General features: G+C 68.1%; 54 protein-coding genes and 2 pseudogenes (2 of these 56 cut by a window edge). 21 read left to right on the top strand and 35 right to left on the bottom strand.

The window, feature by feature from the left end; translation table 11 throughout:
- Positions 1 to 340 carry the end of a 3,4-dihydroxyphthalate decarboxylase gene (phtC, locus tag Pth03_RS01995; RefSeq protein ID WP_203942325.1) on the top strand. 404 nt of this gene lie to the left of the window's left edge, so only the last 340 of its 744 coding nucleotides appear in the window; its start codon lies beyond the left edge, outside the window; it ends in the stop codon at positions 338 to 340.
- Positions 341 to 347: 7 nt separating this feature from the next.
- Here phtC and Pth03_RS01990 read toward each other — a convergent pair whose 3' ends face one another.
- Positions 348 to 1,601, bottom strand: coding sequence for an MFS transporter (locus Pth03_RS01990; RefSeq protein ID WP_203942324.1), 1,254 nt, complete (start codon positions 1,599 to 1,601; stop codon positions 348 to 350).
- Between the two features lie 284 nt (positions 1,602 to 1,885).
- Between Pth03_RS01990 and Pth03_RS01985 the strand changes: the two genes are divergently transcribed.
- From Pth03_RS01985 to Pth03_RS01960, 6 genes are all read left to right on the top strand, one after another.
- Positions 1,886 to 2,122 carry a hypothetical protein gene (locus tag Pth03_RS01985; RefSeq protein ID WP_203942323.1) on the top strand — a complete coding sequence of 79 codons (237 nt, stop codon included), beginning with the start codon at positions 1,886 to 1,888 and terminating at the stop codon, positions 2,120 to 2,122.
- A gap of 85 nt (positions 2,123 to 2,207) precedes the next feature.
- A complete protein-coding gene (locus Pth03_RS01980) occupies positions 2,208 to 3,332 on the top strand; it encodes an ABC transporter substrate-binding protein (protein WP_203942322.1) in 1,125 nt (374 codons plus the stop codon).
- The gene (locus Pth03_RS01975) at positions 3,329 to 4,477 is read left to right on the top strand and encodes an ABC transporter substrate-binding protein (protein ID WP_203942321.1); all 1,149 of its coding nucleotides are present in this window, start codon (positions 3,329 to 3,331) and stop codon (positions 4,475 to 4,477) included. The genes Pth03_RS01980 and Pth03_RS01975 overlap by 4 nt, the downstream gene beginning before the upstream one ends.
- Before the next feature lie 85 nt (positions 4,478 to 4,562).
- A complete protein-coding gene (locus tag Pth03_RS01970; RefSeq protein ID WP_203942320.1) occupies positions 4,563 to 6,290 on the top strand; it encodes an ABC transporter permease in 1,728 nt (575 codons plus the stop codon).
- Positions 6,291 to 6,317: 27 nt separating this feature from the next.
- On the top strand, positions 6,318 to 7,466 hold the full coding sequence (locus Pth03_RS01965; protein WP_239118691.1) for an ABC transporter ATP-binding protein: 1,149 nt from the start codon (positions 6,318 to 6,320) through the stop codon (positions 7,464 to 7,466).
- Positions 7,467 to 7,660: 194 nt separating this feature from the next.
- Positions 7,661 to 8,944 (top strand): MFS transporter, encoded by a 1,284-nt coding sequence (locus Pth03_RS01960; RefSeq protein ID WP_203942319.1) that lies wholly within the window; start codon positions 7,661 to 7,663, stop codon positions 8,942 to 8,944.
- A gap of 177 nt (positions 8,945 to 9,121) precedes the next feature.
- Here the strand turns inward: Pth03_RS01960 and Pth03_RS01955 are convergent, their stop codons facing one another.
- Together Pth03_RS01955 and Pth03_RS01950 are read right to left on the bottom strand one after the other, a co-directional pair.
- Entirely contained in the window at positions 9,122 to 9,562 is a 441-nt protein-coding gene (locus tag Pth03_RS01955; RefSeq protein ID WP_203942318.1) for a YybH family protein, read from the bottom strand.
- A gap of 302 nt (positions 9,563 to 9,864) precedes the next feature.
- A complete protein-coding gene (locus Pth03_RS01950) occupies positions 9,865 to 10,482 on the bottom strand; it encodes a TetR/AcrR family transcriptional regulator (RefSeq protein WP_203942317.1) in 618 nt (205 codons plus the stop codon).
- A gap of 65 nt (positions 10,483 to 10,547) precedes the next feature.
- Here Pth03_RS01950 and Pth03_RS01945 point away from each other — a divergent pair, with 65 nt between their 5' ends.
- Together Pth03_RS01945 and Pth03_RS01940 are read left to right on the top strand one after the other, a co-directional pair.
- On the top strand, positions 10,548 to 11,564 hold the full coding sequence (locus Pth03_RS01945; RefSeq protein ID WP_239118690.1) for an ATP-binding cassette domain-containing protein: 1,017 nt from the start codon (positions 10,548 to 10,550) through the stop codon (positions 11,562 to 11,564).
- Positions 11,561 to 12,409 (top strand): ABC transporter permease, encoded by an 849-nt coding sequence (locus Pth03_RS01940; protein WP_203942316.1) that lies wholly within the window; start codon positions 11,561 to 11,563, stop codon positions 12,407 to 12,409. Before Pth03_RS01945 ends, Pth03_RS01940 begins: the two co-directional genes overlap by 4 nt.
- Positions 12,410 to 12,558: 149 nt before the next feature.
- On the opposite strand, the gene Pth03_RS01935 is transcribed toward Pth03_RS01940, so the two are convergent.
- From Pth03_RS01935 to Pth03_RS01925, 3 genes are all read right to left on the bottom strand, one after another.
- On the bottom strand, positions 12,559 to 13,314 hold the full coding sequence (locus Pth03_RS01935) for a 2-phosphosulfolactate phosphatase (protein ID WP_203942315.1): 756 nt from the start codon (positions 13,312 to 13,314) through the stop codon (positions 12,559 to 12,561).
- A 127-nt stretch (positions 13,315 to 13,441) separates the two neighbouring features.
- On the bottom strand, positions 13,442 to 13,897 hold the full coding sequence (locus Pth03_RS01930; protein WP_203942314.1) for an RpiB/LacA/LacB family sugar-phosphate isomerase: 456 nt from the start codon (positions 13,895 to 13,897) through the stop codon (positions 13,442 to 13,444).
- 65 nt (positions 13,898 to 13,962) lie between these two features.
- Entirely contained in the window at positions 13,963 to 14,901 is a 939-nt protein-coding gene (locus Pth03_RS01925) for a substrate-binding domain-containing protein (RefSeq protein ID WP_203942313.1), read from the bottom strand.
- Positions 14,902 to 15,237: 336 nt separating this feature from the next.
- On the opposite strand from Pth03_RS01925, the gene Pth03_RS01920 reads away from it, so the two are divergent.
- Positions 15,238 to 15,957 (top strand): FadR/GntR family transcriptional regulator, encoded by a 720-nt coding sequence (locus Pth03_RS01920; RefSeq protein ID WP_203942312.1) that lies wholly within the window; start codon positions 15,238 to 15,240, stop codon positions 15,955 to 15,957.
- 43 nt (positions 15,958 to 16,000) lie between these two features.
- Here Pth03_RS01920 and Pth03_RS01915 read toward each other — a convergent pair whose 3' ends face one another.
- From Pth03_RS01915 to Pth03_RS01855, 13 genes and pseudogenes are all read right to left on the bottom strand, one after another.
- Positions 16,001 to 17,617 carry an ethanolamine ammonia-lyase reactivating factor EutA gene (locus Pth03_RS01915; protein WP_203942311.1) on the bottom strand — a complete coding sequence of 539 codons (1,617 nt, stop codon included), beginning with the start codon at positions 17,615 to 17,617 and terminating at the stop codon, positions 16,001 to 16,003.
- 46 nt (positions 17,618 to 17,663) lie between these two features.
- Positions 17,664 to 18,779 (bottom strand): cupin domain-containing protein, encoded by a 1,116-nt coding sequence (locus Pth03_RS01910; RefSeq protein ID WP_203942310.1) that lies wholly within the window; start codon positions 18,777 to 18,779, stop codon positions 17,664 to 17,666.
- A gap of 136 nt (positions 18,780 to 18,915) precedes the next feature.
- Positions 18,916 to 19,658: pseudogene (locus Pth03_RS01905) on the bottom strand (phosphoglyceromutase).
- A gap of 31 nt (positions 19,659 to 19,689) precedes the next feature.
- Positions 19,690 to 20,682, bottom strand: a complete 993-nt coding sequence (locus tag Pth03_RS01900; RefSeq protein ID WP_203942308.1) for a substrate-binding domain-containing protein — start codon at positions 20,680 to 20,682, stop codon at positions 19,690 to 19,692.
- Between the two features lie 3 nt (positions 20,683 to 20,685).
- A complete protein-coding gene (locus Pth03_RS01895; RefSeq protein WP_203942307.1) occupies positions 20,686 to 21,708 on the bottom strand; it encodes an amidohydrolase family protein in 1,023 nt (340 codons plus the stop codon).
- Between the two features lie 37 nt (positions 21,709 to 21,745).
- A complete protein-coding gene (locus Pth03_RS01890) occupies positions 21,746 to 22,435 on the bottom strand; it encodes a 4-carboxy-4-hydroxy-2-oxoadipate aldolase/oxaloacetate decarboxylase (protein WP_239118689.1) in 690 nt (229 codons plus the stop codon).
- Positions 22,432 to 23,550, bottom strand: coding sequence for a zinc-dependent alcohol dehydrogenase (locus tag Pth03_RS01885; RefSeq protein WP_203942306.1), 1,119 nt, complete (start codon positions 23,548 to 23,550; stop codon positions 22,432 to 22,434). The genes Pth03_RS01890 and Pth03_RS01885 overlap by 4 nt, the downstream gene beginning before the upstream one ends.
- Positions 23,551 to 23,641: 91 nt before the next feature.
- Positions 23,642 to 24,490: an alpha/beta fold hydrolase gene (locus Pth03_RS01880; RefSeq protein WP_203942305.1), complete on the bottom strand. Its 849-nt coding sequence runs from the start codon at positions 24,488 to 24,490 to the stop codon at positions 23,642 to 23,644.
- Positions 24,491 to 24,565: 75 nt separating this feature from the next.
- Positions 24,566 to 25,399, bottom strand: coding sequence for a 3-methyl-2-oxobutanoate hydroxymethyltransferase (locus Pth03_RS01875; protein WP_203942304.1), 834 nt, complete (start codon positions 25,397 to 25,399; stop codon positions 24,566 to 24,568).
- Between the two features lie 73 nt (positions 25,400 to 25,472).
- Positions 25,473 to 25,961 (bottom strand): hypothetical protein, encoded by a 489-nt coding sequence (locus tag Pth03_RS01870; protein WP_203942303.1) that lies wholly within the window; start codon positions 25,959 to 25,961, stop codon positions 25,473 to 25,475.
- 16 nt (positions 25,962 to 25,977) lie between these two features.
- Positions 25,978 to 27,264, bottom strand: coding sequence for an aromatic ring-hydroxylating dioxygenase subunit alpha (locus Pth03_RS01865; protein WP_203942302.1), 1,287 nt, complete (start codon positions 27,262 to 27,264; stop codon positions 25,978 to 25,980).
- 102 nt (positions 27,265 to 27,366) lie between these two features.
- Positions 27,367 to 27,699 (bottom strand): 2Fe-2S iron-sulfur cluster-binding protein, encoded by a 333-nt coding sequence (locus Pth03_RS01860; RefSeq protein WP_203942301.1) that lies wholly within the window; start codon positions 27,697 to 27,699, stop codon positions 27,367 to 27,369.
- A 112-nt stretch (positions 27,700 to 27,811) separates the two neighbouring features.
- Positions 27,812 to 29,095 (bottom strand): NAD(P)/FAD-dependent oxidoreductase, encoded by a 1,284-nt coding sequence (locus tag Pth03_RS01855; RefSeq protein ID WP_203942300.1) that lies wholly within the window; start codon positions 29,093 to 29,095, stop codon positions 27,812 to 27,814.
- A gap of 313 nt (positions 29,096 to 29,408) precedes the next feature.
- On the opposite strand from Pth03_RS01855, the pseudogene Pth03_RS01850 reads away from it, so the two are divergent.
- Positions 29,409 to 30,037 (top strand): annotated as a pseudogene (locus Pth03_RS01850) (VOC family protein).
- 321 nt (positions 30,038 to 30,358) lie between these two features.
- Here Pth03_RS01850 and Pth03_RS01845 read toward each other — a convergent pair.
- Entirely contained in the window at positions 30,359 to 31,357 is a 999-nt protein-coding gene (locus tag Pth03_RS01845; protein WP_203942299.1) for a cupin domain-containing protein, read from the bottom strand.
- A gap of 60 nt (positions 31,358 to 31,417) precedes the next feature.
- The gene (locus tag Pth03_RS01840; protein WP_203942298.1) at positions 31,418 to 31,567 is read right to left on the bottom strand and encodes a hypothetical protein; all 150 of its coding nucleotides are present in this window, start codon (positions 31,565 to 31,567) and stop codon (positions 31,418 to 31,420) included.
- Between the two features lie 200 nt (positions 31,568 to 31,767).
- Between Pth03_RS01840 and Pth03_RS01835 the strand changes: the two genes are divergently transcribed.
- From Pth03_RS01835 to Pth03_RS01825, 3 genes are all read left to right on the top strand, one after another.
- Positions 31,768 to 32,562 carry an IclR family transcriptional regulator domain-containing protein gene (locus Pth03_RS01835; RefSeq protein WP_203942297.1) on the top strand — a complete coding sequence of 265 codons (795 nt, stop codon included), beginning with the start codon at positions 31,768 to 31,770 and terminating at the stop codon, positions 32,560 to 32,562.
- Between the two features lie 153 nt (positions 32,563 to 32,715).
- On the top strand, positions 32,716 to 33,897 hold the full coding sequence (locus tag Pth03_RS01830) for an FAD-dependent monooxygenase (protein ID WP_203942296.1): 1,182 nt from the start codon (positions 32,716 to 32,718) through the stop codon (positions 33,895 to 33,897).
- Between the two features lie 128 nt (positions 33,898 to 34,025).
- Positions 34,026 to 35,030 carry a PhnD/SsuA/transferrin family substrate-binding protein gene (locus Pth03_RS01825; RefSeq protein WP_203942295.1) on the top strand — a complete coding sequence of 335 codons (1,005 nt, stop codon included), beginning with the start codon at positions 34,026 to 34,028 and terminating at the stop codon, positions 35,028 to 35,030.
- A gap of 31 nt (positions 35,031 to 35,061) precedes the next feature.
- Here the strand turns inward: Pth03_RS01825 and Pth03_RS01820 are convergent, their stop codons facing one another.
- From Pth03_RS01820 to Pth03_RS01810, 3 genes are read right to left on the bottom strand one after another with little or no spacing between them, the layout of a single operon-like run.
- Positions 35,062 to 35,475, bottom strand: a complete 414-nt coding sequence (locus Pth03_RS01820) for a carboxymuconolactone decarboxylase family protein (protein ID WP_203942294.1) — start codon at positions 35,473 to 35,475, stop codon at positions 35,062 to 35,064.
- A gap of 59 nt (positions 35,476 to 35,534) precedes the next feature.
- Positions 35,535 to 36,557 carry an aldo/keto reductase gene (locus tag Pth03_RS01815; RefSeq protein WP_239118688.1) on the bottom strand — a complete coding sequence of 341 codons (1,023 nt, stop codon included), beginning with the start codon at positions 36,555 to 36,557 and terminating at the stop codon, positions 35,535 to 35,537.
- A gap of 10 nt (positions 36,558 to 36,567) precedes the next feature.
- Positions 36,568 to 38,004, bottom strand: a complete 1,437-nt coding sequence (locus tag Pth03_RS01810; protein WP_203942293.1) for an aldehyde dehydrogenase — start codon at positions 38,002 to 38,004, stop codon at positions 36,568 to 36,570.
- A 127-nt stretch (positions 38,005 to 38,131) separates the two neighbouring features.
- Here Pth03_RS01810 and Pth03_RS01805 point away from each other — a divergent pair, with 127 nt between their 5' ends.
- The gene (locus Pth03_RS01805) at positions 38,132 to 38,794 is read left to right on the top strand and encodes a TetR/AcrR family transcriptional regulator (protein WP_203942292.1); all 663 of its coding nucleotides are present in this window, start codon (positions 38,132 to 38,134) and stop codon (positions 38,792 to 38,794) included.
- A 42-nt stretch (positions 38,795 to 38,836) separates the two neighbouring features.
- Here Pth03_RS01805 and Pth03_RS01800 read toward each other — a convergent pair whose 3' ends face one another.
- Positions 38,837 to 40,036 (bottom strand): MFS transporter, encoded by a 1,200-nt coding sequence (locus Pth03_RS01800; RefSeq protein WP_203942291.1) that lies wholly within the window; start codon positions 40,034 to 40,036, stop codon positions 38,837 to 38,839.
- Positions 40,037 to 40,204: 168 nt separating this feature from the next.
- Between Pth03_RS01800 and Pth03_RS01795 the strand changes: the two genes are divergently transcribed.
- Positions 40,205 to 41,143, top strand: coding sequence for an MmyB family transcriptional regulator (locus Pth03_RS01795; RefSeq protein WP_203942290.1), 939 nt, complete (start codon positions 40,205 to 40,207; stop codon positions 41,141 to 41,143).
- Here Pth03_RS01795 and Pth03_RS01790 read toward each other — a convergent pair.
- Positions 41,050 to 41,433 (bottom strand): SHOCT domain-containing protein, encoded by a 384-nt coding sequence (locus Pth03_RS01790; protein ID WP_203942289.1) that lies wholly within the window; start codon positions 41,431 to 41,433, stop codon positions 41,050 to 41,052. The two genes, Pth03_RS01795 and Pth03_RS01790, sit on opposite strands and share 94 nt — an antisense overlap.
- 352 nt (positions 41,434 to 41,785) lie before the next feature.
- On the opposite strand from Pth03_RS01790, the gene Pth03_RS01785 reads away from it, so the two are divergent.
- Positions 41,786 to 42,595: a sensor histidine kinase gene (locus Pth03_RS01785; RefSeq protein WP_203942288.1), complete on the top strand. Its 810-nt coding sequence runs from the start codon at positions 41,786 to 41,788 to the stop codon at positions 42,593 to 42,595.
- 5 nt (positions 42,596 to 42,600) lie between these two features.
- Here the strand turns inward: Pth03_RS01785 and Pth03_RS01780 are convergent, their stop codons facing one another.
- The 4 genes from Pth03_RS01780 to Pth03_RS01765 form a co-directional block, all read right to left on the bottom strand.
- A complete protein-coding gene (locus Pth03_RS01780) occupies positions 42,601 to 44,937 on the bottom strand; it encodes a helix-turn-helix transcriptional regulator (RefSeq protein ID WP_203942287.1) in 2,337 nt (778 codons plus the stop codon).
- A gap of 250 nt (positions 44,938 to 45,187) precedes the next feature.
- Entirely contained in the window at positions 45,188 to 46,000 is an 813-nt protein-coding gene (locus Pth03_RS01775) for an SDR family NAD(P)-dependent oxidoreductase (protein ID WP_203942286.1), read from the bottom strand.
- 49 nt (positions 46,001 to 46,049) lie between these two features.
- A complete protein-coding gene (locus Pth03_RS01770; protein WP_203942285.1) occupies positions 46,050 to 46,388 on the bottom strand; it encodes an ArsR/SmtB family transcription factor in 339 nt (112 codons plus the stop codon).
- Complete coding sequence (locus Pth03_RS01765; protein WP_239118687.1) at positions 46,385 to 46,819, bottom strand: SRPBCC family protein; 435 nt, start codon at positions 46,817 to 46,819, stop codon at positions 46,385 to 46,387. Before Pth03_RS01765 ends, Pth03_RS01770 begins: the two co-directional genes overlap by 4 nt.
- A 272-nt stretch (positions 46,820 to 47,091) precedes the next feature.
- Here Pth03_RS01765 and Pth03_RS01760 point away from each other — a divergent pair, with 272 nt between their 5' ends.
- Positions 47,092 to 48,162, top strand: coding sequence for a glycosyl hydrolase family 18 protein (locus tag Pth03_RS01760; protein WP_203942284.1), 1,071 nt, complete (start codon positions 47,092 to 47,094; stop codon positions 48,160 to 48,162).
- Positions 48,163 to 48,272: 110 nt separating this feature from the next.
- Here Pth03_RS01760 and Pth03_RS01755 read toward each other — a convergent pair whose 3' ends face one another.
- Positions 48,273 to 48,794, bottom strand: a complete 522-nt coding sequence (locus tag Pth03_RS01755; RefSeq protein WP_203942283.1) for a pyridoxamine 5'-phosphate oxidase family protein — start codon at positions 48,792 to 48,794, stop codon at positions 48,273 to 48,275.
- Between the two features lie 206 nt (positions 48,795 to 49,000).
- Between Pth03_RS01755 and Pth03_RS01750 the strand changes: the two genes are divergently transcribed.
- Both Pth03_RS01750 and Pth03_RS01745 read left to right on the top strand, forming a co-directional pair.
- Positions 49,001 to 50,563 carry a beta-N-acetylhexosaminidase gene (locus Pth03_RS01750; RefSeq protein ID WP_275413008.1) on the top strand — a complete coding sequence of 521 codons (1,563 nt, stop codon included), beginning with the start codon at positions 49,001 to 49,003 and terminating at the stop codon, positions 50,561 to 50,563.
- Entirely contained in the window at positions 50,560 to 53,175 is a 2,616-nt protein-coding gene (locus Pth03_RS01745) for a glycoside hydrolase family 2 protein (protein ID WP_203942282.1), read from the top strand. Before Pth03_RS01750 ends, Pth03_RS01745 begins: the two co-directional genes overlap by 4 nt.
- A 107-nt stretch (positions 53,176 to 53,282) precedes the next feature.
- Here the strand turns inward: Pth03_RS01745 and Pth03_RS01740 are convergent, their stop codons facing one another.
- The 4 genes from Pth03_RS01740 to Pth03_RS01725 form a co-directional block, all read right to left on the bottom strand.
- The gene (locus Pth03_RS01740; RefSeq protein WP_203942281.1) at positions 53,283 to 53,789 is read right to left on the bottom strand and encodes a monooxygenase family protein; all 507 of its coding nucleotides are present in this window, start codon (positions 53,787 to 53,789) and stop codon (positions 53,283 to 53,285) included.
- A gap of 154 nt (positions 53,790 to 53,943) precedes the next feature.
- Positions 53,944 to 54,633 carry an alpha/beta fold hydrolase gene (locus Pth03_RS01735; protein WP_203942280.1) on the bottom strand — a complete coding sequence of 230 codons (690 nt, stop codon included), beginning with the start codon at positions 54,631 to 54,633 and terminating at the stop codon, positions 53,944 to 53,946.
- 306 nt (positions 54,634 to 54,939) lie between these two features.
- Entirely contained in the window at positions 54,940 to 55,533 is a 594-nt protein-coding gene (locus Pth03_RS01730) for a class I SAM-dependent methyltransferase (protein WP_203942279.1), read from the bottom strand.
- A gap of 3 nt (positions 55,534 to 55,536) precedes the next feature.
- Positions 55,537 to 55,797 carry a 2TM domain-containing protein gene (locus Pth03_RS01725; RefSeq protein WP_203942278.1) on the bottom strand — a complete coding sequence of 87 codons (261 nt, stop codon included), beginning with the start codon at positions 55,795 to 55,797 and terminating at the stop codon, positions 55,537 to 55,539.
- 129 nt (positions 55,798 to 55,926) lie between these two features.
- Between Pth03_RS01725 and Pth03_RS01720 the strand changes: the two genes are divergently transcribed.
- Positions 55,927 to 56,127, top strand: partial view of an alpha/beta fold hydrolase gene (locus Pth03_RS01720; RefSeq protein WP_203942277.1) — the 5' portion only. 597 nt of this gene lie beyond the right edge of the window; only the first 201 of its 798 coding nucleotides appear in the window; it begins with the start codon at positions 55,927 to 55,929; the stop codon falls past the right edge of the window.

The following is a 56,127-nucleotide window of genomic DNA, read 5'->3' as shown; positions in this document are numbered from 1 at the left end:
CGTCCCCGTCTACTCCAGGGCCGTCCTCGTCCGGCGCCCGGAGTTCGGACGGGAGTTGGCCGAGGCCATGGGCGAGTCGGCGGTGTGCGTCATGCGGGGGCACGGGATCACCACGGTCGGGTCGGGCGAGCACGCGGTGGAGCAGGCCGTCTCGCGGGCGTTGAGCCTGGACGCGCTGGCCCGTGTCAGCGTCGAGCGGGCCCGGCTCGGTGACCGGGCCGCGGACCTCTCCGCTGAGGACATCGCGGAGCTTCCCGACCTCGGCTCGTCGTTCAACGACGCGAACATCTGGCGTCACCATGTCGCCAGGCTGCGACTGGCCGGGCTGTCGCTCGACTGACCGGCGGTCACTCCTCGCGCCGGGCGCGCACCTTACGCAACCAGGGCAACACCGCGAGGGCTGCGAGCCCCGCCGAGATCCCGGCCAGCAGGAGTCCGGCACGAGGTCCCCACTGCTCGCACACCCACCCCGTGACCGGGGCGCCCAGGGGAGTGCTGCCGAGAAAGACCAGGCTGTGCAGGGCGATCACCCGCCCCTGCATCGTGGGATCCGTTCTGATTTGCAACAGTGTGCGGGCGAGCGTATTGAAGCAGATGTTCGCGATACCGAGAGCGACGATCGCCGCCATCGCCAGGCCGAGCGCGGGAGCGGCCGCGCCGACGACGTTCACGCCGGCGAAGGCGAACGTCCACAGCAGGAGAGACCACGCGGTGGCGTCCACGCGCGCGGCGCTCGCGAGGGCACCGAGCATCGCGCCCACTCCGAGGGCGGAGGTGAGCCAGCCGTAGACCTCGGGGCCCCCGTCGAAGGTCTCGCGGGCGAGTAGGGGGAACACGACCCGGAAGTTCTGGCCGAGCAGCGCGACCACGGCGACGAGGAACAGGCATGCGCGTAGCTCCGGGTGCTCCCAGACATATCGCAGGCCCTGCCTGGCCTGACCCTTCGCCCGGGGAAGGGCAGGAACCTTGTGCAGTTCCCCAGGGTTCATGCGCGCGAGCCCGAGCAGGACCGCCGCGAACGACAGCGCGTTGACCGCGAACGCCGCTCCGACATCGACGGTCGCGATCAGGACCCCGGCGATCGCCGGGCCGACGAGGCGGCCGGCATTGTGCACCGTCGAGTTCAGGGCCTGCGCGTTCACGTAGTTTTCCGGACTGACCATTTCGGTGACGAAGGCCTGTCGCGCGGGCGTGTCGAGCACGGTGACGAGACCGAGCCCGAGGGTGAGCGCGTAGACCATCCAGAGCTGCACGTGGTCGCTCAGCACGAGCACCGCGAGGGCGGCTGCGAGGACGGCGCTGGCCGCCTGCGTCGCCATGATCGTGCGGCGCCGGTCGAGCCGATCGACGAGGACGCCTCCCCACAGGCCGAACAAAAGGGTGGGCAGGAACTGCAGCGCTGTCGAGATTCCGAGCGCGACGGGGGAGTCCGTCAGCTCGAGCACCAGCCAGTCCTGCGCCACCCGCTGCATCCAGGTTCCGATCACGCTCACCGCGTGACCGGCGAAGAAACGCCGGTAGTTGGGCACGGTGAGTGAGCGGAAGACACGCCGGTGGGCTGTGCGGGATCGGGCGAGGAACGTGTCACCTGCTGAGCCCACCGATAGCCCCCTTCCTAGATCAGGCTAATGGTATTACCGTTTTCTCCTTAGGGAAGGGGGTCGGGCCACTTCTTCCCGCCCTTATTCCTGGGCCCAGTCCTCGCGCGCGAGGGCGCTCAAGCGGCCCGAGAGGCCATGTCGGCAGGGAAGGCGGCCGGGCCCTATCAGGGGGACTGGTCCGGGATTTGTCCGGTGTGTAACGGTCCGGTAAAAGTGTGGCTCAAGGGTTAGACCTTTAGTCCGTAGAGGTGTCTACTCGGGGTCACTCGCCAAAGGGAGGCAAAATGCGCGATGACGATCTGCCCGGAGTACCGGCCAACGAAAAGCGGAACCGGGACACGTCGGAGATCGCCTCCCGTGACGAGTTCGACGGGGAGCACGCTCCGATCAGGGGACTCGTGCTCCCGCACGACCTACGGGAGACGGAGCCGCCAGAACGCCCCTGGCGTGACATCGCGCCCCCGCGCTGGACATGGCACCAGCGCTTCAACCTGACCAAAACCGACACGGGCGTGATTTAAACAGTATTTCTCGCGGGGGGGAGAAACGTGCATCACCGCCGGGTCGGGGCTCGCACCGACTCGCCGAGCTCGCGGGAGAGCATCAATGCAACACCAGAAAATCCTCGGATCGGTGGCTGCGGTCGCCGTCGCCCTCTTCCTTGGGGCCTGCGGCGCCTCGCCGACCGCCGGGGGCCCTGTGTCGGCCGGCGGGGCCGGCAAGTCCAGCACGAAAGCCCAGGAGGTCTACGACCGCATCAACCGGCTCACCGGTGACGAGCGGACCACGACCCTCCTCGACCTCGCGAAAAAAGAGGGCACGCTTTCGATCTACACCTCCAACACCGACCTCGACAAGGTCATCGACGGATTCAAGAAGACCTACCCGATCGAGGTGAAGGTCTACCGCGGGAACTCCGAGTCGGTCCTGCAGCGCGTGATGCAAGAGCAGCAGGCGAACTACGACGGCAACGATCTCGTCGAGACGAATGCCGGCGAGCTCAACGTCATGGCCGACCAGAAGATGCTGTACCCGTACGAAGGCGCGCTGCGCGACGCCGTACGCAAGGAGGGGCAGGCCGACGGCTGGACCGCCACCCGGTTCAACGTGTTCGTCATCGGCTGGAACACCACCAAGGTGAAGCCCGGCGAGGAGCCGAAGTCGTTCGAGGAGCTCGCCGACCCGAAGTGGAAGGGACGCATCTCCCTGGAGATCGGCGACGTCGACTGGTTCGCCGCCATGTACAAGTACTACCTCGACCAAGGCAAGACCGAGGCCGAGGTCCACGACCTGTTCAAGCGGGTCGCCGCCAACGCGAAGATCGCCAAGGGGCACACGGCGCAGGGTGAGCTGCTCTCTGCCGGGCAGTTCGCCGTGACCGCCTCCTCCTACAGCCACACGATCGACAAGGCCGCCGACCAGGGCGCCCCGGTGAGCTGGCATCCGGCCTCGGGAACTCCGATCCAGCCCGTGGTGATACGCCCGAACGGCGTGGCGCTGATGAAGACGGCGACCCACCCCGCAGCGGCGATGCTGTTCGTCGACTACGAGCTCACTGAGGGACAGAAGATCCTCCACGAGTCCTTCCGGGTCGGCTCGGTCCCCACGGCGAACGATCCTCTGGCCGGGATCACGTCGATTTCCGTGCCCGAGAAGGAAATGCTCGACGACCCCAAGAAGTGGGACGCGCTCTACGAAGAAATCGTCCAGTCAGGCCAGGAGGTCAAGTGAACACCGCCCCCCTGTCGGGCCGCCGTAGCGGCAGCCCCGCGAAGCGCGCGTTAGCCTCAGGATCCGCACTCGTGCTCCTGCTCGCGGGCTGTGGAGGATCGCCCACAGCCGCCGCACCGCAGGCCACGACCGGCGGCGGGCCTACCGCGGCGGAGAAGCTCTACACCGAGGTCAACGGAATGACCGGTCAGCAGCGGCGCGACAAGCTCGTCCCGCTCGCCGAGAAGGAAGGCACGCTCGACCTCTACACGTCCATGACGAGCGACGTGGCCGACGTGGTCATCAAGGCGTTCGAGGACCAGTTCAACGTCACGGTGAACCTGTACCGCGCCGGGTCGGAGACGGTGCTCCAGCGGATCGTGCAGGAGCAGAAGGCCCACTACCAGGGCAACGACGTGGTGGAGACCAACGCGACCGAACTGTTCGACCTGAACAGCGAAGGCGTTCTCGCCACGTACGACGGTGAGCGGCGCCGCATGGTCCCGGATGCCGGCCGGCAGCAAGGATGGACTGCGACGCGGTTCAACCTGTTCGCGCCGAGCTGGAACACCAAGCTTGTCACCCCAGACCAGGCGCCGAAGACCTGGGAGGACCTCGCCGACCCCAAGTGGGACGGCAAGCTGGCCATGGAGATCAGCGACTCCGACTGGTACCTGACCCTCTACGGCTACTGGAAGAAGAAGGGCAAGACCGACGACGAGATCAACAAGCTCTTCGCCGACATGGCCAAGGGTGCGAAGATCGTCAAGGGTCACACCGTACAGGGCCAGTTGCTGTCCGCCGGCCAGTTCTCGGTCGTCGCCTCCAACTACTCCTACATCGTCGAGCAGGCCAAGGCCAAGGGTGCGCCCGTCGACTACCAGCCCTACGTCGAGCCGGTCATCGCCCGGCCCAACGGCATCGGGCTGATGAAGGCGGCCAAGCATCCCGCCGCGGCGATGCTGTTCACGGACTGGCTGCTCCAGGAGGGCCAGGCGCTTCTGGTGAAGCAGGGGCTCACCCCGGCCATCGTCGAGGGAGACGACCCCCTCAAGGACGTGGAGATCATCCCGATCGACGTCGAGGAGTTGACGAAGAACGGCGAGGAGTGGAACAAGCGCTACGACCAGGTCATCTCCAACGGTGAGCAGGTCGACGGAAATTGAGTGACCAAGCGCGCGGCGGCACCGGCCTCGGCGGTGCCGCCGCGCCCGCGATCATCGCAGGACTGGTTCAGAAAGAGGTGAGGGCATGACCACGGCATCTCCCGCCGTCCCTGCCCGCAAGGGAGCCACGCTCGGATGGCTGCGCCGTTTGGGGACCCCCAAGCTCATCATCATCGTCGTGGTCGCCGGCGTGATCGGCTATCTCGCGCTCGTGCCCCTTTACTACCTGATCTGGGGCACCTTCTTCGACGCCAACGGCTTCACCCTCGGCGGCTTCGCCCGTGCCTACGGTGACCCGCGCGTCGGCGGCATGATCGGGAACTCGTTGTGGTTCGCGGTCGGAGCGGCCGTGCTCTCGCTCGTCGTCGGCACCGCGCTCGCCTACCTCAACGTCCGGACGGACGTCCCGTTCAAGGGATTGTTCTTCGCCGCCTCGATCATTCCGCTGATCATCCCCGGGATTCTGTACACGATCGCGTGGATCTTCCTTGCGAGTCCGGACATCGGCCTGCTCAACAAGCTGATCGAGCCGGTCTTCGGCCCCGGGTTCTTCGACGTGTTCACCGTGTGGGGGATGGTCTGGGTCGAGGGCCTGCACCTGTCTCCCATCGTCTTCCTCCTGATGGTCGCCGCGTTCCGCTCGATGGACCCCTCACTGGAGGAGTCGGCGCTGATGAGCGGGGCCAGCAGGTGGCAGGTGTTCCGCAGGGTGACCGTGCCGCTGACGCGCCCGGCGATCGTCGCCGCGGTGCTCGTCATGGTCGTGCGCAGCCTGGAGAGCTTCGAGGTGCCGGCCCTGCTCGGCCTGCAAAACGGGATCTACGTCTTCACCAGCCGCATCTACTTCGTTCTGCGCACCTACCCGCCGGACCTCGCCGCGGCTGGAGCACTGGCGGTCGGCCTGCTGGTGTTCGCGGTGATCGGCGTCGCGATCTCCAACCTCGTCGGCAGGTCGGGCAAGACCTACCAGACGGTGACCGGCAAGGGGTTCCGCCCTCGTCCGATGGAGCTCGGCAAGTGGCGGCCCGTCATGGGCGGCGTCATCGTGCTGTACTTCTTCCTCACCGTCGTCGGGCCGCTGCTCGTGCTGCTCTACACGTCGCTCCTGAAGTTCTACCAGGCGCCGTCGACCGAGGCCTTCGCGTCGATGTCACTGGACAACTATCGCCAGCTGTTCGACATCTCCGACGCGATGACGGCGCTGAAGAACTCCCTCGCGCTCGGCCTCGGGTCGGCGACGCTCGTCATGGTCCTGATGGCGGTCGGCGCCTGGATCGTCGTGCGCTCGCGGATCCCCGGGCGGCAACTCGTGGACCACCTCTCGTTCGTTCCGCTCGTGATTCCCGGTCTGGTGCTCGGGCTCGCGCTCTCCTTCGTGTACCTGCGCAGCCCGATCCCGATCTACGGCACGATCTTCATCCTGCTGATCGCCTACTGCACGCGTTACATGCCGTACGGCATGCGCTACGCGGTCACGTCGATGCACCAGATCTCCGCCGAGCTGGAGGAGTCCGCGCAGGTGAGCGGAGCGAGCTGGTGGCAGACGTTCCGCAGGGTGCTCCTGCCGCTCCTGTCGCCCGGCCTCCTCGCCGGGTGGATCTACATCCTCGTCGTCTCGTTCCGCGAACTGTCGAGCTCGATCCTGCTCTACAGCCCCGGGAACGAAGTTCTTTCCATTCTCATCTTCGAGCAGTACGAGAACGGCCAGTTCACCGTCCTTGCGGCACTCGGTGTCGTCATGGTGCTCACCCTCGCCGTGCTCGTCATCATCGCCTACAAGCTCGGTGCCAAGGTCGGGCTCCGGCAGGACTGAACAACGGGCCCTTATCAGGAGGACCAGGTGCTCCGCATCAACAACCTCGTCAAGAGCTTCGACGGAGAGCGCCGCCGTCGGCGTAACTCGCCATCCGCGCCACAGGAGGCCCGGGTGTTCGCGGTCAACGACGTCAGCTTCAATGTCGAGAACGGTCAGCTGTTCACCTTGCTCGGCCCCTCGGGCTGTGGCAAGACGACGACGCTCCGTTCGATCGCCGGGCTGGAACGCCCCGACTCGGGGACCATCGAAGTCGGCGGCCGCGTCCTCTTCTCCACCAAGGAGGGGAAGAAGCCGCTGAACGTCCCCGCGAACGAGCGGGGACTGGGCATGGTCTTCCAGTCCTATGCCATCTGGCCGCACATGTCGGTCTTCGACAACGTCGCCTTCCCCCTGCAGGTGAAGAAGCGCGGCGACCGGCTGGGCCGCAAGGAGATCTCCGAGCGGGTGATGCGCGTGCTCGAGACGATGGAGCTGGCCAATCTGGCCGACCGCCAGGCGACCAAACTGTCCGGTGGCCAGCAGCAGCGGCTCGCCCTCGCCCGGGCGCTCGTCATCGAGCCTCCGCTCCTACTGCTGGACGAGCCGCTGTCCAACCTCGACGCGAAGCTGCGGGAGTCGCTGCGCTACGAGCTCAAGAGGGTGCAGCGCGAGCTCGGCATCACCTCGGTGTACGTCACGCATGACCAGGTCGAGGCCCTGGCCCTCAGCAACTCGATCGCGGTGATGCGGAACGGCAACGTCGTGCAGCTCGGCCGCCCCCGCGAGATCTACGAGAACCCCAACTGCCGGTTCGTCGCCGAGTTCATCGGCACGTCGAACTTCTTGTCCGGCAACGTGGTGTCCAAGGACGGGGACCGATACACCGTCAACACGGTCGACGGGCAGATCGTGCTCGACTCGGCGGCGAACCTTCCCATGGGCACCGATGTGATCGTGTCCGTGAGGCCGGAAGCGGTGGAGGTCAGCACCACCTCCCGGCAGGGCGAGGTGCCCAACGAGTGGAAGGGTACGGTCCTGACCCGTGCCTACCTCGGAGACAGCCTCGACCACGTGGTAGGAGTGGGCAAGCACGAGCTCCGAACCCGTGGGAACCCCACGACCTCGATCGAACCCGGGACCGAGGTCTATCTGCGGATGGATCCCGCCAAGCTCGTGCTCGTCCCCGTCGACTGACCGTACGTCCGACCGTGAATCGTCGGGCTCGGCAGTGTCCTGGACCTTCAGCGCCCAAGCGGCTCCCGTGAGGGAGCGCCTGTGTCTGGACTGAGGAACGCAGGGAGCGTAGCGACCGGAGTGACGAGGGAAGACACAGGATCTCAGCGACCGAACCGCGATCCGCAGGATCGCCATGAACACGGAGACACCGCGTGGCACCCGCGATCCTGCGCAACCGCGACTTCACGCTGTACTGGGCGGGAGTCGTCCTGTCCCAGATCGGCACCCGCGGCACTGTGGCGGCCAACTTCTACCAGGTCTACCAGCTCACCGGCTCGGTCGCCTACACCGGACTGGTCGGCGCCGCGCAGGCGGTCGCGCTGATCCTGCTCAGCCCGCTGGGCGGGGCACTCGCCGACCGCCTGGACCGGCGCCGTCTGCTCCAGGCCGCGCAGGGCGTCGCGTTGCTCGTCGCCGTGGCACTGTCCTGGCTGACGTTGGCCGGTCAGGCGGAGGCGTGGCACGTCGTGCTCTCCGTGGTGCTCACCACCGCCGCGGCGACCTTCGACCAGCCGGCCCGGCAGGCGCTGATCCCCGCTCTGGTGCCGAGGAGCCAGATCGGGGAGGCGGTCGCGCTCCTCAACCCCTCGCGCGAACTCGCCGTGCTGGTGGGCCCGCTTCTGTCCGGCGTGCTCATCAGCCTGTCCGGGCCCGGGCTGATGTACGTCGTCGACGCGGTGTCCTACGCGGTGCTGGTCGGAGTGCTCGCCACGCTCCGGATCTCCAAACTGGAGCCGTCCGGGGAGCGCCGCTCCATACTCGGGTCGATCGCCGAGGGCGCCCGGTACATCGCCCGCCGACCGCTCATCTACAACCTCATGCTGCTCGACCTGTCGGCGACCGTGTTCAGCGCCTATCGCGTTCTGCTCCCGGCGCTCGCGCTGGACGTGCTCCACGTCGGCGCGACCGGATATGGCGTGCTGTCCGGTGCCCCGTCCGCCGGTGCGCTGATCGCGACCTACGCGGTCTTCCGTACGGTGCAGCGAAGTCGGCGGCAGGGCCGGGTCCTGCTGGTCTCCACGGTCCTCTACGGCATTTCCGCCATTCTCCTGGCGCACTCGCCGGTCTTCATCCTGGCCGTGCTCGCCGCCCTGCTCCTCGGCGCCTTCGACGCCATGGCGACCACGATCCGGCACGCCGCAGTGCAGATCGACACCCCGGACGATATCCGCGGCCGGGTCACCGCCTTCTATCAGATGTCTTCGCGGGGAGGTCCGGCGATCGGAGACGTCGTCGTGGGGGCGGTGGCCGGCGCGATCGGACCCGTGGCGGCACTCACCATCGGAGGGCTGGGCCCGATGCTCGTGGCCGGGTGGACATGGCTGCGGGGCGGCGTGGTGCGGTCCTACACCGGAATCGCGGAGGCCGGTGACGAGGGGGTCGCGGAGGCCGACGAAGATCCCGAAGAGGAGCGGCGTCCCGTGCCGGGGGCATGACCATCAAGATCGGTGGTGTCTGAGCAAACGCGCCTGCGCACGGCGCGTTTGCTCAGAGGTCGCAGCGCGACGGGCACCCGGCCGTGCTGGGTGAAGCGATCGCCACGGCCGGCCGCGCCGCCTGATCCAGTACGAAAGAAACATCGGCGAGCGCGACGTCCCGACTTCTGCGACTCGTCAAGGCTCGAGGTCGGTCACTCCTTTGCCGCTCAGAATATCGAGCGGCACGGAAACCTGGTCGTGCGCGATCAACCAATTGCCGTCGATCTTCCGGAAGCAGAAAGTGGCCCGGACCCACATGCCGCTCGTCGCCGTCCCATTCTTCAGCGTGCCACCGAGCCGACCGAAGCCATGCCCGAATGCCACATCATCGCTCACGGTGAGCGTCAGGTCGCGAACCTCATAAGTCACATCCTGGAAGAACGTGAACACCTTCTCCCAGTTCTTCAATTTCGCCTCTATCCCTACATGCTGCAGCGGCGGCTCGACGTCGAAGGACACGACGTCCGTTGCGTAAAGCTGCTTCAGGCACTCGAGATCCTTGGCTCGGAGTCCTTCGATTATCTTGCTGACGTGCTGACGAATCTCGGCTTCGTCTGCCTCGCGTTGCGTAGACATCGCTACCCATCCCTTCGGTGTGGAATCTTGGCTTCTCACTAGTGCGACGACACAGCACCCCGGAATGTCAGGCCCGCGGCGTACTGACTTCGGAATCGTTCGAAGTCCTTGCATCCCCCGACGGCAGCCTCGACTACACGAACTCGAGGCGGTCACCGACGACGGGCGCCGGCTCGATCTCGTCCAGGTCGGCGCCGACCAGGGGCTGCTTGCGACGCCGGTCACCCACCGGCTGCTGCCGATCGCGCCGGCCGAACGCTACGACGTGATCATCGACTTCGCGGGCGTCCCGCTCGGAAGCGCTAGCGACTCGCAGTTGGCCGGCCGCTGCTGCCACAGAGGCGCATAGTGCTTTCCAGGCACAGAGCCGCCGCCTTAGCGGCGGTGAGGCGCCCGTCGGCGACTTCTGCCGCGGCGGTGTGCTGGAGTCCGATGACGGCGGCGGCGAGCCAGGCGGCGGGGAGTGACGGGTCGAAGTCGCCCGTTTGCTGGCCTCGCCGGATGAGCCGTTCGAGCAGCGGCGGCACGACGTCGTGGGGGTCGTTGCTCTTAGGCCGATGGATCCGGGTCACGGTGGGGTTGAGCAGGAGGGGGTAGCGGCGCAGGAACCGCCAGCCGGCGTCGAGGAACTGGGCCAGCGCGTCGGCGGGCGGGGCGGTGTCGAGGCCTGCGTCGTCGAGCAGGGCGGCGTATTCGGCGGCTGCGGCCTCAATGAGGGCGGCCATGAGGGCGTCGCGTGAGGGGAAGTGTGCGTAAACGGTCTGGCGGGTGACGCCGGCCGCAGTGGCGATCTCTTCCATGCTGGCGTCGGCTCGCTCGCCGAGGACGATGCGGGCGGCGTTGAGGATGGCGTCGATGCTGCGCCGGGCGTCGGACCGCCGTCGGCGGGCCGGCGTGGCGGTGTCGAGTGTGTCAGCCATCGCAGCGATGATATCTGTTCAGCCATAACCTTGACATGCCGTAAGAGATGGATAAATCTTACGCCATGTCAAAGAACAGCATGGATGGAGACGAGCCGGCGATCGAGGCGCACGGCCTGGTCAAGGTTTACGGCGAGAAGCGAGCGCTGGACGGGATCGACCTCACGGTCCGGCGCGGTCAGGTGTTCGGGTTCCTCGGCCCCAACGGGGCGGGCAAGACCACCACGATCCGCATCCTGGCCACCTTGACCAGGCCCGACGGCGGCACCGCCCGTGTCCTCGGTCACGACGTGATCAGCGAGCGGGATGCGATCCGGGCCCGGGTGGCCGTGACCGGCCAGTTCGCCGCCATGGATGAGGACCTGACCGGGTATGAGAACCTGATCATCCTCGGCCGCCTCCACGGCCTGTCCCGCGCCTCCGGCAAACAACGAGCCGATGACCTGCTCGCCGCCTTCGACCTGACCGACGCGGCCGGCCGCCCGGTGGGCGGCTACTCGGGCGGGATGCGCCGCCGCCTGGACATCGCGGCCAGCCTGGTCGTGACCCCCGACCTGCTGTTCCTCGACGAGCCGACCACCGGGCTGGACCCGCGCAGTCGTAGCCAGGTGTGGGAGCTGGTCCGCCGGATCGCCGCGGCCGGCACCACGGTGCTGCTCACCACCCAATACCTCGAGGAGGCCGACCAGCTCGCCGAGCAGATCGCGGTCATCGACCACGGCCGGGTCGTGGCCGAAGGCACCAGCGCCCAGCTCAAATCCCGAGTCGGCTCGGGCACCCTGCACGTCCGGCTCCTCGACGGCGAGCAGCGTCCGCAAGCGCAACACATCCTGGCCGGCGCCCTGAAGGGGACGGTCCATCTCGCCGCCGACCCGCTCGCCCTGTCCATGCTGCTCGCCGCCCCGGCTGACGCGACAGACGTGGGCCGGCTGGTCGGGCACGCCATGACCCGGCTCGCCGAGGCCCGGGTGGGTGTCGCCGAGGTCATACTCGGCCAGCCCAGCCTGGACGAGGCCTTCCTCGCCCTGACCGGCTACACGGCCGGCCCAGCCACCACCGACCACGAGGACGTGAACGCGTGAGCACCCCGGCCGCCGTCACGCGCCCCGCCGCGGCGCAGACCTACCCGATCGACATCCTGCTCACCGCAAGCCGGCCACGCCGCCGTACCGGGGCACTCGCCGCCTCCGCGACCTTCGGCCGGCGAGCCATGCTCAAGATCAAGCACGACCCCAAACAGCTTGTGGACTCGATCGCCATCCCGATCCTGTTCACCGTGCTGTTCACCTACCTGTTCGGAGGCGCCATCAGCGGGTCGCCAGGCAACTACCTCGAGTTCCTCCTGCCCGGCACGCTTAGCATGAGCATCGCCATCGTCACCATGTACGGCGGTGCCCGTCTCGCCCAGGACGTGACAACTGGAGCCTTTGATCGCTTCCGTTCCCTGCCCATCTGGCGCGGCGCCTTCGTGCTCGGTGGCCTGCTCAGCGATGCCGCCCGTTACCTGTTCGCCTCCGCCATCGTGGTGGTCCTCGGACTGATCATGGGCTATCGGCCCGATGGTGGCGCACCGGGTGTGCTCGCCGCGGTAGCCCTAATTGTCGCCTTCGGGCTCTCCCTGTCCTTGCTGTGGGCCGCAGTCGCATTGCTCATGCCCGACCCGGCCGTCGTCATCAGCATCGCCAACGTCGTGCTGATGCCACTCTCGTTCGCCAGCAACATCTTCGTCCAGCCCCAAACAATGCCCGGCTGGCTCCAAGCCTTCGTCGAGGTCAACCCGCTCAGCCACGTCGCGACCGCGGCCAGGGGCCTGATGAACAACGCCGGCGGCACCGGCGGATCTGTCGCCTGGTCGCTCATCGCGACCGCTGCCATCACCGCAGTGTGCGCGGCGCTCGCCCTCCACCTCTACAGCAAGCGGGGCTGACTCGCTCTCCTCGCCGTACCCGATGGACTGCTGTGGATCGACTTCGAGGAGACCTGCACCGGCCCGACGGACTGGCACCTTGCATGCCTGCTCCGCTCAGGAAATTTCCATGGGCGAAAAGCCGCACGGGAGTACGGTGCCGATCCGCCTCACTCGCCGACGGTGAACGCCCCGTCAATGAGAACAGGAACAACGTCGCAGGCATCAACTTCAGTCGCGATCGCGACGTCTTCGGCGAAGCCTGCAAGTATGCGTTCACGACCGGAGGCGCTGGCGGTGACTGCGATGATCACATCCGCAGTCGCCTCGAAACAGGCCGCAGCGGTGGCGGCTTCCGGCGAGAGCGCACCGTCGACCTGCTCTTGCAGCGCAGAAATGACCGCACCGGCACCGAGCAGATCCTCCAGCGCAGGCCGAAGGCTGCCGTCCGGCCACCGCTCGCCCGCGGCGATCACAGCAACGGGACGATCGACCGACCCATAGCCCCGCCCCGCGAGCCAGCGGCCAACCGCCTTCGCGTTGCGCAGGCATCCAGCAACCACCATCGACCCACCAGCCGCAGCAGCGATGGTGGACCCGTTAGGCGAAGGGAGGACCAGACGTGGAGTAAAAGGGGCACCCCGCAGCGCGGCCGGAGACAGCGACCACGGCGATGCCACCGAAACTTTGCTCCGCCCGACCGCTAGGCTCGCGCCCATCTCCTCAGCGAACGCGGCAGCGGTCTCATCCCTCCCGGCGAAGGGGAAAACGTGAGTGCCGGACGCCACCGCGACCGTCACCGACGTGGTGAACGACAGCACATCGACGACTACCAGACATCCGCCATCCGTCGCCAGCCGCTGAGCACCGACCGGCCCCCATTCGAACCGGGCTCCATAACCCGCCTGCGAAAACCAGTCACCCATGAACCGAGGATGCCATCGAAGCCGCGGATCGCAACCGAGGCGCCCATAAAGCCGCCGTAGGCTGTAGATCACCGATCGCCTCGGACCGATACGGTACCCCGGCGGCGCCGGCCGGAGACGGCCGACGTCAGGTCAGCGGCTCGCCACGCTCGAGCAGGGCGATCTGGTCCAACCGCTGCTGGTGCGGGCCGCCCTTGAACCGGGTGGTGAACCACAGATCGACGATCTCCTCCGCCAACTCCGGGCTGAGGACCTTGGCGCCGATGACGATCACATTGGCGTCGTTGTGGGCGCGGGAGATCTCCGTGGTGAACCGGTCATGGCACAGCCCGGCGCGGATGCCGCGGATCTTGTTGCAGGCGATCACCTCGCCCATGCCGCTGCCCCCCACCACGATCGCGCGGTCGGCGTGACCGTCGACGACCCGGCCGCAGACGTCCGCGCAGAGCGGCGGATAGTCCACTGTCACCCCGTCGGCGTGTGCGCCGCGGTCGTCGACCTCGTGACCCTGCGCGGTGAGCCGGGCGATCAGTCGCGCTTTCAATGCAAGGCCGTTGTGATCTGCCGCGATGGCTATCCGCATGCCTCTGCCCTCATTAACTGTCGCCTGGTCGGTTTGCGGGTAATCCAGCGGACCGGTCGACATGCTCAACCGGTCAGATCCAGCGTGTGCTCCGCGAACAACGACTCCACAGTGGGCCGCGTGTCGAGGATGCGCTGGCTCATCGCATGGTCGATGAGCTCGTCGACGACGGCACGGTTCGGCGCTATGCCGTAGGGCAGCGGGTCCGCGCCGGTGATCTCCATGACGCGCCGGTACATGAGATCCGTCGGTGTCGGCGCCTCGATCGCGTCACGGCGTAGCCGGTCGACGTACAGGTTCTTGGCCACGACGAAGGCGTCGAACACGTCCACGGCCAATCCGGGATGCGCCGCGAGCACGTCGTCCCGCACGACCACCAAATGGTTGATGGGGTAATGCCCGCGGCGGCGGAGCGCCGCGAAGCCCGCCTCCGTTGCGTCGGGTATCAGCGGCAGGAGGTCAGGAGGACTGGAACCGATGCCGACCGCGGCCGCGAGTTCGCCGGCGGCCACCAGGTCGGCGAGGCTTTCTCCCGGCTGCAGCGGCTCGACGTTGCCCGGGGGACGGTACTCGGCGACGTGTTCGTCTCCGGAGGGCACCCAGGTCACCTTGCCGAGGTCGACACCGTACTCGTCCTGCAGGACGCCGCGCGCCCACACGCCGGTCGTCACGGTGTATCCGCGATTGACGCCGACCCTGCGGCCTTCGAGGTCCTTCGGATCTCCGATGGCGGCCTCCGGGGCGCGCACGATGGCGCCGTGATGGAACCCGCGCACGAGAAAGATCGGCAGTGCCGTGAACGGCTTGCCCTGCGCCTTGGCGCAGAGGTAGGTCGTCATCGCCATCTCGCAGACGTCGAATTCGAGCCCTCGGACCATCCGGCGGAAGGCGTCGACGAGGACCGGGACGTCCTCGAAGGCGAAGTCGAATCGCTTGGGGGTGACCGTGCCGTCCTTGAGGGCGCGGTTGTTCCCCTGGGTCCGGGTCACCGTCCGGAGCCGCATGCTCGGCATGTTCTCTCCCGTTCGCAGACGTCCGCCGACACGGCATCGCCTGGAGCCTGCGTGCCCGGTGGCTCCGACCCGCGCCGTGTGAGATAATAGCAAATAATCAGACCATTATCCCAATATTGGCGAGTTCTCCATAGCGGCACGCGAGCCTGGTCTGGCCCCGGCGATTTATCATGCAGTGCCGCCGTGGTTGCTGAGCGTATTGGTCAGACCATTCTTGGTAGCATGAAGGTACGAGAAACGACCAGATCGTGGAGGGACGCCGGTATGTCAGTGGGCCCATCGGATGGGACGCCGGGCGGCGGGGGGAGGACGAACCTGTTCAGCCCGGTGAGCGTCGATCGCATCTCCGAGGTCATCGTGGAGCAGGTGCGGCTCCTGATAAGAGAGGGCAAGCTCGTCCCCGGCGACCGGCTGCCCAGCGAGCGCAGCCTGTGTGAGCAGTTCGGCGTCAGCAGAGTGACGGTCCGTGAGGCTCTGCGGGTGCTCGAGGCCAGTGGACTGGTGGAGATCCGCGTCGGGGCTCGGGGCGGCGCCTTCGTCACCCAGCCGTCCAGCGAACGCGTCGGGAAGGGGCTGGCTGAGCTCATGACCCTGGCTTCGATGACCGCCGGCGACGTCACCGAGGCCCGTATGGTCTTCGAGCTCGGCATCCTGCCGCTGGTGGTGGAGCGCGCCACCGAAGAGGACATCGCCGACCTGCGGGTCCTCGTCGAGCAGGGCCTGAACGAGCTGGAGAACGGCTCCTACACCATGGCGATGTCGGCGGCGTTCCACGTGCGCGTCGCCTCCGCCGCGCACAATCCGGCAATTGAGATGCTGGTACGGACCTTCCACGGCCCCATGCTCATGTCGCTCCAGCAGGCACACATCGCCGCGCCGTTGATGGGTCCGCGGGGAGCGCACGAACACTTCGAACTGGTCGAGGCGATCGAGCAGCGGGACATCGACCGAGCACGCACCATCATGACCCGCCACCTGCAGCGCACCGCCGACCGCCTGGCGGAGTACGCGAATCCAACTCTGGAAGATCCGGGCAACGAGGAGTAGCGAGGTCGCGAACGGTCGGCGAGGTGTTCGGAACCGGCCGCCGTCACGGCTGGTCGTGCCGGGGATCCTGGTGGAAGAGGAGCGACTTGATCGTGACCGGCACGGTGTTCGACGGGAACCGTATCCGGCCGATGTCGATGTAGTCGAAATCGCGCAGGTTGAGACCGTCGATGACCAGGAGCTCGCCGGTTACGCCCAGCTCTTCCCGCAGCAGTCTGCCGAGCGTCATGGCCACGTCGCCGTCGAGCATGACGTACACCGGCCGGCCCTGCGCGATCCGTTCGGCGAGACCGTCGCGTAGACCGCGCGCAAAGGACACGAGCCGGTCGTAGCTCGGCAGGCCGTTCCAGGACATGGCAAGGGCGACGTCGGCGCCGGTCTGCCCGACGTCGAGGGCGACGAGGTGGCGCCGGATGGCCGCCGCGATCCCCGCCGTCTCGACCGTCTCCCCGAGCTCGTAGTGCGGCCGTATCACCTGCAGGTTGCGGCGGGGGAGCAGCGCGTCGGGGTCGGTGATGTAGCCGGTGTTCCCGCTGAGCTGCACGCTGTACTCGGATGCGCCCAGGGCGGTCGCGCGAATGCATTCGCCCGGTGGCAGGAGCGGGAACGGCAGCGCCCCGGAGTCGACCCGGCGGCGCAACGCCCGGCCGAGCGGCCGGCCGAGGTCTCCGAAGGTGCCGCTCTCCCGGTCGTAGACGTACTCCGCGACCCCGCCCGAGAACATCACCCCGTCGATCCGCCCGGCCCCTGCCGGCCGCTCGGTGAGGTACAGCTCCGCGACGTCCCCGGGGAGCGGATCGGCGATGAGGGCCGCGACGATCGCATCCGCCATCGTCTCCGCCACCTGCTGCAGCTCCTCCGGCCGGGCCACGTCGCCGAGCTCCCAGGCGTAGCCGGCGCGGGCGGCGTGACGACGCCCAGCCGGATCGAGGCGGACGATGCGGTCCTGATCGTCGACGACCAGGAGCCGGCCACCGATGTGGACCGCCGCCGTCGTCACGACCCGGCCGCCGTCCAGCACCGCGAGCTTCGTCGTCCCGCCCCCGATGTCGATGTTCAGGATGCGCAGCCCGGTGTCGTGCGACGCCTTCGCCGCGCCCGAGCCGTACGCGGCGAGCATCGCCTCCATGTTGTGGCCCGCGGTCGCGTTGACCAGCTCGCCCCCGCGCTCGGCCAGGACACGCGCGATGGCCTCGGCGTTGCGGCGGCGCAGCGCCTCACCGGTCAGTATCACGACGCCGGTGTCGACGCCCTCCGGGCGGACGTGCGCCGCGTCGTAGGCCCGGTCGATGATCGACCCCAGAGCCTCCGCGTCGATGTGCTCGGCACCGGCGTACGGCGTGAGCGAGACCGGGGAACGGTACAGCGTCTGCCGGCGGACCACGATGTAGCGGGTCGTCAGCTCCTCGCCGATTCGCCGTAGGTGCAGGCGGGAGAACAGGACCTGGGTGCCGGACGATCCGATGTCGATGCCCACGCTGTGCAGCATGACGTTGTCCTGCTGCCAGATGGGGTTGTCCTCGATCGGGCTCAGCGCCTCGTCGTCGTGCGCGTGGTCGTGGTCCGGGACGTACGCGGAGTAGACCGTGGGCACGTCGCCGTGGTGGTGGCCGCGACGGCCGTCACCATGGACGTGGTCGTGCGTACCGGTGCGCCTCACGGTCGTACTCCTCATGTGCGTCGGAACCAGGCCATGCCGACCGGGGCTACGGCTTCGGCGGCAGCGTCTCGAGCTCGGCCGCGTACACCTTGTCCATTTGCGGCTCGATGCCGTACTCGGCCAGGGCCTCACGGAAGGTCTCGCGGACGTACGGCGACTCGTCGGCATAGTCGATCTGGTCGCCGCCGATGCGCTGGCTGATCCACGCCTTCGGCACGCCCTGCGCGTTGCGCACCGACACCACCTCGTGCTTGAAGGCGAGGTAGCGGGCGGGCTCCAGGCCGACGTTGAAGTGCTGGTGGAACCACATGTTCGGCGGGACGATCAGCGAGCCGGGCCCCCACTCGTAGCGCCGCGGCTCCTCTCCTTCCGGCCACATCAGGCTGTATCCCGTGCCCGACAGGATGATGACGTGAGCGCCCGGGCCGTGGCGGTGCCCCTTCTTGTACGTCCCGACGGGGAACTGCGAGATGTGGCTGTTCATCGAGCCCTTGGCCATCGCGAAGCGGATGTGCCCGCCGCCCGCGCCACGCTCCTTCGCCTCGATCAGCGGCAGGTTGACCGCGTCGGCGACGAAGTTCGTGTCCAGGAGGAGACCCTTCTGCTCACCCTTGGGGGAGAAGTAGTCGGGCTCGCCGTCGAAGCGGTTCGGGAAGTCCCTCGGGGTGTTGAAGACGAAGTCGACGTTGTCGTACAGATTGAGAACCGGAGGCAGGTTGGTCGAGGAGACGAAACGCGCGGCCTTCTGCCCGGACCCGTTGAAGTGCTGGTGATGGGCGTTGAGCGGGATGGCGAACAGCGAGCCGGCCTGCCACTCGAACGTGACCTCGGCGCCGGCGTCGTTCCAGACCTTCGTGGACCCCTGCCCCTCGAGGACGAGGATCATCTCCTCGAACAGCTGCCGCTGCGGCGCCAGCGTGCCGCCCGCCGGGATCTCGCAGACATAGCAGTCGTTCGACGTGCGGGTGGCCTCGTGGTTGATGAACACACCGCGCCCGCCCCGCCGTGCCCAGGGCTTGAGCTCCACCGTGCGCAGATCCGGGACATAGTGGGCGGCGATGATGTCCAGCCCCTCCGCGGCGACCCAACGGGTGTAGGGGGAGTCCTTCTCGGTAGCGAACTTCGCCGCCAATTCGTCCTTGACGAGCGCGTCCCTGGCCATTCAGCAGCCCTTCCTCGGGGGCCGGACGTGGGTTCGCCGAGTCTCGGCGGAGTCACAGTCCGGTTTGGTTATTTGGTATGACCATAATTCCAAAAGGTGGCGGGTGTCAACGAGGGTCGTGGGACTCCGTCGATCCCTAACGCCCCTGGTCCGCCACCGCCTGGGCGCCCACGGCGAAGCCGCTTCAGGATCGAGGTAGTGGCCACCGCGTTGAACCGGCTTCAGATCCTCGTCGAGGTCATAGCGCAGGGGAATGCCGGTCGGGATGTTCAGCGCCATGACCTCCTCACGGTCCAGGCGGTCGAGGTGCGCGACGAGTGCCCGCAGCGAGTTGCTGTGCGCCACGACCAGCACCGTATGCCCGGCACGCAGGTCGGGTGCGATGGCGTCGTGCCAGTAGGGCAGCAGGCGGGCGATGACGTCGGCGAGCGACTCGGCCCGCGGCATGAGGTCGCGGGGCAGCGCGGCGTAGCGCGGGTCGCTCACCACCTGCCATTCGTCGTCGGGGTCGGCCGGTGGCGGTGGCACGTCGTACGACCGGCGCCAGAGCCGGAACCGCTCCTCGCCGTACTTCTGGAGGATCTCCCTTTTCTCCTTGCCCTGCAGCGCGCCGTAGTGCCGCTCGTTGAGCCGCCAGTGCCGGCCGGCCGGGATCCAGACCCGGCCGGCGGCCTCCAGCGCGAGATTCCCGGTGCGCACCGCGCGCGTGAGCAGGGAGGTGTGCACCACGGTCGGCAGCAGCCCGGCCTCGCGCAGCAGGAGACCGCCCTGTCGTGCCTGCTCCTCACCCAACGGCGTCAGGTCGACATCGACCCACCCGGTGAACAGGTTCTTGGAGTTCCACTCGCTCTCGCCGTGGCGAAGCAGGACCAGTCTCATCGTGACTTACGCATCCTGAGCCGGCGCGTCATCAGATGACCGCCGACTCCGTCGACTCGGGAGCGAACAGTTCCTCGGGTGTCCACAGCCGCCTCGACAGCCCCTGCTCGTGGTGGTAACGAAGGAAGGTCGCCAGTGTCTCGTGGTTGCCTTCAAGTCCGTACGACCAGTAGTCCCTGCCGAGGAAGGCTCGTGCCTCCTCCAGTTGCGGGGTCAGCCAGGGAAGCATGAACCGCAGCGCCGAGGTGTCGTAGAGGTTGGCGTACGCCTCCTCCTTGGCCGCCAGCAGGGCCTTGTAGAGCGACTGGGCGACCCAGGGATGGCGGTCGTACACATCGCGCCGGATCACCACCACGTGCATGATCGGGAAGATGCCCGTCGCCGCGTAGTACTCCTTCTCGCTGGCGACGACGTCGGTGAACACCCGCCGCACCCGGGGGTCGCCGGCGACGAACGGGCTCGGCACGCGCGGAGTGCACAGGGCGTCGATCTCGCCCTCGGCCAGCATCGCGGAGAGCGTCTTGTCGCCGGGGATGCGGCTGATCCGCACCGACTCCGGCAGGTCGAGACCCGCCTTCTCGATGCGACCGGCCGTCTCCTGCCCGCCCGTGACGTAGGTGACCGAGTCGAAGGGGACGCCGTGCCGGTCGCCGAGGATGCCGCGCATCCACACGCAGGCGGTGAGCTGGTACTCCGGCGTGCCCACCACCTTGCCCCGCAGATCCTCCGGCGAGGAGATGCCGGCGTCGTCGTGGCAGTACAGCGACCCGTGCCGGAACATCCGGGAGGTGAAGACGGGCAAGGCCACGAACGGCGGGTTCTCGGCACGCAGCGAGACGACGTAGGAGGACAACGACAGCTCCGCGACCTCGAACTCCTGGTGCCGCATCATGCGGAAGAACGTCTCCTCGACGGGCAGCCGCAGATAGGTCAGGTCGATCCCGTCGGGGCGGATCGTCTCCTCGGCGAGGGCCCGCGTGCGGTCGTAGTCGCCGCAGGCGAAGGTGAGATGCAGCCGGGACATGGTCTACCTACCCTCCGCGGTCAGTCGCGCGTGCAGACGGGGATAGACGCGCCGGGTGTTCGCCTCGAAGACCTTGTGCCGCTGCTCGTCGCTGAGGTCGGCCTGGTCGACGTAACGCTTGGTGTCGTCCCAGGCGATCCCGGTCTCTGGGTCGACGCCGCGGACGGCGCCCAGCATCTCCGACGCGAACAGGATGTTGTCCGCGGGGACGACCCGGTGCAGCAGGTCGATGCCGGCCTGGTGGTACACGCACGTGTCGAAGAAGACGTTCTTCATGACGTGCTCCGACGGGTCCGGACGATCCATCCGTACGGCCAGGCCCCGGTAGCGGCCCCAGTGGTAGGGCACCGCTCCGCCGCCGTGCGGGATGACGAACCGCAGGGTGGGGAAGCGGTCGAACAGGTCCGCCTGGACGAGTTGCATGAACACCGACGTGTCGGCGTTCAGGTAGTGCGCGCCGAGGGTGTGGAAGCTCGGGTTGCAGGACGTCGAGACGTGGATCATCGCTGGGACGTCCAGCTCCACCATCGCCTCATACAGGGGGAACCAGTACTCGTCGGTCAGCGGCGGCGAGGTCCAGTACCCGCCCGACGGGTCCGGGTTGAGGTTGCACCCGACGAAGCCGAGGTCCTCCACGCACCTGCGGAGTTCGGCCGTCGCGTCGTCGAGCGTGCCGCCGGGCGTCTGAGGCAGCTGGCACACGCCGGCGAAGTATTGCGGGAACAGGCCGACCACCCGGTGGACGAGGTCGTTGCTCACCCGCGCCCATACGCGTGCCGTCTCCGGGTCGGGCACGTGGTGCTCCATCCCCGAGGCCTTCGGCGAGAAGAGCATCAGGTCGGCGCCGCGCTCGCGCAACAGCTTCAGCTGGTTGTTCTCGACGCTCTCGCGGATCTCGTCGTCGCCGATCGCGGCCTGCGCGGGCGCGGGCGACAAGGCGTCGGCGAGCCGGGCGAGCTGCGCGTCGCGGAACGCCTGGTGTTGCCGCGGCGCCGTGGTGTAGTGCCCATGGCAGTCGATGATCATCGGGGCATGTGCTTTCTGTGAGGGCGCGGCGGCGGGTTCACTCGTCCGCCGCCTGGTCGACGTAGGTCAGCCCCTTTTGCGCGAGCCGTTCGCGCATGGAATTGACGTCGAGGCCGAGTTCACCGCCGGCGTAGCGTTCGCGGAGCACCGCCTCGCGTTCTTCCCGCGCCCGTGACGCCTCCAGCACCTGAGCTGCCCGGCGGCGTTGGACGACCACGACTCCGTCGTCGTCCGCGACGACCACGTCTCCCGGCTCGATCCACTGGCCGCCGCAGACCAGGCCGACGTTGACGTCGCCCAGGGTCTCCTTCACCGTGCCGAACGCGCAGATGTGCCGTGCCCACACGGGGAACCCCATCCGCTGGAGTTCGGCGACGTCGCGGCAGCCGGCGTCGATGACCAGCCCCCGTACGCCGCGTGCGGCGAGCGACGTGGCGAGCAGTTCGCCGAAATAGCCGGCCTCCGAGGGAGAGGTGGGCGCGACGACGAGGACGTCACCGTCCTGGCACTGCTCCACCGCCACATGGATCATCCAGTTGTCCGCCGGCGGCACGCTCACCGTGACTGCGGTGCCCGCGACGCGCGCGCCGGAGTAGATGGGGCGCAGGGCGGGCGCGAGCAGTCCGGTGCGTCCCTGCGCCTCGTGGATGGTGGACACGCCGAACGCGCCGAGGGCGTCGACCGTCGACTTGTCCGTACGACGCGGGTTGCGGACGACGATGCTCACGCTTCCCCCACCCAGGGCAGCAGGGAGACATGGACGACGTCCGTGGCGCCTTCTCCGCCGACGGTCCGGATGGCGAGGTCGACGTCCTTCAGGCCGAAGCTGTGGGTGCTGAGCTTTTCCAGCGGGAAGCGCCCGGAGGCGAGCTGTTCGAGGGCGAGCTCGCAGGAGCGGTAACTGTGGCCGCGGGCGCTCTTGATGCTGATGGACTTCTCCGTGACCTTCTTGAGCGGGAAGTCGGGGAAGGCGGCCAGCTCGCCCTGGACCACCATCGTGCCCTCGCGGCGTTTGAGCGCGTCGATGCCGAGCAGGATGGGCGCGGTGCCGGCGCCTGCCGTGCAGTCCAGCACGACGTCGACCCCCCTGCCGCCAGTGATCTCCAGTACGCGCTGGAGGGCGTCCTCCCGCATGACGTCGATGACGTCGTCGGCTCCCAGCTCCTTCGCCAGAGCGAGCCGCGCGGAGTCCCGCGTCGTTCCGGTGACGATGATGCGGGAGGCGCCGGCCTGCTTGCAGGCGACGACCTGGGAGAGCCCCTGCTGCCCGGGGCCCTGGATGAGGACCGTCGAGGCGTAGCCGACGCCTGCGGTGACCAGCGCCCACTCGATGCCGTTGGAAAGCGGCGTCACCAGACCCGCGAGCTCGGCGGAGACACCGTCGGGAACGCGGTGCGTCACCGAGTTCCAGGGCAGGTAGAGGTACTGCGAGAAGCCGCCCCACAGGTGGTAGGGGTTGTTCGCGGAGGTGTAGCCGTAGCGGCGGGCGTCGGGGTTTGTACGCCAGTCGGTCGCCTCGCAGTGCCGGTACTCGCCCTGGTGGCACCACTCGCAGCGGAAGCAGCCGACGTAGTGCTCGACGAAGACGCGGTCGCCTTCCACCAGGCCCTTACGCTCGGAGAACGTGCGTCCCGCCTTCGCGATGACGCCGACGTTCTCGTGGCCCATGATCACCGGATCGGCGAACGGCGGCTTGGCGTACATCTTCACGTCCGTGCCGCAGATTCCGGCGACCTCGACCTTGAGCAGGGCTCCGTCGTCGGGGACGTCCGGCATCGAGAACTCGCGTACTTCGGTTGTGCCGGGCCCGGTCCTGACCGCTGCCAGCACCTGCTCTGCCATGTCGTCTCCTCATCCTCGGGCCCGTCCAACGCTGAACTCGCGGACTGACCTATGACCTTTTTTCTGGCTCCGGAGCCCGCTCGCCGGCGCCCTACGCGCCGTTCAGGAACCGCAGTATCCGGGCGGGAGCCGTATCCTCCGTCTGCTCGGCCACCGGGACGTCCCAGTACTCCGCTCGGGGGAGGCACTCCTGGAGGTAGCGGGCGGCCGACGGCGCGTGCGAGTCGTCCTGCCCGGGGATCACGAGCGCGGGGATGTCGAGCCGCAGAAGGTCCTCCGGTTCCGGCCCGGGAACCGTGTCGCGGTCGAACAACATCCGGGCCATGCCGCTGACCAGCACCTGGTAGCGGTCCGGGTCCGTACGCGCGTACATCTCGGCGAACTCCGGATCGCCGCGGAGCACGCTCGCCCAGGGGCCGAGCCGGGGGTCCGCGGAGAAACCCTTGTCCGAACTCTTCGCGAGCGCCGCCACCTGTTCCAGGCCGTGTGCGCCCGCATAGGCCAGGTGCTGGGCGAACCGGGCGTGCTGCTTCATGCGGTATTTCACCCCGCCCGCCGGCGAGTACAGCACCATGCTCAGGACGCGCTCGCGATGGGCCACTCCGACGGCGGCGACGGTGGAGCAACCGACGCAGCCGCCGATCAGATGCGCCTGTGCGATGCCCAGATGATCGAGCAGTCCCACACCCTGCGCGACGTAGTCGGCCCAGGAGATCCGCTGCAGCCGGCCGCCGGACCGGCCCGACTCCCGCCGGTCGAAGGAGATGCAGGTGTACTTCTCGCTGAGGTGGTCGAGCAGCCGCAGGCGCCGGTAGATCCCCACGGTCCGCCAGCTCTCCAGGCTCGAGTCGAAACCGCCGGGAGAGAACATCAGCAGCGGCGGGCCGGAGCCGGCCACCTCGTAGCGGGTGGAGATCCCGTCGACAACGGCGGTGGGCATGAACGGTGCTCCTCGTGGTCGCCTGCCGGGCGTCTCGGTTCGTGACGCGCGGTGCCGGCGGTGGGATGGGACGGGTCAGCGGGCGGACGGGACGGGGAGGCCGCCGGCGATCTGACGTGCGGCGCGCACGTCCTCGGCATAAGCCGTGATCGCGTCGAGGGTTGTCCGTGCGACGTTCGCGTAGGTGTCGGGAGGGTTGTCGATGGCCGACGCGGCATAGCCGATGGCGGCGTGCGCCATGCGCATCCGTCCGTCGAGCCACGGGCCGCCGCCGAATCCTCCGACGACCGGAATGGAGACGGCCTCGGCGACGGCGGCTCCGACGACCGGCCCGGAGTTGGTGAAGTTGAGCAGTACGGCACCCGCCTCCTCCAGCCGCCTGGCCTCGGCGACCAGAGCGTCCTTCATCGCCACCGGCACCTGGTCGTCGCCGGACGGGATCGCGTTGTACTCGACCCCGTAGCGCAGCGCGGTCTGCGGAGTGATCCCGAACTGTGCGAACACCGGAATGCCCGCACGCGTGATCGCCGTGACCGAGTCGAGGAAGTCGGAGGCGGCGTCCAGTTTGACCATGTCGACGCCGGCCTCCTTGACGAACCGGATGGCCGCCCGGACGGCACTGTCCGTGCCCTCCTGGAGGGGGCCGAACGGGAAGTCGGCGCTGAGGAGGGCTCTGCTCACCCCCCGGCGGACCGCCTGGGTGACCAGGATCATCTGGTCCATGGTGACCTCGAAGGGGTTGGAGTGCCCCCACAGGTTCACGCCGACCGTGTCGCCCACCGAGACGATGTCCACGCCGGCCCGGTCGACGATGCGGGCGATCTGGTAGTCCCAGGCCACGACACCGACGATCTTGCGGCCGTCGTCCTTCATCCGCTGCAGGGTGCGCAGGGTGATCTTCTCCGGCATCTCGCCGTCGCCTTCCTCCGTCGTGATCGCGGGAGTGGATGATGGGGCCTGCCGCTCGGTCCAGGCCGGCTCGCTAGACCCTCAGGGCTCTGAGCAGTTCGAATGCGTCGCTCTCGTCTGCCGACAGCAGCAGCACCCGGGCGTGCGGCCGTAACGCGGCGACGGCGTCGTCGGCCTCGAAGCCGTCGCCGAGCACCACCCCCGCCGTGGTGATGGCGCGCGCGCTGCAGGCGCTGCCGATGGCGGCCGCCAGAGCCCCTCCCGAGTCATCGGTCGCGATGACGACCACCACGTCGGTGCCCCTCAGCATGTCGTCCAGCGCGGCCGGCACACCGTCGATCCCGTGCAGCAGGACCTCGTCCGCCCGCCTGCGGCCGCGTGTGGCCTCGCATGTGTAGAACCTGGCGTTGGCCCAGGGGCCGTCGGAGATGCGCCGGGCGACCGCCGCGGATCTTGCGTCCAGCGCGATGACGCGTGCGTTCCTCGCGGGTGCGATCGGCACGGTGATCCGGTAGCGCGACTCGCTCGCCGAGGCCGCCCTGGCGCTTTCGCTCGCATACATCGGCAGCGTCGCCATCTCAGACCGACGAGTGCGGCACGCCGGGAGTGGCCTTGACCGCGTCGCGGCAGGAGTCCAGGAACGACTCGGCCTGCGGCAGCACGACCGCCGCCGAGCGCACCCGGTGGTGCGCCGTGTCCACCCCGGGAGGCGTCACTCCTTCGTCCCGCAGCGCGATCGCGGCCTTGCGCAGCTTCTGACGGGCCTTGATGATCCCGCTGTCGGCCGGGACCAGTCGCTCCTTCGTACGGTCCACGATCGGCCCCATGCTCTCCTGCAGGGAGGCGTCCTGCATGGCGATGCCCGCCACGCCGGAGTAGGTCTCCCCACGCTTCTGCGCCTCGCGGTCGATCAGGTAGTCGTTGTCCATGTTGGCCACGGGCCGGTAGGTCCCCGGGATGTTCTTGCTGTGCACTCCGTGGCCGTCGATCATCGCCTGGCGTTCCGCGGCCGTCAGCGGACGGGCCGGGTGGTAGTCGAAGGAGTACGTCCAGCAGTTCTCGTCGTCGATCGGCACCCAGAAATGGCCGTGCACCGGGTGGTCACCGCGTGGCGGCACCATCGTGAACGCCGGCATCACCCACGGAGTGATCCGCCAGTAGTAGGTGCCCTCCTCGGCGTTGCGGCGGGCGCCGACGAAGAGCCCGCCCTCGCTGTCGGCGACCTCGAAGAACGGCTTGGTGTCCTTCATGTTGTACTCGTTGCCCTTGGCGCCCTTGAACAACGGATCGGACTTCAAGCCGCCGGAGTGCAGGAAGGTCACGTGGCTGGAGTCGATGCCGCCCTCGAACGCCTGCAGCCAGTTGCACTGCTGCCACCGCTTGGAGGTGTAGGTCTGCTCCTGCGGGACGTGCGCGAACTCGTATTCCGGCAGGTCCGGCCGCTTGGCCGGGTCGCCCATGTAGGTCCAGAGGATGTCGCCGACCTTGACCAGCGGGTACGCGCGCAGCTTCACGTTCTCACAGAAGCTGCTGTTGTCCGCTTCCGACGGCACCTCCACACACTGGCCGGTGACGTCGTATTTCCAGCCGTGGTAGGGGCAGCGCAGGCCGGACCCCTCATTGCGACCGAACCACAGCGAGGCGCCGCGGTGCGCGCAGAATTCGTCGATAAGGCCATATCGCCCGTCGCTGTCGCGGAAGGCGATCAAGCGCTCGGACAGGAGCTTCACGCGCACCGGCGGTGAGTCGTTCTCCGGGAGTTCCTCGGCGAGCAGCGCGGGAATCCAGTACTGCCGGAACAAGTCGCCCATCGGCGTCCCGGGACCGGTCTGCGTCAAAAGCTCGTTGATGTCCTGCCTTAGCACGGCCGTTTCCCTTTCATGTGATGAACCGGCGCCGGACTGGCGGTACCGGATCCGCGATGCTGGTCCGCGGTCCGACCGGCATGGTGCGTCCGGGTCCGGGTGTCATGGCTGTTCCGGAGGGATCTCCACCGTCAGACCGTCGAGGGCCTCCGTGATGCGGATCTGGCATGAGAGGCGACTGGTGCTGCGCCGATCCGAGACGCCCATGTCGAGCAGGTCCTCTTCCATGTCATTGGGAGGCCCCACAACCGGTGCGAACTCCTCGCTCACCCACACGTGGCAGGTGGCGCACGAACAGTTCCCGCCGCACTCCGCGACGATCCCGGGGACGCCGTTCCTGACCGCGGTCGCCATGACCGTGTCACCGACCGTCGCGTCCACGGCGTATTCGCGACCGGCACTGTCGATGTAGATCACTTTGGACAAGGTGCCCATGTCCTCTCACGGTCGTTCGACTTCCATGTGCCGGACGCGCGCCGATAAGTTTCTATGGTATGTCCATTAGACCAGAAGCCATCATCGGGCACAAGCGGCTTGCTCTGCACGCTCACGCTTTCGCTCGCTGAACAGCCGGCACTGCCGGGGACGGACCGCCGACGAGGGACCTCAGGGGGAGGGTGGGATCGGCGGCGCGGTCCGGGGCGATGTTCGCTCCCTGGCCGAGGGCCTTGCGTACGGCCATGTAGTCGGCGGGGCGGTTGACGGCATCGATGGCCAGCAGCCGGTCATGCCGGTAGTACAGGACCGAGAACTGCTCGTCATCCGGGTCACCGCGCACGACCTGGGTGTCGTAGCCGGAGGCGAGGCCGGCGATCTGCAACCTGAGGTCACCCTGGTAGGACCAGAACCACGGTACGGATGTCACGTTGTCAAGCCGGCCGAGCAGCGTCGCGGCGGCCACCTGGGCCTGGGCCACGGCGTTCTGAACCGACTCGATCCGTACCCGCCCCTGCCCGGTGATCGGGTGCGGCTGCACGGTGCAGTCGCCGGCGGCGACGACCCAGGGGTCGCTGGTGCGCGCGTGGGCATCGACGACGATGCCCTGGTCGCACACGAGTCCCAGTTGTTCGGCGAGCTCGGTGCGGGGGAGAACGCCGACCCCGACCAGGACCAGATCGGCCGGCAGCTGCGTGCCGTCGGACAGCTCGACGCCGGTGACCCTGCCGCGTTCACCCTGGAAGCCGGACACCGCGGACGAGAGCCGTACGCCGATGCCGCGGCGCAGGTGCGCCTGACGGTAGAACTCAGAGACCACGGACCCCACCGACCGCGCCATCAGCCGTTCCGCGGCCTCGACCACCGTGACGGATCGGCCGAGGGCGCGGGCCGCCGAAGCCACCTCCAGTCCGATGAATCCACCGCCGACGACGACCACGTTCGTGGCGGTAGCGAGCTGCGTCCGCAGGTCGGCGGCGTCGTTGTATTCGCGCAGGTAGCAGATCCCGCCGAGGTCGGCGCCGGGCACGGGGAGCCGCCGGGCGCCCGCTCCCACGGTCAACGCCAGCCGGTCGAAGGGCAGTTCACGCCCGCCGGCGGTCCGCGCGACTCCTGAACCCGGCGGGCCCGACGAGGACAGGCTCACCTCGGTCACCCGCTCACCGCGTACCAGGTCGATTTCGGAGTCGGCGTAGAAGTCGGGAGTGCGGAAGGCCAGCGAGTCGAGCTCCGCCTCGCCGGCGAGGAACTCCTTGGAAAGGGGCGGCCGCTGGTATGGCGGATGATGCTCCTCGCCGACCAGGGCGATCGGTGAGGTGTCGCCGAGCTGCCGCAGGGACACGGCCACTTGCAGGCCGGCCTGGCTGCCGCCGACGATCAGTGTCCCGTTGCTCATCGGGACCCCCGTAAGCCGGGTCGGAGCGGCCGCCTCTGCGGAGGCGACCCGGGATCCTGGGCCCGCCAAGGGCGACACCGCTGGTCCATACGTGACATGGAATCTCTCCCGCGTTTAGGTAATACCATTAAACCACCAAAGGTCACGGGCGTCCCCGTCGACTTTGTTATGGGCGCGGGTCACCGGATCGCCGGAGCTCGACCACCTATGCGGTCGGCTCGCCACGGATCCGAGCGGGCCGGGGGTTGTCGGCAGCACGCAAGGTGAGGTACGTGAGCGGCACAGGGCCGCAGGTCAACGTGGAACGCCCGGTGTGACCAACGTCGAACCCGTGGGCTTCGCCTGGCCGGATCCCGTCGCCTCTGCGTCGATGTCGTCACCGTCCCGGACCCCGAAACGGTGAGGTACCGCGTGCACCTCGATCTCGCCACCACTTCTGCGGCCCATCAGGCGGAGTCGGTCGCGCGCTTGAAGGATCTCGGTGCGACGCCCGCCGATGTGGGCCAGGGCGACGTCCCGTGGACGGTTCTGGCCGATCCGGAGGGCAACGTGTTCTGCGTGTTGGAGCCTCGGGAGATCTACCGGGATACCGGGCCGATCGCCGCGGTGGTGGTCGACTGCGCGGATCCGCGGGCCATGGCCCGGTTCTGGGGCGAGGCGATGGACTGGACCCTGCACGAGGTGGGCGACGATCATGCGGTGCTGCGTTCGGCCAAAGGCGTCGGGCCGTACCTGGAGTTCCTTCGCATGACCGACGTGAAGACCGTGTGGAACCGCGTCCATCTCGACCTGATGCCGTATCCCGGTGATGATCAAGAGGCGGAGGTGGCCCGGCTAGGGGCTCTCGGTGCCACCGGCGCCGACGTCGGCCAGGGCGATGTTCCGTGGAAGGTCCTCGCCGACCCGGAGGGCAATGAGTTCTGCGTCCTCACCCCGGGCTGACGCAGAGCCTCTTCGCTTGCGGCTCGTACAACGGCTCCTCGGCGACACCATCGCCTTCGAACACTGTCGACGGCGGCCTGTGTGCTCATCGCGAGCGCTGCATGCGCTCGGTCTGGGCCTGCGGGTGGTCTCGCGGCGGAACGTGGGGGAGTAGGGGGGAGTATTCCGACGGCGCTGACGCGAACGCCTCGCTCCGAGTGCTGGAGCGAGGCGCTCTTCATATGGACGACGTCACGGTGGTTCTGCCGCCAGTCCTCGATGAACTTGGCGTGCCGGTTCTTCCGGCGCCGCAGCGGGTGACTCCGGTCGTCGCCCGCGTGGTCAGGACGTCGCGTTCGAGGCCGGCTCGAAGTAGTGAACGGTGTCGTAGCCGAGGTGCTTGAAGACACGGTTCTGCGCGTTGAACAGACGCAATGGGGTCCCGTCCGCCGCGAAGATCTGACAGACGTGGTTCTGCGGGACGTAGAGGGTGTCGCCCCGCCTGATGTCGTAGCGCTTCGGCTCCCGGGCGATCCTCGCGTAGTACTTCTCCGCGATCTCCGCCTCGACCTCCCACTGGAGCGCGTACCCGCCGCCGTCGAGGACGTAGTAGACCTCGTCGGCCATCTTCCAGTACTTGCCGCTGTGACCACCCGCGGGGATGTCGAGTTCGAAGGCGTCCACGCTGAAGATGCGGGCGTCCGTGCGCTCCGGGGAGGACATGACGCGGACCCGTCCCAGCGGGGTGTCCTGCCACGTCGTGTCCGCGGGCGAGATCACCTTCTTGCGGTCGAGAACTCCCGGGGTCCAGATCCGCGACCAGTCCTCACGCGGCCCGAATCGCTCCTCTTCCTCGACCGGCCCGGACCGTCCCTGCTGGATGAGCCCCATGAACATCCACGTGCACTTCGCCTTCACCACCAGGGCGACGGCCCGCTCCTGGTAGGGGTTGAAGTGCCGGTGCACCGAGTCGGTGTGCACGAAGACCAGGTCGTCCTTGTTCCAGTCGTAGCGCTGGTCGTCGTGGATCTCGTAGCCCTTGCCCTCCAGGATGTAGAAGGCGGCCTCGTTCTGGTGGCCGTGGCCGTGATTCGACGACTCGGGGGGCAACTCCACGAAGTGGACCTGGATGGTCTGCGTGAGGAAGTCCTCGTCGCCGGGACCGATCCGCCACCAGGTCCGGCTCTTCGCACTGTCGCCCGAGTGCGCGACCTTCGCGTCGTCGACGACGACGCTGTCGTCACGTACCCGGTCGACCGCCAGTTGGCGTTGCCGGAACTCTCCGAGGCCGTATGTCTGCGAGGTCAGTCCACGCACGAACACGCGTCCGCTTTTGCCCATGGGTCCTCCGATTCTCGGTCGTCGTCCTGCTCGGGCGCCGGTGCGCCACCGGTACCCGGGTCACGGTCGCTTCGATCCGGCCAGCCGGATCGTCAGCTCCGCGTCCACGTCTACCCGTCCCACCTTCGTGGCTCCGCCCAGGTTCCCCGGTGGAGTGAGATGGCCGGGCAGGAGGCCGTTGAATAAAGGCGCGTTGTCCTGCGTGGCCATGTACTCCCCTCACAGGACTCCGACCCTAGGTAGGCAAATGGTATTACCTTCGTACCAACAGCCGCAATGGTACAGCCCTCTCCTCATCGACTTCCGGCCCCACACGCCCGAGCAGGCAGCCTGCCTCCCGGCGTCCGAGTAGCGGCACAGGACCTCGGGATGCGTTTGACCAGCATCAACTTTCTTCGTATAACGAAATCGTGTCTATTAGCGAAGAAATCGACGGCGGGCCGCCGATCAAGGCGAGTCGGCGTGAAGGCATGGCCGGGCTCGCCAAGGGGCTGGCGATCATAGAGGCGTTCGATCTTCGCCATCCGCAGCTCACCGTCAGCGAGGCCGCCGCGGCCACCGGCACGACGCCGGCGTCCGCCCGCCGCTGCCTGCTGACCTTGGAGGAGTTGGGTTACCTCAGCCATGACGGCAAGTACTTCCGGCCGACTCCCAGGATGATGCGCCTGAGCGCGTCGTATGCCAACACCTCCTCCCTGACCGTGCTCGCCCAGCCCTGCCTGGTGGCTGTGCGCGACGAGCTCGACGAGTCCGCGTCCCTGGCCGTACTCGACGACGGGCACGCACTGTTCGTGGCGAGGGCCGAGGCCACGCGCATCGTGTCGGCGGGCGTACGGGTGGGTGCGCGACTGCCCGCGTACGCCTCCTCTACCGGGCGCGTGATGCTCGCGGCGCTTCCGGACCGGGAACTGGAGGATTATCTCGCCCGCTGCCGGCCGCAGCCCATGACCCCGAACACGCCCGCCACCCTCCTGCAGGTCCGCCAGAAGATCCAGCAAGCCCGAGAGGAGGACGCGGCCTTCACCGACGAGGAACTCGAGCCGGGCGTGCTGACCGTGGCGGTCCCGGTCCGCGACAACCTCGGGCGGACGCATGCCGCCATGAGCGTCAGCACCTCTACCGCCCGTTCCTCTCTGGAGGTCATGCGGGAGAAATACCTGCCCGTGGTCCGCCGGGAGGCGGTCCGCCTGGGCCGGATGCTGTGAGCGGGTCCTCGCCCCTCATCTGAGCCCGCGCACCGCCCGTGCGGTGCGCGACCGGCCTTCGGCCAAGGCCGCCCACAACCGTTGACACCCCCTGTGGCCCAAGATTACGGTGAAATTACCGAAAATCTTTCGCTAATCGAAAAAGGGGTCGGCATGAGTTCACCCGCACTTCGGGTGGCGGTCGTGGGCGGCGGGATCGGTGGCATGACCACCGCGAAGGCTCTGGTGCGGTCCGGCATCGACGTCACGGTCTTCGAACAGGCGCCACAGCTCGGCGAGATCGGCGCGGGGGTGCTGATGACCCCCAACAGCGTGCGCCACCTGGAACGGATGGGAATGGGGGCCGCACTGGCCGCCGCGGGCGCACGCATCGGCACGGGGTCGCGGTACTACCGGATGGACGGCACCCTCGTCGCCCCCATCCTCACCACCGATTCCAGTGGCTGGAACGGCATGTACGGCATGCACCGCGCCGACCTGCTCGCAATCCTCGCCGACGGCCTGCCCGCGGAGGCGGTGCGCACCGGCCACCGGTGCGTGGGCATGGAGCAGGACGCCGCGGGCGTGCGCCTGGCCTTCGACAACGGTGAGTCTGCGGAGGCCGACGTCGTCATCGCGGCGGACGGGATCAACTCCGTGCTCCAGCCCTACGTGGTCGAGCCGTCCAGCCCCGTGCACTCCGGGTCGGTGGCCTATCGCGGCCTGATCCCGGTCGAAAGGCTCCCCGAATGGCCGCGTGGCGTCTCGCAGCTGTGGATGGGAGAGGGCAAGCACTTCCTGGTCTATCCCGTGCGCGGGGGTGCGCTGCTGAACTACGTCGGTTTCGTGCCGAGCGACGAGCGCACCGCCGAGTCCTGGTCCGCCCCTGGTGATCCGGTCGCCCTCGCCGCGGCGTTCGCAGGCTGGGACCCGCGCATCGAAGGGCTGCTGGCCCAGGTGGAGGCCACCTACTGGTGGGGGCTGTACGACCGTGAGCCGCTCAGCACCTGGACCAAGGGCCGGCTGACGTTGCTCGGGGACGCCGCTCACCCGATGCTGCCTCACCTCGGGCAGGGCGCGAACCAGGCCATCGAGGACGCCGTCGCCCTTGCCGTGTTGCTGACCGGCGTCGACCGGGCGGGCGCGCCTCGAGCGCTGACGGCCTACGAGGAACTGCGCCGGCAGCGGGTCGCCCAGGTCCAACGCGGCGCCCGGGCGAACGGACGCCGCTACGACTCCGCCTACGACGACCTCGACGAGCGGGACGCCGAGATCGCCGCTTCGGTGAGGTTTCGCTCCTGGCTCTACGACCACGACGTCGAAGCCGAGGCCAGGACCCTCGCACCGGCCCATTGATCTTCGGCGGGAAGGTCCGTACGACATGACGGCTCGGTGCTCAAGGCCGGCCCGGCCTTCCAGGCCTGATCCGGACGTCCGCCCAGGTCGATTGGCCGATATTTCATGACAAAGGAGAGAGAAACAGCATGTCAGATCGACGTCTGACCCTGGCGATCGCCGACTACGACCGGGTCGCCGCGCTCGCCGACGGGCGGGTCACCGTCCCGGGGGTCGAGCTTGAGCTGCGGACTCTGGCGCCGTCGGAGACGTTCTACCGGATGCTGCACGAAGACGCGTTCGACGTCAGCGAGATGTCGCTGTCCAGTTTCCTCATCGCCAGGGAGCAGGGCAGGGAATGGACCGCGATCCCCGTGTTCCCGAACCGGACCGCCTTTCACACCTCGCTCTTCGTGCATGAGCGGTCCGGCATTCAGCGCGCTGAGGAGCTGCGGGGCAAGCGGATCGGCCTGCCCGAATACCAGATGACGGCCGCAGTGTGGACCAGAGGCGCGCTCGCCCACGACTTCGGCGTCGATCCCACAAGCGTCGAATGGTTCATCGAGCGTCGTCCCGAGCTCAGCCATGGTGGAGAGACGGGGTTCCGTCCCGCACCCGGGATCCAGGTGAGCCGGGTGCCCGAGGGGGAGACGCTGCACTCGATGCTCGTCGCGGGCGAGATCGAGGCGGTGATGCCGAGCCCGTACCCCGGTATGACCTCGCGGCTCAACCGGACGAGTGCGCACGACCTCAGGGCGACCCCCGGTGTGCGCAGGCTGTTCGCCGACCCGTGGGCCGAAGCCGTGCGCACCTACCGCAAGTACGGCTTCCTCCACTGCAACCACACCGTCGTGGTGCAGAACCGGCACCTGGAGCAGGATCCCGACCTCGCCATGAACCTGTTCCTGGCCTTCTCCGAAGCCAAGCGGCTGGCCTACGCCAACGTGCGCAGCATCGAGCGGTCCAGCCTGCTGATGGCCGGGCCGAGGCTGGACGAGCAGCAGGAGGTGTTCGGCGACGACCCGTTCCCATATGGGTTCGAGAGCTCGGCGGCGGCCCTGCGCACCCTCGCCGGCTACTCCCACGAGCAATGCCTGACGTCGACCCCGGCGGTCGTGGAGAACCTCTTCGCGAGCAGCACTCTGGCCACCTGAGGTCGGCCTGGGTGGCCACTGCGCGCGGTCCTTACCGGGGCTGTTCGGCTGCGTGGACCTCCTGGAAGACCTGCCGGGCGATCTGATAGCTGTCGAAGGCACGGGCGGCGCCGGCGTACGCCTCGATGTGGATGAACGCCTCGACGATCTCTTCCGGAGTGACTCCGTTGCCGAGTGCGATGCGGAGCTGCCCGCGCAACGGTTCGAGTGTGCCCAGGGTGGCGGCGATCGTCACGGAGATGAGGGCGCGGGTGCGGGTGTCGAGGACGTCGGTGCGTGGCCAGGCGTCGCCGAAGGTGTGCAGTGTGGCCAGGCGCGTGAAGTCCGCGGCGTTGGCCGGCTCGCCTGGGCCGGGTTCCAGGAACGGCTCCAGCCGCCTGCCGAGCAGCCGCGCGGCCGTGTCGAGTGCGGCCGCGTAGCCGGGTTCCTGCTGGTCGTCGGTCATGGTGATTCCTTGATCGCTTGTCGTTTCGGAGGGGCGGGCGTACGCCCGGAGTGTGGAGATCAGTGCTGGGGGCGCACGTTGAGCGCGCCGTACTGCCCGCCACGCACCAGCGCGGGGTCGAACAGGCCCGAGAGGAAGGCGAGGTCGTCCGCGCTCAGCGGCACGGCCGTCGCGGCGGCGTTCTGGCGTGCGTACGCCGCCCGCTTCGTGCCGGGTATGGGCGCGATGTCGTACGGCTGGGCGAGCAGCCAGGCCAGGGCGATCTGCCCGGGGGCGTGTCCCCGCTCGTCGGCGAACGCCTTCAGGCCCTCGATGAGGCGGAGGTTCTCCGCGAAGTTCTCTTCCTGGAACTTGGGCAGAGTGGAGCGGAAGTCGTCGCCGGAGAACGAGGTGCCGCTGGTGAAGCGGCCGGCGAGCGCGGCTCGCCCCAGGGGGCTGTACGGGACGAAGGTGATGCCCAGCTCACGGCAGGTGGGAAGCACCTCCTGCTCCACCTCGCGGGCCCAGAGCGAGTACTCACTCTGGAGAGCCGAGACCGGCGTCACCGCGGCCGCCCGGTGAAGTAGGTCCGGCCCGACCGCGCTGAGCCCGATCGCACGCACCTTGCCCGCGGCCACCAGGGCGGCCATCGCGCCGACGGTGTCCTCGATCGGCACGGTGGGGTCGAGGCGGTGGATGTAGTAGAGGTCGATGTGGTCGACGCCGAGGCGGCGCAGGCTGGCGTCGCAGGCGGCGGCCACGTATTCGGGGCGTCCGTCCAAGGCCACCCCGCCCTCCGGGGCGAGCCGGGCGCCGAACTTCGTCGCCAGGACGACCTCGTCGCGCACACCGCGTACGGCGCGGCCCAGCAGCTCCTCGTTGTGCCCGAAGCCCTTCTGGGGCCGGCCGGTGGCCGCGCCGGCCGCGCCGTAGATGTCGGAGGTGTCGAAGAAGTCGATGCCGGCGTCGATGGCGGCATGGATCGTGGCGACGGACTCCTCCTCGTCGGCGTCGCCGTAGAACTGGGACATTCCCATGCAGCCCAGCCCGATCGGCCGGATGGAGATGTCGCTGTGTCCGAGCGTGATGCGGGCTTCCTGCACGACGGTCCTCCTAGACGGCGATGGTCTTGTACTCGATGTATTGGGTGAGACCCGCGGCGCCGAACTCGCGGCCGATGCCGCTGCTCTTGTAGCCGCCGAAGGCACCGTCGTACGTCGGGGCGGCTCCGTTGACGGTCATCCACCCGGTTCGGATCCTGCGGGCGACCTCGACCCCGTGGTCCCGGTCGGCGGTCCACACGCCGCCGCCGAGGCCGTACTCGGAGTCGTTGGCGATGCGGACGGCGTCGTCCTCGTCGTCGAACGGGATGACGACCAGGACGGGGCCGAAGATCTCCTCGCGGGCGATCCGCATGTCGCTGTCGACGTCGGCGAACAGCGTCGGACGGACGTAGTACCCGCCCTCCAGACCCTCGGGCGTCTCCGGGCCGCCGGTGACCATCCGGGCGCCTTCGGCGATGCCGAGTTCGATGTAGGAGCGCACCCGCTGCTGCTGGTCGGCGCGCACCATGGGCCCGATGAAGGTCTCCGGGTCCGCGGGGTCGCCGACGCGGATCCCCTCCACCATGGCGGTCAGCGCGCCGACGACCTCCTCGTAGCGGCTGCGCGGGGCGAGGATCCGGGTGTGGGCCACGCAGTTCTCGGCGTTGTTGCCCAGCGACAGGGCCTTCAGGCCCGCCACGACCGCCGTCAGGTCGGCGTCCTCGAGGATGATCGAGGCGGATTTGCCGCCCAGCTCCAGGCTGACCCGCTTGAGCTGCTCTCCCGCGATGGAGGCGATGCGCCGCCCCGCCGCGGTGGAACCGGTGAAGGCGATCTTGTCCACGCCGGGGTGGGCGACCAGGTACTCACTCGTCTCGCGACCCGCGGGCAGGATGCTCACCACGCCCTCGGGAAGGCCGGCCTCGTCGAAGACCTCGGCGAGGGCCACGGCGTCCAGCGCCGTCTCGGGCGAGGCCTTCAGGATGACCGTGCAGCCGGCGAGCAGCGCGGGCACCAGCTTGACCAGGGCCGACTGGTGGGGCGCGTTCCACGGGATCACCGCGGCCACCACGCCCACGGGTTCGCGGCGCAGCCGCGTGACGGCCTCGCCCACGGCGCCCACCTGCTCCTCCCAGCCGAGGGCCGCGGCGGCGCGCAGATACGCGTCCGTCATCTCCGGAAGGGACTGCTGGTGCGTCCAGCGGGTGAACCACAGCGGCGAGCCGTTCTCGGAGGTGACCAGGGCCGCGAACTCCTCGGCGCGTGCCGCGTACAGCTTGGAGAACCGCTCCACGACGGTGCTCCGCTCCTGCGGGCTCATCCGGGGCCAGGGCCCCTCGTCGAACGCCCGCCGCGCGGCGGCGACCGCCCTGTCGACGTCGGCGGGGACGGCGTGCGGCGCGGTCCCGACCAGCGACCGGTCGTGCGGCGAGCGCACCTCCAGGACGTCGCCTCCGGCCGGGGCGACCCACTGTCCTCCGATGTACAGCCTGTCATACGTGATCACGGAACTTTCCCCCTCAGATAGGTGTCCAATGGACCCTTAAGACTGTAGCGGTCCACTGGACACCTAATCAAGTGTCCGGTGGACCGCTACTCTGGAGCTGCCATGATCCGCGGCGCGAGGAGGTTCGATGGACGACGTGGAGGTGCCGGCCTTCCAGCGGGCCAGGCGGCCCGAACACCGAGAACTGCGCCGGCAGGAGATCCTGGACGCCGCGGAGTCGCTGCTGGCCGAGATGCCGGCGGAGGAGATCAGCCTCCGGGAGCTCGGGCGCCGGCTGGGTGTGTCCAAGACGCATGTGGTGCGCTATTTCGAGAGTCGTGAGGGCGTCTTCCTGGGGCTTCTCAACCGGCTGCGGTCGTCCTGGCTCGACGCGCTGGGGGAGGAGTGGCCCACTCCGCCGTGCGAACCCGACCAGGTGATGCGGGCTTGGGCCGGCTCCCTCGCCTCCCGGCCGATCCTGTGCCAACTGTGGAGCCTGCTGCCGAGCGTGCTGGAGCGGAACGTCTCGGCCGAAACCGTACGCGTCTACAAATTCACCGACCTGGAACACCGCACCAGGCTGGCGAAGCTGGTCAGGGACCGGGTGCCGGCCCTCACCGCGGACGACGCGCTCACCCTGACGGAGTACGCCGTCGTCTCACTGGTGGGTCTGTGGCCGTTCAGCAACCCGACCCCGACCGTCGTCGAGGCCACGGCCGACCCCCGGCTCGCGGGCTCCCGGGTGGACTTCGCCACCATGTACGGAGAGATCCTTCAGACCACGCTCGCCGGCCTGCTCACCCGCGCATGAAGCGGGTGCCGGAGCGGCCCTTGGGGCCCTTGGCCATCTGCTTCAGGCACCCTTGGGGAAGGCGTTCTTCTTACCGCCGATCACGGCTATGCCGGCGGCGACCAGGAGCACCAACGACGCCCAAGTGATCGATGCGGTGCCCAGATCCGCAATCAGGAGACCACCGATGAGGCCGCCGAGCGCGATGGACGAAGAGAAGACCGTGATGGTGATCGTCTGAGCGACGTCAGCGGCCTCTCGCGTCGCGTTGATCACGGCACCGATGAACAGGCTGGGGGAGCTCCCGAATGCAAAGCCCCACGCTGCGACGGCCACATAGACCAGCGCAGGCACGCCGGAGAGCACGGCCAGAACGAGCATGCTGATCGCAAACACCACGGTGCTGCCCACCACGAGCTTGCGCAGGTGGCGGTCGATGTGTGTACCGACCACGAGAACGCTCAAAACAGACGTGACGCCGAAGGCGAAAAGCACCCAACCCGTCTGACTTTCCATATCCACATACGTGAGGAACTCAGATATGTAGGTGTAAAGAATATTGTGCGCGATCATGTATGCGGCAAGCGCGAACAAGATGGTGCGCAGCCCGGGTATGACCAGGGCCTGCGAGACCTTGAAGCGCTCATGCACCGACTGACCGGGCAGATTCGGAAGCGTCGCCAGTGCCCACGCCATGGTCAGCGCGGTCACAGCTGCAGAGGCGTAAAAAGCGAGCTGCCACCCACCGAGGCTGCTCATCCAGGTTCCCACTGGGACGCCCCCAGCCAGGCCTATAGGAGTTCCGGCCAGGGCGATGGCGATGGCACGGCCCTGCCGTCCCTCAGGGGCAAGCCGAGCGGCGTAACCGCCGAGGAGGGGCCAGATCAGCCCTGTGCCCAGGCCGGAGACAAAGCGGATCGCCAGGGTCAGCGCGTAGTCGCTGGACACCGCGGTGAGCACGTTGGTGACAGCGACAATGCCCAGCGCGAGCTGCAGCACGTTCTTGCGAGGCCACTTCGACGTCGCACGCGAAAGAGGGATCGCCGCTATCGCGGTGGCGGCGGCATAGAGGGTTACGGTCTGACCGGTGAGCGCGGCACTCGTGTGAAGCGTATGGGCCATTTCCGGCAGCAGGCCGGCAGGCAGGCACTCGGTGAGGATGCCGACGAACCCGCTGAGGAAGAGGCCGAGAAGGGCCTTGCCCGGAAGGCGGTCCCGTCGGTGTACTGCGGCGGGCGAAGCCGTACTGGCCGTTTCGGTCATTTACTGCTCCATGAGCTAGGCGAGGATGAGGCTGGGGAGAGCATTCAGATTGCTCCGGCCGTGCGGCGTTACCCAGACCTCCGCTCTGCTTAGGTCCCGTGTGGCTACCACCAGCAGGGACAGGCTGGAGGGCCCCGATCGGGAACACCCGGCGCAATACTGGAAGGCATGGCTATCCATCCCGACCTCCGCACCGACCCGGTAGCCGTGTCGGGCCTCGGCTCGGGACCCGGCCATGAGCGGCACCTCGACCCGCGCACGGAGCTGAGCGAATTCCTACGCACCCGCAGGGCCCGGCTGAAGCCCGCCGACGTGGGGCTCGCCGAGTACGGCCGGCGGCGCCGGGTGCCGGGCCTCAGGCGGGAGGAGCTGGCACAGGTCGCCGGGGTCTCTGTGGCGTATTACACGCGCCTCGAGCAGGGCAACGGCCGCAACGTCTCGGTCGAGGTACTGGACGCGATCTCCGGTGCGCTCAAGCTCTCCGACGCAGAGCACACCCACCTGCTGCACCTCGCCAAGCCGAATCAGCAGAAGGGGCAGCCCGCGCCGCAGCGCCAGCGGGTGCGGCCCGAGCTACTGAAGCTGCTGACGGCGATGGAGGGCGTACCCGCGTATGTGTGGGGCCGCCGTACCGATGTGCTGGCGTGGAACCGCACGGCCTCCGCACTCTTCGGGGACTGGGCGGCGCGTGCCCCGCAGGAGCGGAACTGGGCCAGGATCATCTTCCTCGACCCGGCGGCCCGGCGGCTATTCGTCGACTGGGAGTCCAAGGCTTCCGACGTGGTGGGCAATCTGAGGCTGGACGCCGGCCTGCACGCGGACGATCCGCTGCTCGCGGCGTTGATCGGCGAGCTCTCCATGAAGAGCGAGGACTTCCGGACGCTGTGGGCGGCCCACGATGTGAAGAAGAAGTCGCACGGCGGCATGCGGATCATGCATCCGCTGGCGGGAGCGCTGACGCTCCGCTACGAGACCTTCACGCTCCCCGGCGATGAAGAGCAGTCGCTGGCGATCTACCACGCTGAGCCCGGTTCGGCGTCGGAGGAGGGGCTGCGCCTACTGGCGAGCTGGGGCGCGGACGCCTCCCGGGACTGGTCGGCCGACTGAACGTCGTCGAGCGCTGGTTCGCCGAACTCACCGACGAGCGGATCCGGCCGGGAGTCCACGCGACCGGAGACTTGGGGCTCGGCGCGGAGGGCCTCCATGTGCCGGCGAAACTCGTCGTCGTCGATCTCACCTGCGGCGAACCGCCGAAACAGGACTTCCTGGGGGGTCCTCGACCTGCGGGCGCGCACCTTCGACCAGAGCATGGCGCCGAGGACACCGAAGAAGGCCACCCAGGACACGACGGCGAGGAGGATCACGCCCTCCGAGCTCGCGAATTCGCACAGGTGCATCTGGCTGTCTCTCCATCGGTCCTCCGGCGCATCGGATCAGCGCCGTTCACTCATGTTGCGCGGAATGCCGGAGCACCTCCAGGGTGCGTTTCGCCTGGGAGTGCCATTGCCACCCTCCAAGACCGGGCGTCCGGCAGCCGAAGCGCCCGCGTCGGCGATCTGCCGGCGCGCCCGGCGCCACCTTCCTGGGGCCGTCGGCGCCCTGGAACATACGCAGGTTTTCCTTGGCTACCCGCATGGTTTCGGTATGGATTTCGTGGTTTATCCCGTCCTCGGGGGAGCCCGGGACGGGGATGCTGGCGGTGTGGGTGTTCGACCGCACCTTCCAGTCGTGGATCGAGGAGATCCGAGAATGAACCGCAGTCCGAACTGTGCCGAACCCATTGAGCGGACCGCTGAGCGTGTGCTCAGGCAGCAGCGTCAGTTCGCCGCGGATGCGTCGCACGAACTGCGCACCCCCATCGCCGCCGTCCGTGTTGAGTTGGAGGCGGCCCTGCTGCATCCCGGAGACGCGCGCGAGGCGCTGGATGGAGCGCTGGGGGCTCTCGGGAGGCTGGAGGCGATAGCCGCCGACCTGTTGCTGCTGGCGGACATCGGGAGCGTGCCGCGGGCCGCCGAGGATGAGGTGGATCTGGGCCGGCTGGTGGCGGACGAACTCCGGTGCCGCTCGGGACGGCGGCGGATCCTGATCCACCAAGATGAGGACGTGACCGTGGAAGGGTCGCGCCCCCTGCTGTCCCGGCTGGTGACGAGCCTGCTGGACAACGCGGAACGGCACGCGGCGACGACGGTCGATGTGGAGGTACGGCGGGACGGCGAGCGAGCCCTGCTGTCGGTGGGCAACGACGGCGAGCCCGTGCCTGCGGAGGACCGCGAACGTATATTCGATCTTTTCTCGCGAAGGGACGCGGCCAGGAGCAGGTGTGACGGCGGCCCCGGACTCGGTCTGGCCATCGTCCGGCAAGTCGTCGAGGCCCACGGTGGGGACATCCACGTCCGGGACGGCGATCCTGGCGTACGGTTCGTCGTCCGCCTCCCGCTTGTGTCATCCATCCCGACAACCCTTGTGGGAGCAGGGGCTGTACGGCCGCTCGCCGGCCGCCCCGAACCCCTCACTGGCCCCGTCCGGGGGAGTTCTTGTTCAGTGAGGTGCGGCGTATGATCCCCTCACAGGTTGCCTCCCTCAGCCTTCCGAGCGGTCGTCCAGGCCGCGATCTGGGTGCGTGACTTGAAGCCGAGCTTGGTCATGATGTGCTCGATGTGACTCTCCGCAGTGCGCTGGGCGATAACGAGCGCGCACGAGATCTCCTTGTTCCCCAATCCCTGGGCGACCAGTTCCGCGACTTCCTGCTCCCGCCTGCTCAGCGGGGAGGGGACCGGCGTTTCGCCGACCTTGTCCTTCTTGTTCGTGTCCCGCAGGGTCCCGAGCGCTCGCGCGGTCGCGTGTTCGAGTGTCCACTCGCCGCCCTGCCGGACCGCGTCGGCGAAGGCGTCGTCGCCCAGCTTGTCCCGCAAGCTGGCGACGCACTGTTCGTGGAACTCGGCGTGCTGGCTCCAGTGGGTGGAGATGCCGGCCGTACGGCGCACCTTGTCCGCGGCTCCGAGCATGTGAGCCGCGCCGATGAGGTCGCCCTCGCTGGCCAGGGTCCAGCCGAGCGCTCTCATGCCGACGGTGATGATGAGCCGGTCGTCGAAGTCACGGCCGACCACCAGGCTTTCGCGTAGCAGCGAGATCGCTCGCGCGTTGTCGCCGCCTTGCCAGGCACCGAGAGCGACGATGATCAGCACCCAGGAGCGGACCCAGCTCTCCCCTTGCGCCTCGGAGAGTGCGAGACTCCGCTCGACCAGCTCGGCGGCCCGCTGCCGCTCCCCGAGATAGTCGGCCGCCGTGCCGAGGGAGAGCAGGGCGCACGCCAGACGCATGGTGTTGCCGGCCTCGGTGTTCCTGGTCACGGCATCCTCGAACAGGACGCCCGCCCGCTTGTAGTCGCCCGTGATGTTCGCCGCCATGCCCGAGACCAGCGAGGCCAGGCCCAAAGCCTCCGAGTGGCCCAGCTTGCAGGCCAGCGCCCTGCCCTCCTCGACGAGTCGCTCGGCCGCCGCGATGTCGCCCTGTGTGTAGGCGGCATCGGCCTCGGCGCACAGGGCCTCCGCTCGCATTGCGGTGGGACCTGGAGCGGCCTTCAGCATGCGGTCGAGCCAGTGGCGGCCCTCGCTGTAGAACGCGTTGGGCTTCCAGTGGGTCTCGTACAGGAGGGTGGCGATGTGCAGCCCGGCCTCCGCCTCGCCGGGTTCCTGCAGGCAGAATTCCAGGGCGGCCCGCAGATGCGCGCGCTCCAGCCGCAGCCGGGTGAACCAGGAGACCTGCTGAGGGCCGAACCATTCGGCGAGCGCCTGATCGACCAGCAGCCTGTACCGGTCCCGGTGCCGCCGCAGCAGCGCCCGCCGCTCGTCGGCGCTCAACCGCAGCCGCCCGAACTCCCGGAGTGTCTCCAGCATGCGATAGCGGACCTGCCTGTCGTGCTCCTCGCGTTGCAGCAGCGACTTGTCCAACAGTCCGTCGACCAGGTCCAGGACGTCCTCTCGCTCGATGCCGTCGCCGGTGCAGACGGATTCGGCGGTCTCCAGATCGAAGTCTCCAGGGAAGATCGACAAGCGGGTCCACAGAGTCTGCTCGGGGGTGGAGAGCAGCTGGAAGCTCCAGTTCACCAGCGCGTGCAGCGTCCGCTGACGCGGCGCGGCCGTACGGCTGCCGCGCGTCAGAAAACGGTAGCGATCGTTGAGGTGTTCGACGAGCGCGCTCACCGACAGCGCCCGCAGCCGCACGGCGGCGAGTTCGATCGCCAGAGGAATGCCTTCCAACCGGCGGCACAGCTCGGCGACCGCCGACTGATTGTCCTGGGTGAGGGTGAACTCGGGCACCGCCGCCGCGGCGCGCTCCACGAACAGGGCCACCCCGTCGTACAGCTCCGGCGCCTTCTCCGTCAGAGGCTGATCCACGCCTGGTACGGCGAGCGGTGCCACCTTCATCGCGTGCTCGCCTGTGATGCCAAGCGACTGCCGGCTCGTCGCGATGATCCGCAGTTCGGAGGCGGTCCGCAGAAGACTGTCGGCGAGCTCGGCGCAGGCGTCGCTCAGGTGCTCGCAGTTGTCGAGGACGAGCAACGTCCGCTGGGAGGCCAGCAGCTGTGCAAGCCCGTCCACTGGGCAGATCATGGACTCGTCGCGCAGGCCGACGGTCTCCGCGACCGTCTCCACCACGAGGTGCGGGTCGTCGAGACCGGTCAGATCCACCAGCCACACCGCGTCGAAGGCTCGGTGGTGCTCGGCGGCAGCCCTGAGGGCGAGCCGTGTCTTGCCGACGCCGCCCACGCCGGTCAGCGTCACCAGCCGCGAGGCGGTCAGCAGCTGCCTGATCTGGGCGAGTTCCCGTTTCCTGCCCACGAAGCTGGTCAGGTCGGCGGGCAGGTTGCCAATCCGCCGCACATGCCTCAAACCAGCCATCACCTCACGCTAGAAGGGGCTAAGCCGCAGGTCAACGCCGTAGTCCATCAGTCGTCGGCACCAGGACCCGCCGCATCGCCGTCCAGCGTGCCTGTCTCATGAAGATCGTGACCGAAGACAACCGAGCTTGGAGCATCTGCCGCTGTTGGCAGTGGGCGGCGGCAAGTTGTTCGGCAGCACCAGCGGAGCGTCCGGGACGTGCAGGGAACGAAGCAGCTTGGCCTTGTCGGCCTGATCGGGCATAGGGGTCTCAGTCGACAAGTGCGCCGGCGGACAGATTGGCGATTGTTCCGGTCATGGCTCCAGCTCGATCTGAAGCCAGGAACGCGGCCGTCTCTGCGATTTCAGAGAGCGTAGGCAGCCTCTTTAGAAGCGTCCCCTGCACCATCCCCCCTCCTTCGAGCAATTCCTGGACCGACTGCCCGGCCGCTGCCGCGGTTTGCTTGAAGAGGTCCTTGGTGTAGGAACCCGCTGCCGGCGCATCGACGACAGCGTGTGGACGGATGGTGATCACGCGGATGTTGCTGGGTGCCAATTCCGCGGCCAGAACCCGCGAGAAGGCCTCCTTGCCGGCCGCGCTCACGCTGTGCCCCAAGATGCCGCCTACAGCCAGTTTGGAACCCGGCTCGGACAAAGTAAGGATGACGCCAGGACGCTCGCGACCCATGTGCCGTGCCACAGCCTTGCTTGTGATGAACAGCGTCCGCAGAAAGCCATCAATCGGCCGCATGAACTCCTCCAGCGAGAGGTCCGCCAGCAAAGTCCCCTGGTCGTGCATGACACTCACGGCGTTGAGGGCGATGTCGATGCTGCCGGCCGTCGCCGCGATCGCATCGGCGTGCTTTTCGACCGCCTGTTGATCGAGAACGTCGACTTGCGCGGTCTCGACTGTTCCGCCCGTGGCGGCGATATCACGCGCCACGGCGTCGAGCTTCGCCTGCGTCCGCCCGGCGATGAAGACCCTCGCGCCTTCCCGGGCGAATATCCGTGCGATTGCGCCGCCGATAGCGCCCCCACCTCCATAGATCACAGCGTTCTTATCGCCAAGCAGCAATCCACTCATATGCGTCCTCCAAAGGTGATTGATTCGTCCGAACGCGGCGGCCTATCGGTCAGTCGTGTTTCTGACGCTGGATCTGTTCTGCGATGCGCTTGATTCGGTTCAGTCGCGCATCCCAGGTCTTGCCGACTTCATTCAGTTGCCGGACGGCGCGGGCGAGCTGCGCCTCGTCGACTTCGTAGCGCCGCTCGCGGCCCATCGGTGTCGCGTGCACGAGGCCTGCGCGATCGAGGACGCCCAGGTGCTTGGTGACCGCTTGGCGCGAGATCGGGAGACGATCACTCAGGCTGGTCGGCGTACCGACTCCTTCCGCGAGCAGCAGGTCGAGCAGGCGGCGCCTGATCGGGTCGCCGATCGCCGACCAGAGTTCGTCGTCGACGGCGACGGTCATTGCGCCACCACGGAAGGGGCGTAGCTCCGCAGTCTGGGCAGGAACATGTCCCAGCCGCGCTCATGGTCGTGGAAGGCCTCCTCGAGCACAGCGGCCTCCCAGCCCTTCTCCCGCCAGCCGCTCTCAGTCAGGCGCAGAATCGTGCCGTCGCCGGAGGGCTCGAGTTCGAAGGTGACCAGGAGCGAGTTGTCCGCATCGGGCAGCTGACCATCAGAAGCGATCCAGTGGAACGCGAACTTGCGGGGCGGATCCACGTCGACCACCGTGATCGGTTCAACCGCAGCGTGGGCGCCGAACACCAGTTCGCCGACCGCGCCTGGCGCAGGCTCGAACGACGCGTCATCGGGCCACCACATCTTGATGTGCTCGGGACGACTCACCACATCGAACACGATCTCCGGTGCCGCGTCGATGCGGATCTCGCGCTCCAACTTTCCAAACTCCACCAGGGACCTCCAATAAGCAACCATCGGTTGCGCATGACTGTAGCCGCCACGGCGGCCATCCGCAACCTTGTGTTGCGTAACGACCGCGAGGCCGACACAGGGGAGCGCGGCGACCTCGATTGACAGAGGCACCTTGCGATGAGCCGTAGGGATCAGAACACGCCCGGGTGGATCACGCGCTTTCTTTCCTTTTGGTGAGGGACGGCCGCGCCCGTAACAGCTAACCTTCTTTACAATTCCTTTCACGGGAGGTTGGCATGCGCCGTCTGGCCGCTCTTGTCTGCTTACTCGTCCCCCTCCTCATCGCGGTCCCTGCCAGGGCCGCGGCCACCCCGATTCAGGTCTACGGGTCATGGCACTGCGGCAACGACGCCTGCATCTGGGGCGCCGTCCGTGATGTGAGCGAGTTCGACCAGAAGAACCACTGGCTCATCGACCGAGGCGACGGCCGCCCCTCGGTCAACGTCGTAGTGCTCAGCTTCGTCCACCCGGTAAAGCTGCTGCACAAGACGACCGACGCCCAGACCCTCGACGGGGTTCCGCGCGGCATGACCGCCGACATCGTGAACTACTTCAAGAGCCGCGGCATCCGGGTCATGCTGTCCATCGGCGGCATCACCTACACCGACGCGTGGAACGCGGCCTTGGCGGAGAACGCGGCCCAGTTCGGCCGAAACGCCGCCGAGGTGGCCCAGCGGCTCGGCGTCGGCATCGAGATCGACTACGAGGAGAACAGCGGCGCCGACCTCGCGGGCCTGCAGTCCTTCATCGACGCGTACCGGGCCGTCCTGCCGTACGACGCCACAGGAGCCAACCAGGCGGCGCGCCTGACCATCGACCTGGCCGCAGGCGATCGATGGCTGATCGACATCGGCAGAAAGGCGACGGCGGACTGGCTGCGCACCACCGCGCCGGTCCTGGACTACGCCAACGCGATGGTTCCCGCCCGCCAGCCGAGCGCTTCCGCCGCGATCGCCAACTGGCAGGAGCACCTGGACGGCAAAGCGACCTACGCCCCGCCGATCCCGCCGCTGGCTCCCGCCAAGTTCACCGGCAGCCTCTACATCGCCGAGGGAAACAAGGTCCTTCCCGAGTGCACCGGCTTCGGTGCGTCGCTGCAGAACACCACCGGCACCTTCGTCCAAACGGCCGCGCCGAACGGCGCGGGAACGAGTTCGGGACTGCTCGGCTACATGTTCTGGGCGGCGGAGCGGCCCTCCACCCGTGGCGTGACCACCCTGCCGCCCAACACGTGCGAGGGCGGCGTGGGCGGCGGCGCAACGGCTTACTCCATTCCGATTCCGATGCCCGCCCTGCGGCAGAGTTGAGCGCGTCGGGGCCGCCGTGCACCGGCGGCCCCGACAATCCGGGATCAGCGCGGGCCGGGTGTCCTGACCCAGCCTTGGGCCGCTCCTTTTTCTCCTGCCGACAGATCTGATCAGCGACTGTGAATCGGTCCGTCGACGTCGGCTGCGCCCGCGCGTGCCAGCACCAGGTCCTCGACGGCCTTGGGGAGGGTGGTTTCGAAGTCCAGCAGCTTCGCCCAGTCCGGCTCGACGGTGATGAGGACCATCTGGTCATACAGGGCCCGCACCCCCTGCTCCCAGCCCTTGACGTGCGCGGCCGGGACCACCTTCCGGGACGCTTCGACGTAGGAATCCGGCACCCCATCGACCAGCTCGACCCGCGCCGCCCCGCGGATCAGCAGCACCCGCGGCGGCCACTCGTCCTGGGTGTCGACGGTGAGCGCCACCCTGGGATTCTGCCGCAGTGCCCGAACCTTCGCCGATTTCGGCACGGTGGCCATGACCACATGCTCGCCGGTCCACCAGAACCCGATCGGAATCGCCCGGGGCGCGCCGTCGGTCCCGATGTAGGCCAGCCGTGCAGGGATAGACGATCCCAGCAGCTTCTGCGAGATCGGCTTGGCCAGCTCCTCGGCGACGTCTTGGCGGTTCATGTCCGGCTCCCTTGTCGGTTGACGCGCCCACCCGGGCGCGTTCGTAAGTCAGACGGAGCCGACCGCTCGTTCTCGACATACGCACAGAACTCCCCCCGCGATTGGAAGAGACCTTTACGAACAAATCCCGCCCGCTTATCGTGGGGCCGAGAGCTCACGGGGGAGAGCAGTGACCACGCAGCATCGGACCCCTGCGGAGGCGTTTGTTGAACGTCCGTCGTGTCCTCGCGATCCTTCTCGTCCCTCTCCTCGTCTCTCTGGGCACGCCTCCCGCGGTGGCCGCCACAGCGGTCGCGTTCGGTTCGGTCGTCCCGGTACCCGTCACCACGACCGCGACCCCCGGGGTGAGCTACGGCATCACCGCGTCGACCGCTGTCTACACCGACCCCGCCGCGGCCGGCATCGGCGATCGGCTCGCCGCACTCCTGCGCCGTTCCACCGGCTATCCGATCCCCGTCGCGCCCGCGCCCGGCACCGGCGGCATCTCCCTCCTGCTGTCCGGCGCCCCCGCCACGGTCGGACCCGAGGGTTACCAGCTTGACGTCACCGGCACGTCGATCGTCATCCGGGCCAACCAGCCGGCGGGCCTCTCCAACGGCGTGCAGACCCTGCACCAGCTTCTGCCCGTAGCGGCCGACAGCGCGACGGTCCAGCCGGGCCCATGGCCGGTGCCCGGCGGCCACATCGTGGACTACCCGAGGTACGGCTATCGCGGCGCCATGCTGGATGTGGCCCGGCACTTCTTCCCCGTGGCCGCGGTCGAACGCTACATCGACCAGCTCGCCCTCTACAAGATCAACTACCTGCACCTGCACCTCTCCGATGACCAGGGCTGGCGCATCGCGATCGGTTCCTGGCCGAATCTGGCGACGTACGGCGGCAGCACCGCCGTCGGCGGTGGCCCCGGCGGCTACTACACCCAGGCCGACTACCAGCAGATCGTGGCCTACGCCGCCGCCCGCTTCGTCACGGTCGTCCCTGAGATCGACATGCCGGGCCACACCAACGCGGCGCTGGCGTCCTACCCGGCACTCAACTGCGACGGTGTCGCCCCGCCGCTCTACACCGGCACCGACGTCGGCTTCAGCTCGCTGTGCACCTCCAAGGAGCTCACCTACACGTTCATCGACCAGGTCTTCGGGGAGCTCGCAGCCCTCACTCCGGGTCCCTATCTGCACATCGGCGGCGACGAGGCCGCCTCCACCCAGCCCGCCGACTACGCGGCCTTCGTCAACCGGGTGCAGCAGATCGTCGCGGCGCACGGCAAGACCGTCGTCGGTTGGCACGACATCGTGAACGCCACACCGTTGCCCTCGACGGTCGCGCAGTACTGGGGAACCACCACCCGCGACTCCGCGGTGGCCACGGCCGCCCAGCGCGGCACGCGGCTCATCATGTCGCCGGCCAGCCGGACCTATATCGACATGAAATACAACTCACGCACGACCCTCGGGCAGAACTGGGCCGGCTACATCGACGTCAAGACCGCCTACGACTGGGACCCCGGCGCCTACCTCAGGGGCGTGGCCGCCTCATCCGTGCTCGGCGTCGAGGCGCCACTGTGGACCGAGACCATCGTCACGGGCGCCGACATCGACTACATGGCCTTCCCCAGGCTCCCGGCGGTGGCGGAGCTGGGCTGGTCGCCGCAGGCGACCCACGACTGGACGGCCTTCAAGCAGCGGCTCGGCGCCCAGGGCCCACGCTGGCACGTCATGGGCGTCAACTACTACCACTCCACGCAGATCTCCTGGCCGGGCGGTTCATGATGCGTCGAATCCTCGCGATCCTCGTCTCCACCCTCACCCTGGTACTGGCCATCGGCGTCGTCGACGCGCGTGCGGCCACCGTCTCCTCCAGCGAGCTGACCTCCGGCTGGGCACTGCGCTCGGCCACCGGGCTGTCCGACACCGGCGCGGCCATCTCACAGGTCGGCTACTCCACCTCGAGCTGGAACCCTGTCTCACTGCCGTCCACGGTGCTGGCCGGGCTGGTGGCGGACAACGTCTACCAGAACATCTTCTTCGGTCAGAACCTCAAGAACGTCCCCGACCTGACAGGGCAGGACTGGTGGTTCAGGGGCGAGTTCACCGCCGCGGCCGCCTCCCCGGGGCAGGTCTACTGGTTGCGCTTCAAGGGCATCAGCTACCGCGCGCAGATCTGGTTGAACGGCACCCAGCTCGATGCCAACGCGGTGGGCACGATGGTCGGCCACGAGTACAACGTGACCGGCGTGATCCACCCCGGCGCGGTCAACGCCCTGGCCATTCGCGTCACGCCCCCGGCACACGACTGCAAGGACCTGTCGTTCTGCACCGTCGACTGGAATCCCGAAGCCCCCGACATGAACGCCGGGCTGTGGGGGAAGACGCTGGTGGACACCACCGGGCCCGTCGCTCTGCGCGATCCCTACGTCAAGACCGTCCTGCCGCTGCCCGCCACCAACGCCGCTGATCTGACCGTCTACGTCGACGCGGTCAACGCCACGGCGGCGCCGGTCACCACCACGATCAACGCCACCATCAGCAAGGCCGGCCAGCCGAGCATCCCGCTCAGCCAGACCGTCACCCTGAACCCGAACGAGCGCCGCGAGGTCGCCTTCGCACCGGTCCACGTCACCAATCCCGTCCTGTGGTGGCCCTACCAGTTCGGGTCGCCGGAGCTCTACCAGCTCAGCGTCTCGGCGACCGCGGGCGGGGCGACCTCGGACACCAAGGGGATCGACTTCGGCATCCGTCAGTTCACCGACTACCGCACCACCGTCAACGGCACGTCGTTCGCCGGTTACAAGGTCAACGGCCAGAACATCATGTTCCGCGGCGGCGGCTACATGTGGGACATGCTGCAGCGCTGGGACACCAAGACCAACGCCGCGCACATCAAGTACGTCAAGGACATGGGCCTCAACACCATCCGCCTGGAGGGCACGCTCGGCAACGAGGAGCTCCACGACCTGGCCGACAAGGCCGGCATCATGGTGATGCCCGGCTTCGTCTGCTGCAGCGCGTGGGAGAACGACAGCGGGTGGTCGGCCGAGCAGGCCCAGGTCGCCGTCGCCTCTCTCGACACCCAGATGCGCGCCACCCGCGCCCACGCCAGCACATTCCTGTGGACGTACGGCAGCGACCAGCCGCCGACCGCCGCCCACCTGGCCGCCTACAAGAACGTCGCGACCGCCCTGCACTGGCAGAACCCGACCCTGGACAACGTCGCCACCTGGTCCAACGCGAACGCCGGGATGAAGATGGACGGCCCGTACGTGTGGGAGCCGCCGGTCCTGTGGTGGGACACCACCAAGGCGGGCAGCGCCTTCGGCACCACGGGCGAGGAAGGCACCGAGTCGCCGCCGCCGCTGGAGAGCCTGCAACGCTTCCTGGCCCCCGCCGACCAGTGGCCGATCGGTACGGCCTGGAACTACCACGCGGGCAAGGCCGGCAGCGTCTTCGACAACACCGCCCCCTTCACCGCCGGGCTCAACAGCCGGTACGGCACGGCCACCGGCGCGGCCGACTACTCACGCAAGGCGGAACTGCAGAACTACGAGAACACCAGGGCGTTCTTCGAGGCGTGGAACTCCCATGAATACACCCAGTCCTTCGGCACCATCTTCTGGATGCTCAACAGCGCCTGGCCGTCGGTGCACTGGAATCTGTACGACTACTACTTCAAACCCGGCGGCGGCTACTTCGGCAGCAAGAAGGCCAACGAGCCGGTGCACATCGCCTACGACTACGCCACCAAGAAGGTGTTCGTGGTCAACTCCACCCTCACGGCCCGCAGCGGCCTGACCGCGACGGCGACCCTGTACAACATCCCGGACCTGGCCCAGAAATACACCACGTCGGTGCCCGTCACCGCCGCGGCCAACTCCTCCACCCAGGTTCTGACCATCCCCGCCGTCACCGGCCTGTCCACCACCTACTTCATCCGCCTCCAGGTGAAGGACGCGAGCGGGGCGACGGTCAGCAACAACCTGTACTGGTACTCCACGACGGCCGACACGCTCGGGAACAAGAGCAACTGGTACCGGACCACGCCCAAGAACTCCGCCAACCTCACCGGACTGAACAGCCTGCCCGCCAATCCCAACCTGAACGCCACCGCGTCCAGGGTCACCTCGGGCGGCCAGGAAACAGTCACGATCACCCTCACCAACACGAGCGCGACCAACCTCGCCTTCTTCGTCCGTCCCGAGATCACCGCGGGCAACGGCGGCACCGAGGTCGTGCCGGTCACCTACACCGACAACTACATCTCCCTCTGGCCGGGGGAGTCGACCACCGTCACCGCCGCCTACCAGACGGCCGACCTCGGCGGACAAGCCCCCTATCTGCGGTTACGCGGCTACAACATCCCCACTTCCTCCGTCCCTGTTTCCTGAGGTCTTCCCAGGCGACGGCCCGGCCGGAAGCGACCACTCGCATCGGCCGGGCCACGTCGAACCGCGACGGCTCAGTACTCGGCATTCCTGGCCGAGCTTCTGCGTGGCTAGGACTCGTAGAGGTCCGTCTCGCTGAGGACTGGGCTGCCGCCTTCGGAACGGCCCAGCCGGGCTGCGGAGCCGAACATAGGACCACGAGCGCGCTGGATCCCGGCGACCCGTCCGAAGCCGAGCGGCTTGGGCACGTCATCGTAAACGGCCTCCATACCACCCTTGATCGAGTACGTCTCATGCCAGAAACCGGTGCCGCCGGAGTCTCGCAGGAAGTCGAGCCACCATTGTCGATGCGGCTCCGACCGGGCGAATGCGAGCAGCGAGGGCAGGTCGCGCCAGTACTGGCGCATCCCCATGTTCATCGGGAAGAACGAGTAGTAGACGGGCTCGTGCAGCAGCAGTCCGTCCGGCTTGCCGGCGACCGACTCACTGATCTTCCGTCCGAAGCTGAAGAAGGTCCGGATACCGTACAGCCGATTCACCCGCATGCCGAGGTACAGGACCAGGAGGTCTGGATAGGCGGAGAGGTCGACGGTCTGCCGGTTGACTCGGGTTGGCATCTAGGGCTCCTCGGGGCTCCGATTACGCGTGGGCTGGTGTGGGAGGAAGGTCGTGCGACGCCTCGGCCGGGGCGTGGAGTAGACCGCCGGATCGAGTTCGAACCGGCCGCAGCATGCGACCGGTCCATTCATCGCCTAGTACGGAATTCCGGCGTCAGCTGCCGGCCGCCGCCTGCTTGATCAGCGTGGCGACGGCCTCCGGCTGGGAGATGTAGATGGCGTGGCTGCCTGCGGCTTCGACCACGGTGGACCCCGCACGCTCGGACATCGCCCGCTGAGCCTGCGGCGGGATCGTCTGGTCCTCGGTGGCGACCAGGTACCAGCTGGGCTTGGTACGCCAAGCGGCGTCGGTGACCACGCCGCCGACCGCGCCGACGCCCCACGGCACCTGCGAGTCGGCCATGAAAGCGGCCTGCTCCGCGGGCAGGTCGCCCGCGAAGGCGCCGTGGAACTTGTCCCGCTCGAGAACAAGGAACCCGTCGGCCAGGGGCACGATCGGCGGCACCGGCGCGCCCGACGACGGGTCAGGGATGAGCGTCTGCACGGACTCGCCCTTGTCGGGCATGAACGCGGTGACGTAGACGAGCGCCGACACCCGCGGGTGGTTACCGGCCTCGCTGATGACCGCGCCGCCGTAGGAGTGTCCGACGAGTACGGTGGGGCCGTCCTGGCGGTCCAAGATCAGCCGGGTGGCCTCGGCGTCCCCCTCGAGCGTCAGCGTGGGGTTCTGGACGACGCTGACCCGGTAGCCGTCCCGTTTGAGCAGGTCGTAGACGCCCTGCCAGCCCGACCCGTCGACGAAGGCGCCGTGCACGAGCACGACATTGGTCGCGGTGGAACTCATGATGCTTTTCTCCTCGCGTACTGGAGTGATGCGGACGTGAAGGGCCTTAGGCAGCCGCAGGACGGGCTCGATCACGTCTCCTCGGCCCACTGGCAAATGGTGACGCGGCCGAAGCCGCGCTCGTTTCCGATGCCCGACCTTCACGACGGAGCCAGGCTAGATCGGCCTACTTGACGACGACGGAATCGTTTGTGGACCCATCGTGCAGTCCTCGTCAAGTACCCCGGCCCTACGCTGCCCCCCGATCAGCGATCACCACCGGTGCCCTGCCCTTGGGGATCGGCGCCGGAGCGTTCCGCAGCAACGTCACCCTCCGCCGCCGGCCGGGCGCAAGGGGCGACGGCAGTAGTAGACCAGAGCGGGCGGGAGATTGGCCCACACCGTCCGGCTGACGACCACCTCCTCGAACTGCGACTGCAGAGAGCGCAGGAGGCGCCGGGCCGGCGGCGCCCATCGAGCATGCACGTAGGCGAATGTGGTGAACGCGCCCTGTGGTGACAGGGTCGCCACCACCGCGGACAACACGTCGCGTTGATGGTTCTCGGCGAATGCCGCCCACGGAAGGCCGCTGACCACGACATCGGTCTGGCGCAGCCCACGCTGCGCCAGCTCCGTTACGAGATCGGTCGCGTCCGCCTGCACGACGTCGACCGCCGGATAGAGGGCAGCCAGCCTCTGCGCGAACCGTGGATTCACCTCGACGGCTATGTGCCGGCCGCGTCCCGCGAGGCGCCGCTGGATGGCTTCGGTGAACGAGCCGGTGCCCGGGCCGAGCTCCACGACGACCGGGGAGCCGGTTCTGGGCACGGCCGCAGTCGCCACTCTGGCCAGTGCCGGGCTGCTCGGCGCGACTGCGCCGACCGTCAGAGGATCGCGTACGAACTCCAGGAAGAACGCCACCGCTCAATCCCGAAAAGACGAGTGATGCGGGATCCGGCGGGACGGCGAGTAGACCGCCCAGATGTGAAACGCCAGCCCGATGCCCCAGGCGCCCAGCGAGTACAGCGGCCAGAAGAAGCGTTCCGGGGTGAAGAGCCACCACGCCACGACCTGGGCCAGATTGGCAGCTATATAGGAAATGACGTGGGCCATCAGACCCCGCTTCATTTGCTGTGGACTTTTTCTCGGTCTCATTTCGACCAGCCGCCCGTTTTCGACCTGCATGACGGTGTCAGGCTAGATCGGCCTACTTGACGACCAAGGAATTGTTTGTGGATCCGATCGTGCAGTACCCGTCAAGTACCCGGTCCTACGCTGACGCCCGATCAGCCTGCCGAGAAAGGATCCACCTACATGACGACCACCCGCCGAACGCTGCTGGCCGGAACAGCCGCGGTCACCACCGCTGCCCTGCTCGGCGCACCCGCTGCGCAGGCGCACGCGCGGCCGAAGGGCGAGCCCAAGCCGACCGTCGTCCTTGTGCACGGCGCGTTCGCCGACGCCTCCGGCTGGAACGACGTCGCCGCTCGGCTCATCCGCGACGGTTACCCGGTC

This window comes from Planotetraspora thailandica (genome assembly GCF_016863335.1).
GTDB classification, from domain to species: Bacteria; Actinomycetota; Actinomycetes; order Streptosporangiales; family Streptosporangiaceae; genus Planotetraspora; species Planotetraspora thailandica.
The sequence above is the reverse complement of the archived record's forward strand: the minus strand, read 5'-3'. Positions and strand labels throughout refer to the sequence as shown.

Excerpts from the sequence above, each read along its gene's own strand:
- Pth03_RS01870 (WP_203942303.1), bottom strand. The coding sequence starts at position 25,961 with ATGTATGCGAGCGAAAGCGCCAGGGCGGCCTCGGCGAGCGAGTCGCGC.
- Pth03_RS01855 (WP_203942300.1), bottom strand. The coding sequence starts at position 29,095 with ATGAGCAACGGGACACTGATCGTCGGCGGCAGCCAGGCCGGCCTGCAA.
- Pth03_RS01825 (WP_203942295.1), top strand. The coding sequence starts at position 34,026 with ATGTCAGATCGACGTCTGACCCTGGCGATCGCCGACTACGACCGGGTC.
- Pth03_RS01970 (WP_203942320.1), top strand. The coding sequence starts at position 4,563 with ATGACCACGGCATCTCCCGCCGTCCCTGCCCGCAAGGGAGCCACGCTC.
- Pth03_RS01910 (WP_203942310.1), bottom strand. The coding sequence starts at position 18,779 with ATGGCCAGGGACGCGCTCGTCAAGGACGAATTGGCGGCGAAGTTCGCT.
- Pth03_RS01860 (WP_203942301.1), bottom strand. The coding sequence starts at position 27,699 with ATGGGCACCTTGTCCAAAGTGATCTACATCGACAGTGCCGGTCGCGAA.
- Pth03_RS01805 (WP_203942292.1), top strand. The coding sequence starts at position 38,132 with ATGGACGACGTGGAGGTGCCGGCCTTCCAGCGGGCCAGGCGGCCCGAA.
- Pth03_RS01745 (WP_203942282.1), top strand. The coding sequence starts at position 50,560 with ATGATGCGTCGAATCCTCGCGATCCTCGTCTCCACCCTCACCCTGGTA.
- Pth03_RS01930 (WP_203942314.1), bottom strand. The coding sequence starts at position 13,897 with ATGCGGATAGCCATCGCGGCAGATCACAACGGCCTTGCATTGAAAGCG.
- Pth03_RS01790 (WP_203942289.1), bottom strand. The coding sequence starts at position 41,433 with ATGCACCTGTGCGAATTCGCGAGCTCGGAGGGCGTGATCCTCCTCGCC.
- Pth03_RS01785 (WP_203942288.1), top strand. The coding sequence starts at position 41,786 with ATGAACCGCAGTCCGAACTGTGCCGAACCCATTGAGCGGACCGCTGAG.
- Pth03_RS01900 (WP_203942308.1), bottom strand. The coding sequence starts at position 20,682 with ATGTCCCGGCTGCATCTCACCTTCGCCTGCGGCGACTACGACCGCACG.
- Pth03_RS01740 (WP_203942281.1), bottom strand. The coding sequence starts at position 53,789 with ATGCCAACCCGAGTCAACCGGCAGACCGTCGACCTCTCCGCCTATCCA.
- Pth03_RS01895 (WP_203942307.1), bottom strand. The coding sequence starts at position 21,708 with ATGATCATCGACTGCCATGGGCACTACACCACGGCGCCGCGGCAACAC.
- Pth03_RS01820 (WP_203942294.1), bottom strand. The coding sequence starts at position 35,475 with ATGACCGACGACCAGCAGGAACCCGGCTACGCGGCCGCACTCGACACG.
- Pth03_RS01725 (WP_203942278.1), bottom strand. The coding sequence starts at position 55,797 with ATGCAGGTCGAAAACGGGCGGCTGGTCGAAATGAGACCGAGAAAAAGT.
- Pth03_RS01875 (WP_203942304.1), bottom strand. The coding sequence starts at position 25,399 with ATGCCGGAGAAGATCACCCTGCGCACCCTGCAGCGGATGAAGGACGAC.
- Pth03_RS01760 (WP_203942284.1), top strand. The coding sequence starts at position 47,092 with ATGCGCCGTCTGGCCGCTCTTGTCTGCTTACTCGTCCCCCTCCTCATC.
- Pth03_RS01735 (WP_203942280.1), bottom strand. The coding sequence starts at position 54,633 with ATGAGTTCCACCGCGACCAATGTCGTGCTCGTGCACGGCGCCTTCGTC.
- Pth03_RS01925 (WP_203942313.1), bottom strand. The coding sequence starts at position 14,901 with ATGCGGCTCCGGACGGTGACCCGGACCCAGGGGAACAACCGCGCCCTC.
- Pth03_RS01800 (WP_203942291.1), bottom strand. The coding sequence starts at position 40,036 with ATGACCGAAACGGCCAGTACGGCTTCGCCCGCCGCAGTACACCGACGG.
- Pth03_RS01830 (WP_203942296.1), top strand. The coding sequence starts at position 32,716 with ATGAGTTCACCCGCACTTCGGGTGGCGGTCGTGGGCGGCGGGATCGGT.
- Pth03_RS01840 (WP_203942298.1), bottom strand. The coding sequence starts at position 31,567 with ATGGCCACGCAGGACAACGCGCCTTTATTCAACGGCCTCCTGCCCGGC.
- Pth03_RS01980 (WP_203942322.1), top strand. The coding sequence starts at position 2,208 with ATGCAACACCAGAAAATCCTCGGATCGGTGGCTGCGGTCGCCGTCGCC.
- Pth03_RS01985 (WP_203942323.1), top strand. The coding sequence starts at position 1,886 with ATGCGCGATGACGATCTGCCCGGAGTACCGGCCAACGAAAAGCGGAAC.
- Pth03_RS01770 (WP_203942285.1), bottom strand. The coding sequence starts at position 46,388 with ATGACCGTCGCCGTCGACGACGAACTCTGGTCGGCGATCGGCGACCCG.
- Pth03_RS01845 (WP_203942299.1), bottom strand. The coding sequence starts at position 31,357 with ATGGGCAAAAGCGGACGCGTGTTCGTGCGTGGACTGACCTCGCAGACA.
- Pth03_RS01780 (WP_203942287.1), bottom strand. The coding sequence starts at position 44,937 with ATGGCTGGTTTGAGGCATGTGCGGCGGATTGGCAACCTGCCCGCCGAC.
- Pth03_RS01775 (WP_203942286.1), bottom strand. The coding sequence starts at position 46,000 with ATGAGTGGATTGCTGCTTGGCGATAAGAACGCTGTGATCTATGGAGGT.
- Pth03_RS01950 (WP_203942317.1), bottom strand. The coding sequence starts at position 10,482 with ATGGCTGACACACTCGACACCGCCACGCCGGCCCGCCGACGGCGGTCC.
- Pth03_RS01945 (WP_239118690.1), top strand. The coding sequence starts at position 10,548 with ATGTCAAAGAACAGCATGGATGGAGACGAGCCGGCGATCGAGGCGCAC.
- Pth03_RS01755 (WP_203942283.1), bottom strand. The coding sequence starts at position 48,794 with ATGAACCGCCAAGACGTCGCCGAGGAGCTGGCCAAGCCGATCTCGCAG.
- Pth03_RS01795 (WP_203942290.1), top strand. The coding sequence starts at position 40,205 with ATGGCTATCCATCCCGACCTCCGCACCGACCCGGTAGCCGTGTCGGGC.
- Pth03_RS01935 (WP_203942315.1), bottom strand. The coding sequence starts at position 13,314 with ATGGGTGACTGGTTTTCGCAGGCGGGTTATGGAGCCCGGTTCGAATGG.
- Pth03_RS01885 (WP_203942306.1), bottom strand. The coding sequence starts at position 23,550 with ATGGCAGAGCAGGTGCTGGCAGCGGTCAGGACCGGGCCCGGCACAACC.
- Pth03_RS01955 (WP_203942318.1), bottom strand. The coding sequence starts at position 9,562 with ATGTCTACGCAACGCGAGGCAGACGAAGCCGAGATTCGTCAGCACGTC.
- Pth03_RS01880 (WP_203942305.1), bottom strand. The coding sequence starts at position 24,490 with ATGCCCACCGCCGTTGTCGACGGGATCTCCACCCGCTACGAGGTGGCC.